General features: G+C 67.9%; 49 protein-coding genes (2 of these 49 cut by a window edge). 20 read left to right on the top strand and 29 right to left on the bottom strand.

What is annotated here, in order from left to right:
• The 8 genes from ACZL02_RS03095 to bcsA all read right to left on the bottom strand — a co-directional run.
• Positions 1–233: the 5' end (the start) of a class I SAM-dependent methyltransferase gene (locus ACZL02_RS03095; protein WP_472938713.1), read on the bottom strand. 442 nt of this gene lie to the left of the window's left edge; 233 of the gene's 675 nt are visible here — the first part of the coding sequence; its start codon is at positions 231–233; the stop codon falls past the left edge of the window.
• Positions 230–634: a GtrA family protein gene (locus tag ACZL02_RS03090; RefSeq protein ID WP_472938712.1), complete on the bottom strand. Its 405-nt coding sequence runs from the start codon at positions 632–634 to the stop codon at positions 230–232. Before ACZL02_RS03090 ends, ACZL02_RS03095 begins: the two co-directional genes overlap by 4 nt.
• On the bottom strand, positions 631–1,344 hold the full coding sequence (locus ACZL02_RS03085) for a class I SAM-dependent methyltransferase (protein WP_472938711.1): 714 nt from the start codon (positions 1,342–1,344) through the stop codon (positions 631–633). The genes ACZL02_RS03090 and ACZL02_RS03085 overlap by 4 nt, the downstream gene beginning before the upstream one ends.
• The gene (locus ACZL02_RS03080; protein ID WP_472938710.1) at positions 1,341–2,588 is read right to left on the bottom strand and encodes a glycosyltransferase family 2 protein; all 1,248 of its coding nucleotides are present in this window, start codon (positions 2,586–2,588) and stop codon (positions 1,341–1,343) included. The genes ACZL02_RS03085 and ACZL02_RS03080 overlap by 4 nt, the downstream gene beginning before the upstream one ends.
• A gap of 327 nt (positions 2,589–2,915) precedes the next feature.
• Positions 2,916–4,991 (bottom strand): hypothetical protein, encoded by a 2,076-nt coding sequence (locus ACZL02_RS03075; protein ID WP_472938709.1) that lies wholly within the window; start codon positions 4,989–4,991, stop codon positions 2,916–2,918.
• A complete protein-coding gene (locus tag ACZL02_RS03070; RefSeq protein ID WP_472938708.1) occupies positions 4,982–6,034 on the bottom strand; it encodes a family 8 glycosyl hydrolase in 1,053 nt (350 codons plus the stop codon). The genes ACZL02_RS03075 and ACZL02_RS03070 overlap by 10 nt, the downstream gene beginning before the upstream one ends.
• An 11-nt stretch (positions 6,035–6,045) precedes the next feature.
• Entirely contained in the window at positions 6,046–8,409 is a 2,364-nt protein-coding gene (locus ACZL02_RS03065; protein ID WP_472938707.1) for a cellulose biosynthesis cyclic di-GMP-binding regulatory protein BcsB, read from the bottom strand.
• A 13-nt stretch (positions 8,410–8,422) separates the two neighbouring features.
• Positions 8,423–10,636 carry a UDP-forming cellulose synthase catalytic subunit gene (gene bcsA / locus ACZL02_RS03060; RefSeq protein WP_472938706.1) on the bottom strand — a complete coding sequence of 738 codons (2,214 nt, stop codon included), beginning with the start codon at positions 10,634–10,636 and terminating at the stop codon, positions 8,423–8,425.
• Between the two features lie 587 nt (positions 10,637–11,223).
• Between bcsA and ACZL02_RS03055 the strand changes: the two genes are divergently transcribed.
• The 6 genes from ACZL02_RS03055 (at position 11,224) to ACZL02_RS03030 (ending at position 17,323) form a co-directional block, all read left to right on the top strand.
• Positions 11,224–12,156 carry a LysR family transcriptional regulator gene (locus ACZL02_RS03055; RefSeq protein WP_472938705.1) on the top strand — a complete coding sequence of 311 codons (933 nt, stop codon included), beginning with the start codon at positions 11,224–11,226 and terminating at the stop codon, positions 12,154–12,156.
• Positions 12,157–12,240: 84 nt separating this feature from the next.
• Positions 12,241–13,488 (top strand): CaiB/BaiF CoA transferase family protein, encoded by a 1,248-nt coding sequence (locus ACZL02_RS03050; RefSeq protein ID WP_472938704.1) that lies wholly within the window; start codon positions 12,241–12,243, stop codon positions 13,486–13,488.
• The gene (locus ACZL02_RS03045; protein ID WP_472938703.1) at positions 13,485–14,414 is read left to right on the top strand and encodes a hydroxymethylglutaryl-CoA lyase; all 930 of its coding nucleotides are present in this window, start codon (positions 13,485–13,487) and stop codon (positions 14,412–14,414) included. The genes ACZL02_RS03050 and ACZL02_RS03045 overlap by 4 nt, the downstream gene beginning before the upstream one ends.
• Positions 14,415–14,601: 187 nt before the next feature.
• Positions 14,602–15,444: an ABC transporter ATP-binding protein gene (locus tag ACZL02_RS03040; RefSeq protein WP_472939096.1), complete on the top strand. Its 843-nt coding sequence runs from the start codon at positions 14,602–14,604 to the stop codon at positions 15,442–15,444.
• Positions 15,441–16,229 (top strand): ABC transporter permease, encoded by a 789-nt coding sequence (locus ACZL02_RS03035; RefSeq protein WP_472938702.1) that lies wholly within the window; start codon positions 15,441–15,443, stop codon positions 16,227–16,229. The genes ACZL02_RS03040 and ACZL02_RS03035 overlap by 4 nt, the downstream gene beginning before the upstream one ends.
• Before the next feature lie 53 nt (positions 16,230–16,282).
• Complete coding sequence (locus ACZL02_RS03030) at positions 16,283–17,323, top strand: ABC transporter substrate-binding protein (RefSeq protein ID WP_472938701.1); 1,041 nt, start codon at positions 16,283–16,285, stop codon at positions 17,321–17,323.
• Positions 17,324–17,446: 123 nt separating this feature from the next.
• On the opposite strand, the gene ACZL02_RS03025 is transcribed toward ACZL02_RS03030, so the two are convergent.
• Entirely contained in the window at positions 17,447–17,626 is a 180-nt protein-coding gene (locus ACZL02_RS03025) for a DUF2934 domain-containing protein (protein ID WP_472938700.1), read from the bottom strand.
• Positions 17,627–17,716: 90 nt separating this feature from the next.
• On the opposite strand from ACZL02_RS03025, the gene ACZL02_RS03020 reads away from it, so the two are divergent.
• The gene (locus tag ACZL02_RS03020) at positions 17,717–17,911 is read left to right on the top strand and encodes a hypothetical protein (RefSeq protein ID WP_472938699.1); all 195 of its coding nucleotides are present in this window, start codon (positions 17,717–17,719) and stop codon (positions 17,909–17,911) included.
• A 58-nt stretch (positions 17,912–17,969) separates the two neighbouring features.
• Here the strand turns inward: ACZL02_RS03020 and ACZL02_RS03015 are convergent, their stop codons facing one another.
• The 3 genes from ACZL02_RS03015 to ACZL02_RS03005 form a co-directional block, all read right to left on the bottom strand.
• A complete protein-coding gene (locus ACZL02_RS03015) occupies positions 17,970–18,182 on the bottom strand; it encodes a hypothetical protein (protein WP_472938698.1) in 213 nt (70 codons plus the stop codon).
• 120 nt (positions 18,183–18,302) lie between these two features.
• Positions 18,303–18,557, bottom strand: a complete 255-nt coding sequence (locus tag ACZL02_RS03010) for a hypothetical protein (RefSeq protein ID WP_472938697.1) — start codon at positions 18,555–18,557, stop codon at positions 18,303–18,305.
• A 93-nt stretch (positions 18,558–18,650) separates the two neighbouring features.
• Complete coding sequence (locus ACZL02_RS03005; protein WP_472938696.1) at positions 18,651–19,145, bottom strand: DUF3597 domain-containing protein; 495 nt, start codon at positions 19,143–19,145, stop codon at positions 18,651–18,653.
• 150 nt (positions 19,146–19,295) lie between these two features.
• On the opposite strand from ACZL02_RS03005, the gene bluB reads away from it, so the two are divergent.
• From bluB to ACZL02_RS02990, 3 genes are all read left to right on the top strand, one after another.
• Positions 19,296–19,988, top strand: coding sequence for a 5,6-dimethylbenzimidazole synthase (bluB, locus tag ACZL02_RS03000; RefSeq protein WP_472938695.1), 693 nt, complete (start codon positions 19,296–19,298; stop codon positions 19,986–19,988).
• A gap of 316 nt (positions 19,989–20,304) precedes the next feature.
• Positions 20,305–22,407: a GumC family protein gene (locus ACZL02_RS02995; RefSeq protein ID WP_472938694.1), complete on the top strand. Its 2,103-nt coding sequence runs from the start codon at positions 20,305–20,307 to the stop codon at positions 22,405–22,407.
• 109 nt (positions 22,408–22,516) lie between these two features.
• Entirely contained in the window at positions 22,517–23,743 is a 1,227-nt protein-coding gene (locus ACZL02_RS02990; RefSeq protein WP_472938693.1) for a VpsF family polysaccharide biosynthesis protein, read from the top strand.
• On the opposite strand, the gene ACZL02_RS02985 is transcribed toward ACZL02_RS02990, so the two are convergent.
• Both ACZL02_RS02985 and ACZL02_RS02980 read right to left on the bottom strand, forming a co-directional pair.
• The gene (locus ACZL02_RS02985) at positions 23,709–24,989 is read right to left on the bottom strand and encodes a glycoside hydrolase family 5 protein (RefSeq protein WP_472938692.1); all 1,281 of its coding nucleotides are present in this window, start codon (positions 24,987–24,989) and stop codon (positions 23,709–23,711) included. The genes ACZL02_RS02990 and ACZL02_RS02985 overlap by 35 nt on opposite strands.
• Positions 24,986–26,266 (bottom strand): DUF1972 domain-containing protein, encoded by a 1,281-nt coding sequence (locus ACZL02_RS02980; protein WP_472938691.1) that lies wholly within the window; start codon positions 26,264–26,266, stop codon positions 24,986–24,988. Before ACZL02_RS02980 ends, ACZL02_RS02985 begins: the two co-directional genes overlap by 4 nt.
• A 158-nt stretch (positions 26,267–26,424) precedes the next feature.
• Between ACZL02_RS02980 and ACZL02_RS02975 the strand changes: the two genes are divergently transcribed.
• Together ACZL02_RS02975 and ACZL02_RS02970 are read left to right on the top strand one after the other, a co-directional pair.
• Positions 26,425–27,582: a glycosyltransferase family 4 protein gene (locus ACZL02_RS02975; protein WP_472938690.1), complete on the top strand. Its 1,158-nt coding sequence runs from the start codon at positions 26,425–26,427 to the stop codon at positions 27,580–27,582.
• Positions 27,582–28,847 carry a hypothetical protein gene (locus tag ACZL02_RS02970; protein WP_472938689.1) on the top strand — a complete coding sequence of 422 codons (1,266 nt, stop codon included), beginning with the start codon at positions 27,582–27,584 and terminating at the stop codon, positions 28,845–28,847. Before ACZL02_RS02975 ends, ACZL02_RS02970 begins: the two co-directional genes overlap by 1 nt.
• A gap of 61 nt (positions 28,848–28,908) precedes the next feature.
• Here the strand turns inward: ACZL02_RS02970 and ACZL02_RS02965 are convergent, their stop codons facing one another.
• The 3 genes from ACZL02_RS02965 to ACZL02_RS02955 form a co-directional block, all read right to left on the bottom strand.
• Positions 28,909–30,441: a glucosamine inositolphosphorylceramide transferase family protein gene (locus ACZL02_RS02965; protein ID WP_472938688.1), complete on the bottom strand. Its 1,533-nt coding sequence runs from the start codon at positions 30,439–30,441 to the stop codon at positions 28,909–28,911.
• A 279-nt stretch (positions 30,442–30,720) separates the two neighbouring features.
• Positions 30,721–31,878, bottom strand: a complete 1,158-nt coding sequence (locus tag ACZL02_RS02960; protein WP_472938687.1) for a GNAT family N-acetyltransferase — start codon at positions 31,876–31,878, stop codon at positions 30,721–30,723.
• Entirely contained in the window at positions 31,875–32,864 is a 990-nt protein-coding gene (locus ACZL02_RS02955) for a sterol desaturase family protein (RefSeq protein WP_472938686.1), read from the bottom strand. Before ACZL02_RS02955 ends, ACZL02_RS02960 begins: the two co-directional genes overlap by 4 nt.
• Before the next feature lie 393 nt (positions 32,865–33,257).
• On the opposite strand from ACZL02_RS02955, the gene ACZL02_RS02950 reads away from it, so the two are divergent.
• Together ACZL02_RS02950 and ACZL02_RS02945 are read left to right on the top strand one after the other, a co-directional pair.
• The gene (locus ACZL02_RS02950) at positions 33,258–35,417 is read left to right on the top strand and encodes a putative bifunctional diguanylate cyclase/phosphodiesterase (RefSeq protein ID WP_472938685.1); all 2,160 of its coding nucleotides are present in this window, start codon (positions 33,258–33,260) and stop codon (positions 35,415–35,417) included.
• Positions 35,418–35,524: 107 nt separating this feature from the next.
• Entirely contained in the window at positions 35,525–36,730 is a 1,206-nt protein-coding gene (locus tag ACZL02_RS02945; protein ID WP_472938684.1) for a TIGR03862 family flavoprotein, read from the top strand.
• 25 nt (positions 36,731–36,755) lie between these two features.
• On the opposite strand, the gene ACZL02_RS02940 is transcribed toward ACZL02_RS02945, so the two are convergent.
• From ACZL02_RS02940 to ACZL02_RS02905, 8 genes are all read right to left on the bottom strand, one after another.
• Positions 36,756–37,817 (bottom strand): lipocalin-like domain-containing protein, encoded by a 1,062-nt coding sequence (locus ACZL02_RS02940; RefSeq protein WP_472938683.1) that lies wholly within the window; start codon positions 37,815–37,817, stop codon positions 36,756–36,758.
• Positions 37,817–40,327, bottom strand: a complete 2,511-nt coding sequence (locus tag ACZL02_RS02935) for an FtsX-like permease family protein (protein WP_472938682.1) — start codon at positions 40,325–40,327, stop codon at positions 37,817–37,819. The genes ACZL02_RS02940 and ACZL02_RS02935 overlap by 1 nt, the downstream gene beginning before the upstream one ends.
• Positions 40,320–41,006: an ABC transporter ATP-binding protein gene (locus ACZL02_RS02930; protein WP_472938681.1), complete on the bottom strand. Its 687-nt coding sequence runs from the start codon at positions 41,004–41,006 to the stop codon at positions 40,320–40,322. Before ACZL02_RS02930 ends, ACZL02_RS02935 begins: the two co-directional genes overlap by 8 nt.
• Before the next feature lie 162 nt (positions 41,007–41,168).
• A complete protein-coding gene (locus ACZL02_RS02925; RefSeq protein ID WP_472939095.1) occupies positions 41,169–42,344 on the bottom strand; it encodes an adenylate/guanylate cyclase domain-containing protein in 1,176 nt (391 codons plus the stop codon).
• A 365-nt stretch (positions 42,345–42,709) separates the two neighbouring features.
• Complete coding sequence (locus ACZL02_RS02920; RefSeq protein WP_472933682.1) at positions 42,710–43,162, bottom strand: BA14K family protein; 453 nt, start codon at positions 43,160–43,162, stop codon at positions 42,710–42,712.
• Between the two features lie 124 nt (positions 43,163–43,286).
• On the bottom strand, positions 43,287–45,665 hold the full coding sequence (locus tag ACZL02_RS02915; protein ID WP_472938680.1) for an EAL domain-containing protein: 2,379 nt from the start codon (positions 45,663–45,665) through the stop codon (positions 43,287–43,289).
• A gap of 187 nt (positions 45,666–45,852) precedes the next feature.
• Positions 45,853–46,782: an SMP-30/gluconolactonase/LRE family protein gene (locus ACZL02_RS02910; protein WP_472938679.1), complete on the bottom strand. Its 930-nt coding sequence runs from the start codon at positions 46,780–46,782 to the stop codon at positions 45,853–45,855.
• A gap of 53 nt (positions 46,783–46,835) precedes the next feature.
• Positions 46,836–47,546, bottom strand: a complete 711-nt coding sequence (locus ACZL02_RS02905) for a GntR family transcriptional regulator (protein WP_472938678.1) — start codon at positions 47,544–47,546, stop codon at positions 46,836–46,838.
• Positions 47,547–47,637: 91 nt separating this feature from the next.
• On the opposite strand from ACZL02_RS02905, the gene ACZL02_RS02900 reads away from it, so the two are divergent.
• Entirely contained in the window at positions 47,638–48,672 is a 1,035-nt protein-coding gene (locus ACZL02_RS02900) for an Ldh family oxidoreductase (protein WP_472938677.1), read from the top strand.
• Between the two features lie 69 nt (positions 48,673–48,741).
• Here ACZL02_RS02900 and mnmA read toward each other — a convergent pair whose 3' ends face one another.
• Positions 48,742–49,935: a tRNA 2-thiouridine(34) synthase MnmA gene (gene mnmA, locus ACZL02_RS02895; protein ID WP_472939094.1), complete on the bottom strand. Its 1,194-nt coding sequence runs from the start codon at positions 49,933–49,935 to the stop codon at positions 48,742–48,744.
• A gap of 300 nt (positions 49,936–50,235) precedes the next feature.
• On the opposite strand from mnmA, the gene sciP reads away from it, so the two are divergent.
• Positions 50,236–50,529 carry a CtrA inhibitor SciP gene (gene sciP / locus ACZL02_RS02890; protein ID WP_188849569.1) on the top strand — a complete coding sequence of 98 codons (294 nt, stop codon included), beginning with the start codon at positions 50,236–50,238 and terminating at the stop codon, positions 50,527–50,529.
• 363 nt (positions 50,530–50,892) lie between these two features.
• On the opposite strand, the gene ACZL02_RS02885 is transcribed toward sciP, so the two are convergent.
• Positions 50,893–51,249: a flagellar export protein FliJ gene (locus tag ACZL02_RS02885; protein WP_472933687.1), complete on the bottom strand. Its 357-nt coding sequence runs from the start codon at positions 51,247–51,249 to the stop codon at positions 50,893–50,895.
• A gap of 365 nt (positions 51,250–51,614) precedes the next feature.
• Here ACZL02_RS02885 and ctrA point away from each other — a divergent pair, with 365 nt between their 5' ends.
• Entirely contained in the window at positions 51,615–52,310 is a 696-nt protein-coding gene (ctrA, locus tag ACZL02_RS02880; protein WP_472938676.1) for a response regulator transcription factor CtrA, read from the top strand.
• Positions 52,311–52,527: 217 nt separating this feature from the next.
• Positions 52,528–52,962 (top strand): hypothetical protein, encoded by a 435-nt coding sequence (locus ACZL02_RS02875; protein ID WP_472938675.1) that lies wholly within the window; start codon positions 52,528–52,530, stop codon positions 52,960–52,962.
• A 105-nt stretch (positions 52,963–53,067) separates the two neighbouring features.
• Here the strand turns inward: ACZL02_RS02875 and ACZL02_RS02870 are convergent, their stop codons facing one another.
• Positions 53,068–53,442 carry a response regulator gene (locus tag ACZL02_RS02870; RefSeq protein ID WP_472938674.1) on the bottom strand — a complete coding sequence of 125 codons (375 nt, stop codon included), beginning with the start codon at positions 53,440–53,442 and terminating at the stop codon, positions 53,068–53,070.
• 149 nt (positions 53,443–53,591) lie between these two features.
• Complete coding sequence (gene chpT / locus ACZL02_RS02865; protein WP_472938672.1) at positions 53,592–54,299, bottom strand: histidine phosphotransferase ChpT; 708 nt, start codon at positions 54,297–54,299, stop codon at positions 53,592–53,594.
• Between the two features lie 280 nt (positions 54,300–54,579).
• Between chpT and ACZL02_RS02860 the strand changes: the two genes are divergently transcribed.
• Positions 54,580–55,173 carry a DUF1134 domain-containing protein gene (locus tag ACZL02_RS02860; protein WP_472938671.1) on the top strand — a complete coding sequence of 198 codons (594 nt, stop codon included), beginning with the start codon at positions 54,580–54,582 and terminating at the stop codon, positions 55,171–55,173.
• 236 nt (positions 55,174–55,409) lie between these two features.
• Positions 55,410–56,202 carry the 5' portion of a coiled-coil domain-containing protein gene (locus tag ACZL02_RS02855; protein ID WP_472938670.1) on the top strand. The gene runs 305 nt beyond the window's last position, so the window shows 793 of its 1,098 coding nt (coding positions 1–793); it begins with the start codon at positions 55,410–55,412; its stop codon lies off the right edge, out of view.

The raw sequence follows: 56,202 nt of genomic DNA, 5'->3' as shown, positions 1-56,202 counted from the left end.
ACTTCGCCGACCGGGAACAGATCCTGCATGCACTGGCCGATCACGCCGGTACCGCCGCCGACATCCAGCAGACGCCGATGCGGGCGCTGCCAGAGGCGCAGCGTATTGTTCAGCATCTCGGTCTGATAGTGAGGTGCCTTATGGCGATACATCGCCAGATGCGCCCCGAGGCTTTCGGCGACGTCCTCCAGCGTCAGATCTGGTTCCTGCTGACCGGCCCGTGCCGCGCTCATTCGCCTTCCCGCCCGATCGCCGGATATCGGCGCTCTCCCGCCAGAGCCCAGCGGCTGACCAGGAAATTATACGCCGTCAGTGCCAGCGTCGACAGCGGTGCGGCCATCAGCATCGGCAGCCCCAGGCGTCCGATCAGCAACCACAGCAACAGCCATTGCGCCGGAAGATTACCCGCCATCGCCAGCGCATAGCGGGCAAAGCCAGCGCCATTGCTCGCGGTGCGGAAGCTATAGGCGGAGTGCAGACGGTATCCGGCGACCACAACGATCGCATAGCTCAATATCGCGGCGATGACGTAGTTCAAGCCGGCGGCATCCGCCGCGACCAGGATCAGATTGTGCAAAAGCAGGCAAACGGCCGACACACCGCCGAAACGCAGAAGGCTCGGCAAGAGCGTCATAGGGCTCGGGCCCTGCGGCAGCGCACGAGGTAGACGCAGCCATTGTCGTCCTTCACCTGGCGGGGGGTGATGCGGTCCTCCAGCAAGGCCCGCAGGTTCATGATCACGGCGAGGATGTTGGCGAAAGATCGGCCAACCACCGGCACCTGCCGCAGAGCCCAGGCGAAACTGGTCAGGCGGATCAACGTGGTCGTCGCAAGCGGTCCGACGATCGAGACGATGTCCTCGACGACGAAACCGCGGGTCTCGATGTCGCGCTGCAGCCCCGTCCGGGTCCAGCGCCGGAAATCTTGGGGATGGGGATGGTAGAGCCAAGTGCCGTGCGTCGACAGCAAGAGTACCCCGTCATCCGACAGCGCGCGGGCGATCTCGCTGAAATAGAGGTCGAGGTCGCCGACATGCTCGAGCACCTGCATCGAAATGACGGTGTCGACGGGTTCGAGATCGGGTGGAAGGGTGCCATCCGGCGCAATCGCAATCTCCGCGGCGGTTCCAAAGTCGGCGCCGCTGTAGCGCAGCCCATGGCTGACCGCGAGGTCGCGATAGGGCTGGGTGCCGCAGCCGAAGTCGAGCACGCTGCCGGAACCGATCCGTCCGAGCATCCGGTCGAGCTGGGCGGCAAGGCCCCGCAGCAGCAGCCAATCGGTGTTCCAGATCGCCGGGGCCTGCCGGCGAAGCGCTTCGGTATCGGTGTTCGCATGTCCGGTCATGGCGGCGGCATCCTGGCGATGGCGAAGTCCGTGGCGAAGTTGGCGTCGTGCCCGGCCATGATGGCCAGCATGAAGCTGCCGAGCATCGTCTGCACCCCGACCGTCGCCAGGACGGTCGCGACCACCAGCGGCAGGATGTTGCCAAGGGCGCCGAAGCTGGTCTGCGCCCAGTAGACGCCGATCGCCAGCAGGCCGGCGCCTCCCAGAACCACCAGCGAAGCGCCCGCCGCCAGCGTCGTCTCCAGCGTCAGCCGGGCCGAATGGCGACGCAGCACGGGCCGCAGCGGGCGATAGCCCTGGCGGTAGCCGTGAAGATGGGTTGCCAGCGCCAGGATGGCGGCGAGATAACCGCTGGTGAACAGAAAGCCCGCGACGATCGACCAGCTGGTGCCGAAGGTCGGCGGCAGCAGCGCCGGTGCAAGGATATGGCCGAGCGCGAACAGGAGGATGAAGCTCGCAATGCCCATCGCCAACGCCGCGGGGACGCCGAAGACCCAGGTCGGGCTCAGCATCAGCAGATAGCGCAGATGACGCCAGCCGTCGCGCCAAGGCCGGAGATGCGGCCGGCGCTCTCGAAGATCGACCGAAAGGCCGGCCGGCACCTCGGTGATGACGCAGCCCCGGAGACTGGCCTTGATGACCATCTCGCTCGCAAACTCCATGCCGCTGCCGGAGAGGCCGAGCGACAGAAAGCATTCCCGGGTGATCGCCCGGAGCCCGCAGTGCGCATCGCTGACGCCGGCCCGGAAGAACAGGTTGAGAATGCCGGTCAGCACGGGATTGCCGATGTAACGGTTCTTCCACGGCATGGCACCGCGCTGGATCCCGCCCTTGAACCGCGACCCCATGCAGAGATCCGCGCCGGCGATGAGACGGCCGATCATCGCGACGCCGTCGGTGAAGTCGTAGCTGCCGTCGCAGTCGCCCATCAGCAGGTAGCGCCCGTCGGCACTGCTGCAGCCGCCGATCAGCGCCGCGCCGTAGCCGCGTCTGTCGACCGAGACGACACGGGCGCCGAGCCGGATCGCCAGTTCCCGGCTTCCATCGGTCGAGCCGTTGTCGGCGATCACGATGTCGCCTTGCAGGCCGTGCTGCGCTTCGATCAGCGCGAGGGCCTGGTGGGCATTGGCGATGCAGTGCGGCAGGCTGACCGCCTCATTGAGACAGGGCATGACGATCGAGACAGCGATCACCCTTGCCGGATGATGCGACGCACTCAGTCCCCGGCTGGTATCGACGAACATCACCGTCCTCGCAAAATGGCGTCAGACAGTCATAAGCGTTGCCGGTTAACGACCTTTTGCCGCCGGCCACCGCGATCACGCTCGACGGGAACTCGGCAGGACTTTTGCAGCGGTCAGATCGCGCTCCGGTCACGCGGCCGGCCATTGCCCCAGATCGCCGACGTCAGGGCAATGGCGACGGCAGCTGGCGACGTGATCGCGAGGGTAATCTCTCGTCCGGTGCAATGGAACGCCAAGCTTCGGCAGCCATTCGCTTGATTTACATCCGAAACTTATGCTCCTCGGGAACAGCTCTTCCGCCAGCCGGCCGATGTTTTGCCCTCCGGCTCAGCATTTCGACCAGACCTTGCATTTGTTCTCGCCCTCGGACCACATCCGGTACTGCGAATTGCTGGTCGCGCCGATGCCGAAGCGGGTATCCTTGGTGGAACGCTGCTTGTCCTGGGCGAGGAAAACCTTGCGCGCCTCGGTCCAGCGGCCGAGCCGGTGGTTGGCCCAGCCGCGCAGCAGCTCGGCGCCATATTCCTTGCCGCTGCGGGCCTCCCGCCGGTCGAGCGCCTGCAGCGTCCCCTGGAAGTCGCCCTCCTTGTAGAGACGGTTGGCTTCCGCCATCAGCGGGTCGCCGGTCCTGCTGCGCCCCTTGCCGCCACTGCGACGGTTCGCGGCGCCAGACCGATCGGCCTTCGACGCGGATGCCGTTCGCGAGGCTTGCGGGACGGCGTCCTTGAAGTCGGCGACGGCCGGGAAGTCCGCCGCGTACTCAGCCTTGATCTTCTTCAGTTCGCTCGGCTGCTTCAGCCGCGCCGCGACCACCGCAAGGCCGATCACGCCTTCCTGCGTTGGCTTCCAGTCGACCGAACGCTGGAACCACTCCTTGGCGCCCTGATAGTCCTTGGCATAGACGAGATGCCATCCGAGCGACTGCGCGCCGAGCGGCGATTGCAGGTCCTCGACGATCGTCTCGAAGCGCTCCACCGCCGTGTCCGGCATCTTCTTGGCGCCGTCGTCGGCGGTCAGGTCGTCGGCTACCATCTCGACGTAGATCTTGGCGATCTCGGGCGAGTTCCTGTAGCTCTCCGCCGCGATGTCCTGCGCCTCGGAAACGCGGTCGCCATTGCGCAGCGCCAGGATGTAGCCTTCGGTCAGCTTGGCGTCGCCGCCCGCCGCCATGCCGGCCTGAAACCACTCCGCCGCCCGCTGCCAGTTCTCCTGGCCGAAGAAATACCAGCCGATCAGTCCCATGTCGGACGCCGAGCGGGAGCGGCGGACGTAGTCGGCATAGGCCTGCAGTTCCTCGGTGGGCGGAAGCTGTGCCGTCTTGCCGGAGCCGACCTCCGCCATGCGCTGGCGCAGGCTGTCGAAGCGCAGGCTGTCGAACTCGCCTTGCCCGTTCGGCAGAACCCGCGAATAGGCGAGGAGCGCGGTGACGCCTTCCGCCGGCAGCAAGGCGCTGGCCTTCTGGAACGTGGCGAGGCGCTCCGGCGCGGCGTCGCAATTGGCCAGCACATAGGCGTAGAGATCGTAGGCGCGGGCCATGTCGGACATCCGCGCGAAGCTTTCGCCCACCGTCCAGAGAACGTCGATGCTGCTGCAGACGAGGAGGCTCGGCCGCGCCTGCGCAGCGGCGATCGCCGCGGCCCAGTTGCCGACGGCTGCAGCGCTCGTCACCGCCTGGCGGGCCTTGCCGTCCGCAAGCTTCTGCGCAAGGTCGTCGGTCGGCGCCCAACCGGGCTTTTCCGTCTTGATCCGCTCGATCTCGGCCTCGATCGCAGCAAACTCCCCCTTGGCGAACATCGCCCACAAAGGCTGCTCGTCGGCGCCACCGCTCGGGGCGAAGAGATCGCTCGGCGGAGCCCAGTTCGGGTAGAGGGTCTTCAGCCGGCGGATTTCGGCGCCGACCCGCACGAGGTCGCGCTGCGCGGCGTAATAGCGAAGCGCGGTATCGTCGGCATCATTGGCCGGGGCGGCGGCGGGTGCGTCCCCGGCAAGGCTCCCGGCGGCGGGCGTTGTCGCCGCGCGAGCCGGGGCGAAGGGGTTGGCCAGGGGCGGTACGGCGGCCGGCGGGGTCGCGGTGCCGATGGCAAAGCCCGTCGCCAAGGGGACGGGCGCCGGAGCGATGGCTACGGGCGCGGGAAGACCAGGGTTCGGCGCAGCACCAAGGCCGGGGGCCGGCGGGAACGCCGCGGCGCCCGGCGCCGGTGCGGCCCCAAAGGCCAGCGCGGCGGCATCGGCCTGCAGCGGGGCCGGCGCGGCCACGGCGACGGACGGCAGCGGCGGCACGCTGAACGGATCGGACAGGGCGCGCGCCGCGATCTGGCTGTTGACCCCGGCCTGCTGCGCCGTGGCGACCGAAACGCCGATGGCGGCGATCGAGGCGAGAAGAAGCGTCTTCCTCACAAACATTGCGGATACCTTTCCGAAAGCGCCATCAGGCTGAGGATGTGGAGAGTGCTGGGGTAGTAGCTGGTCGGCACGAAGGCGGCGGCGGCCGCCGCATGCGCCTGGCGCTTCAAGCTGCACGCCATCAGGTCGGCGATGGCAAGATAGCCGGGTCCGGCCATCGGGTTGACGGTCTCGCCACTGGCGACGTCGACGGCGCGCGGGGCGGTCGTGCCGGTCGCCGTCCAGGCATCGGCGAAGGGCATCAGCAGGGCGTCGTCGGCGCGTGAGGCCCAAGCGAGGTAGAGCGGCACCCGCACCGCGTTGTAGGCATACTGGGCGGGGAAGTTCTTCGCCGGCGCCGCCGTGCCGCCGCCGAGCGCGATCCAGTCGCTCGGGAGGGCGGCCGGGCCGAAACGGGCGGCCTTGGCGAGGGCGAGGCCGCTGTCGAGGAGTTTGGCCTTCGAAAGTTTCGGCGAGATGGCGCTGAGTTCCTCGATTGCCGGAAACACCCAGTAGGAAAGATTGACCACCGGGCCGTCCGGCTGGGCGGCCGCGTCGAAACCCGCCACCGCCGGCAAAAGGACCTTGCCGTAGCGGCTGTCGATGACGGCGAGGTCGACGACATCGTCGACGATCGAACGGGCCTCGCGGCGGAAGGCGCTGACATTCCACCGCTCCGAGGCACGCAGCAGCGCCCAGGCGATCAAGAGGTCGCCGTCCGTCGCATCGTTCCTGTCGGTGACATGCGGAGAGGCATCGGGATCCCAGCGCCAGGCGGCCAGCGCGTCGTCGCGCACCAGGAGCTCCGTCTCGGTCCACTTCCAGATCCGGTCGAACGACGGGCGGTCTCCCGCCGCCGCGGCGAAGAGGAGCCCGTAGCCTTGCCCCTCGCTGTGGCTGATCATGCCATTGTCGTCGTCGGTGATGCGGCCTTCCGCGGTGACGAACTTGGCGCGGTAGAGCTCCCAGGAGCCGACGACGTAGTCCTCGGGCTGCACCGCCAGCGGAGCGTCGTTCGCCGATGCCGCGCCCGCGAGGGCCAGCAGCACGGTCGCCATTGCCATGATGACCGCCCTCACCGGCGCTTCTCGCCGATGTTGCGCAGGAAGAGGTTGGTGGTCAGCCCGAGCGCGAGGCACGCGATCAGCAGCGCCGCGATGTAGCTCTCGGAATGGCGCGAGAACCAGCCGGCGATGACCAGCCGCCCATTGGCGAGCGAGGTCGCCTGCGTCTCGAACAACTGCTCGTCGCGGGCGGCGACGCTCGTCATCGACTTCCCCTCCCCGCTCATGCTGGTCACGGCGCCGGCCAGCTGATCCCAGCGGCCGGTGGACGTCAGCACGTCGACGCCCTCTGAGAGGGTGGCCGCATCCCGGGCCGCGACGACCGTCCAGGCGGCACCCCGGTGCTCTGGCGCCGATCCTTGAGCGACCACCAGCGAGGTGTCCGCGGCCGGCTGGAAAAAGTTTGCAGGATCGACGGTGTCGGAGAGCGGGTTCTGCTGGAAACCGATCAGGCCGAAGACGCCGTCGGCCGCAGCCGACCCCATCGACATCAGCGTGTCGGAGAAGCTTTCGCTTTGCGAGAAGGCCGAGAGGAAACGATCGAATTCGGTCTCGCCGGATGGCGCGGGAGCAGCCCCGGGAGCAGCCGCCTCATCGGCGCCGCCACCCTTGAACAGGAGCTTCCAGCTACTGCCGACCTCCGCCGCATCCGCCGGAGAAACCAGAAGGTTTTCGCGCGCAGCCGCTTTTTCGGTCCCGGCAGGCGCGAGGCGCACGGCCTGCATCAGTTCCCTTGGCAGGCCGGCGAAGGTACCGAACGCGACGAGGTTGCCGGTTGCCTCGCGCGGCATCGCGGTGAGGACACGCGTGTCGAAGGTCTTGCCGGACGAAGCGGCGAGCTTTGCGGTGAACGTCGCCGCGGTGCCAAGGCTGTTCGGCGAGAGGTCCGCGACGAGCAGCGACAGATCGGGCGATCCGTTGCTGCCGCCCATCGCCATCGCGGCGAGATCCGGGGTGTGGCCCACCCGCGCGAGCACGGGCAATGTCAGCGCCGAGGTGCCGGAGACGAACAGCCGTGTCGGCGGGTTCGCCTGTGCCGCCGGGTCGCAGGCCGCATCGCTTTCGTTCGAGACCGTTGCCTCGAGCGTCAGGACGTTGTTGCCCGGCTGCAGGGCGCTGAGCGGCAGCCGCATCTTCTGTCGATCGATGAGGCCGCGCTTGCTGGAGCTCAGCGGAATGGTCGAGATCACGCGGTCATTGGCCCGGATCACCAGCTCGGCGTGCCGGTCGAGACCGGCGGCATAGCTGGCATCCAGCGTCAGGCTGCCCTCGGCATAGTCGGCCGGGTAGAAATCCGCCGGAAGCCGGAAGCGCACGCTGTCGCGGAAGAAGCGGCCGGCGAACTGCCGGTCGGCAAGGCCGAGATCATGCAGCGTCACCACCTCCCCGCCGGAGAGCAGCCGTCCGCCGGCATCGCGCAGGGCCTGCAAGCCTTCGGGCGTGCCGACGGGCGCGTGGCCTTTCGATGCAGCCGCAAGACCCGCGATACCCCGGTCGATCTCGTCCGGGCTGGTGCCGGTGACGATCAGGCGGGCGGGTTGGCCGGCCGCCCCCGGCTCAAAGCTGACGGCAGGGATGGTGGTGTTGCCGACAAGGCGGCTGGCATCGAGACCGACCTCGACAGCAAGCGCCGCGCCGTCGGCGCTCGCGCCAAATTCGACCGCGGGATGGCGAAAACCGCCGAGCAGCACGGCCGACTGGACCGCCGACAGGGTTTGCTCGATATCCTTCGGAGTGGCACCGGCCGGCAGCACGCCGTGGATCCGCGTGACGCCGTCGGTCTCGAGCCGAGCGAGGGCGGGAAGGTCCTCGATCGCCGAAACCGGCCCGATGTCGCCGTCGAACAGGAGGCCGCTTTGCGCCGGGTCGATCGCCGTCCACAGCTCATAGGTGCCGGCGATGGAGCAGTCGACGCGGTGGTGCTGATCGACGACGATGCGGACCTGGTTGAAGCCGGGCTGCAAGGTGCCGGGCGAGAGGTCGGCCGTCAGGCTGCGGACGCCGCCGAGCCCCAGGCGGGTCTCGGCCACCGGGCGGTTGTTGACGAAGACCTGCAGCGACGAGGACTCCGGCATGATCGACACCGTGCTCTGATAGGACAGAGCGATCTTCGCCGCCTTGGTGGTCTCGCCGGGCCGCACGAAGACCGCAAACTGGCGCGTCGCATTCTCGCCGGTCAGCATCAGCTGTTCGGCACTGCTCGACAGCGTCGCCAGCCGCCCGGTCGACACAGCCGCGGCGGGGGCAGCGGCGGCGGCCGGCCCGCCGATGGCGAACGGCGTGCCAGCCTCGGCGTTCGAGAGGGTCACCGCCGTGAGGGCGACGAGCGACAGACCGGCCAGGCTCTTGCTCAAATATGAAGAATAACGGGACATCACACTCTCCAGGTCAGGCCAGCGGCGCGGCGAGCGGGTTCTTGTTCGGCTCGATCTTTTCGGGCGCGACGGCATCGGCGTCCTGCGCCGGGGTATCGCGGTCGAAGATCAGGTGATGGGTGGCGACCAGCGGGTAGAGAAGGCTCCATTTCAGGAAGCCGAAGGTTCCCGCGATGATGCCCTGCCGCCGCTGGCGGGCCGAGCGCTGCGCCCGGACCGCGTCGATGTCGGCCAGCATCAGTTCGGCGATGATCGGATAGTGCTCCGCTTGCGCATTGAAGCGCAGGCCGATGACGCCGTCGCCGGCATTGTCCTGCACCGACACCGGGATGCTGCCGAATACACCGCCATCGCGCGCCGACAGCACCGTCAGGCTTTGCTGCGAACCGCCGAAGGGGACCGCCAGTCCGGGCGCTGCGACGACCTTGGCGCCGCCGAGCGAGATGTCGTTGACGCGGACCGGGGTCTCGACGCCGTCGATCATCAGCACGGCATCGCGCAGGCAGACGAGGCGGGGCGACGTCCGGCGCTCGCGGCGTTCCGTGACGACGCCGAGTGCGGCGGCGGCGACGAAGAGGTTCAGGACGTTCCAGGCGCCCACGACGAGCAGCAGGCCGCCGATCTGTGGCTCCGTGTTGTAGCGGTAGACGGAGACGCCGAGCGCGAAGAGCAGCACGCCGACGATCGCGAAGTAGGGCCAGGCGAGCTCGGAAAGCCGCGTCTCCTGCAGCGTCTCACCCTTGGCCGTCACGGTGAAGGTCGGGCGGCGCGGGTTGATCAGCACGCTGATGATCGCCCGGAACAGGTAGACCGACTGGACGTACTCGTAGACCTCCGACACCCAGGGCCAGCGCACCTGTCCGAAGAGGTAGTTGCGCATGATCTCGCCGATGACGAGGTAGGTGATGGTGTAGGCGACGAACTCCTCGACCGAGGCATCGTAGATCTTGAGGTTGAAGAGGATGAACAGGAGCGGCGCCGCCATGAACACCATGCGCATGAACGGGAAGAACCAGAACAGCGCGCTGGAGAGGTAACAGATGCGCTGCGGCAGGCTGAGACCCTTGCGCATCAGCGGGTTCTTCAAGAGCAGGATCTGGATCATGCCGCGGCACCATCGGGAGCGCTGGCCGATGAAGCTCGAGAAGGTATCGGGCTGCAGGCCGGAGATCATCGGGCGGTTGACGTAGAGGCTCTTCCAGCCACGCGAATGCAGGTCGAGCGCGGTCTCGCAGTCCTCGGTGATCGAAACGCCGGAGAAGCCCCCGACCTCTTCCAGCGCGGCCCGGCGCAGCACCGCCGCCGAACCGCAGAAGTAGGCGGCGTTCCACTTGTCCAGACCCTTCTGGATGGTGCCGTAGAACATCTCGTTCTCCGACGGCATCCGGTCGAACGTGCCGAGGTTGCGCTCGAGCGGATCGGGGTTGGAGAAGAAGTGCGGCGTCTGGACGAGGAAGAGCTTGGCCTCGTCGACGAAGTAGCCGACGGTTTCGCGCAGGAATTCGCGGGCCGGCGCATGGTCGGCGTCGAACACGACGACGAGGTCGCCGCTTGTGCCCGACAGCCCGCTGTTGAGGTTGCCGGCCTTGGCCCGCAGATTGGCGGCCCGGGTTCGATAGTGCACGCCGAGCTGGCGGCAGAGCTCGGTCAACTCGGCACGCCGCCGGTGGGCGGCGCCGGACACCGCCGGATCGCGCGAATTGCGCTTCTGGTCTGTGCCGCCATCGTCGAGCAGATAGACGTTGAACTTGTCCGCCGGGTAATCCAGCGCCTTGGCCGAGGCGAGCGTCAGCGACAGGATGTCGGCGCCCTCGTTATAGGAAGGAACGAAGATGTCGACCGTCGGCAGCTCGTCGTCGCTCAGCTGCCGGGCGCGCGGCCGCTCGATCGGATCGGCGATGACGAAGAGGCTCATCGCCAGCATCAGCAGGCAATACATTTCCGCGACGTAGAGGAGGACCGCCGGGACGAAGTAGAGCAGATGCTCCGGCGACGGCAAGGTCGACGTCGTTCGCCAGTAGGCATAGCGCAGGATGACCGCGGTGGCCGTCGCCAGGAAGACATAGCGCCAGGGTCCGCGCAGCCGGAGAAGGTAGATCGTCAGACAGATGGCAATGGCGGAAAGCGCGATGCCGAGTTGCGCCTGGACACTGACCGGCTGCGTGATGAGCACCAGGCCGACGAGGGCCGAAGCAAGCCATAGAATTCCGAGCAGCACGACCCGCATGTCATCCACCTCTTCAAGATTGCAGCTTTTTCCCGCGGACCTTGAGAGGTCCGTTCGGTATCTAGCTACTGAGCATCTTGAGGCGCCGGCAAGCAAATGAAAACTAGTGAGAGCCCTTCAAAACTCGACTAAAGGTTAATGTTTCAAGTTCATTCGACTTTTAAGCTTGGTCTTAAAATATATAACAATCTTGTATTTTGATATGGAAGCCTTTGTATTTTTACTCTGGCCTCGCCTTCCGCGGAAGCTTGCCGTCTAAAGCTACTCGTGCCTCATCAAACCATCGACGATGATACCATCCCGTTTGTGCCAGAGTACAAGAAGCCGGTACCGCTGCAGTTGAAGACGGAGCGGAGATGGAGCGGATACGGGAGGTGGCTCGTCGATCGAAGGCCCGAGGCTGATGCTTGCGGCCGGTGCCCTGCCGCGACGACCGCCTTACATTTACGGGGCAGCAGGCCGGCGCGCGCCTCACCGAAAAAGCCTGCCCTCTCCCTCCCCGATGCGCCGAGCGGCGTTCGCCCCTTGCTCTCGCCGTCCGCGCGACGCACAAGCAGGGCGCACCGAGTATTGCCCGTGAACCGCCCATGATCTCATCCTCTCTGGCTCGGCGTATCGATCTCGTCACGCTGCAGCTCTTCGTCACCGTCTGCGAGGAGGAGCACCTGACGCGGGCCGCCGAGCGGGCCGGCATCGCGCCGTCCGCGCTTTCCAAGCGCGTGGCGGAGCTCGAGGCGACGCTCGGGAGCGAGCTCTTCCAGCGCCACGCCCGCGGCATGACGGTGACGGCATCGGGCGAGACCTTGCTGCACCATGCGCGCTCGATTTTGCGCTCGGTCGACAAGATGGCGGCCGAACTCGCCGACCATGCGCAAGGCCTGCTCGGCCATGTCCGCATCCTCGCCAACATCTCGTCGATCGTGCAGTTTCTGCCCGAGGACCTCTCCGACTTCTACCAGGCGAACGGGCGCGTGCGCATCGAGCTGGAGGAGCGCACGAGCTATGCCGTGGTGAAGGGCATCGAGGAGGGAGTGGGCGACATCGGCCTCTGCGTCTCCACCGTCGACAGCCGCGACCTGGTGGCGGCCCCCTACCGGCGCGATCGGCTGGTGCTCGCCGTCCGGCGCGACCATCCGCTCGCCGGCCGCGCCCGCGTCGGCTTTCTCGAGACGCTCGACTACGAGCACATCGGCCTGCACCAGGACAGCGCGATCTACCGCCGCTCGGCCGTCGAGGCGGCACATGCCGGCCGCGACGTGAAGCTGCGCATCCACGTCCCCGGCTTCGACGCGGTCCTGCGCATGGTGGAAAGCGGCCTCGGCGTCGGGCTCATTCCGGACCGGGCCTTCGCCGTGGTGGCGCGGGGCATGGACCTCGTGGCGATCCCGCTGTCCGACCCCTGGACGTCGCGCGAGCTGAAGCTCGTTTCGCGCGATCCCGCCGGCCTGCCGGAGGCGACGCGCCTCCTGCGCGCGCACCTCATCCAGCGCGGCAGTTCGCAGGCCGCGAACGGCGGTTGACCGGAGACGACTGGACCCCTCCCCCGCTCCGCGCGGAAGATGACGGATCACCATGCCGATCGGGTGCGACGGGAGAAAGCAGCCATGACCGCATCGAACCATGAGAGCACGCCGGCCGCGGCGCCAACCGGTCCCCTTTCGGGGCTGAAGATCCTGGAACTCGGCCATTTCGTCGCCGCCCCGTTCGCGACGCGGCTGCTGGCGGATCTCGGCGCCGACGTCGTGAAGATCGAGCCGCCGGGCGGCGACCCGGTCCGGCAATGGGGCGAGCAGGCCAGCGGCCAGTCGCCCTGGTGGTCGATGCACGCGCGCAACAAGCGGTGCCTGTCGCTGGACCTCAAGCATCCCGGCGCGCGCAGCGTCGTCCTGAGGCTCGCGGGCGGCGCGGATGCGCTGGTCGAGAATTTTCGGCCGGGACAACTCGACCGGCTGGGCCTCGGCGAGGCGGTCCTGCGCGAAGCCCGGCCGAACCTCGTGATCGCCCGCATCTCCGGCTTCGGCCAGGACGGCCCCTATCGCGACCGCGCCTCCTTCGGGGTCATCGGCGAGGCGATGGGCGGGCTGCGCTACCTCACCAACCACCCGCCGGAGGAGACCGACCTGCCGCCGTCCCGCGTCGGCATCTCGATCGGCGATTCGATCGCTGGCCTCTATGCCGCCTTCGGGGTCATGGCCGCGCTCTGGCAGCGCGACCGCGCCGGCGGGGCGCCCGCTCCGTTCACGCTCGACGTGGCGCTGACCGAGGCGATGCTCTCGATGATGGAGGGCACGCTGCCCGAATACGGCGTGTTCGGCACGGTGCGCCAGCCGCAGGGCTCTCGGATCAAGACCGCGGCGCCGACCAACGCCTATCCGACCCGCGACGGCAAATGGCTGCTGATCGCGGCGAACTCGGACCCGCTCTTCCGGCGCCTCGCCCAAACGATCGGCCGCCCCGAACTCGCCGACGATCCGGACTTTGCCAAAAATCCCGGTCGCCTGCGGAATGTCGAGCGGCTCGACGGCATCATCGCGGACTGGTCGCGTGGCTTCGACGCCGCCGAGGCTGACCGGATCCTGCGCGAGGCCGACATTCCCTCGACGCTCTGCTTCAACGCCGCCGAGATCGCCGGCGACGAACAGTTCCGCGCGCGCGGCATGGTGCGCGAGATCGAGGACCCGCTGATCGGCAAGGTCCTGCAGGCTGGCATCGTGCCGCACGTACCCGAGGCGCCCGGCACCGTGCGCTGGACCGGCCCGGCGATCGGCGCGCATACCGACGAGGTGCTCGGCGAGGCCGGTTTCGGCTTGGACGAGATCCGGGAACTGAGAGAGCAAGGCGTGGTGCGATGAACCTTCTCGACCGGAAGACCGACGTGGAGATCGTGGAGGTGGCGCCGCGCGACGGCTTCCAGCCGATCGGGCCCTTCATCGAGACCGCCGTGAAGGTGGACTTCGTCCGGCGCCTCAACGCGGCAGGCTTGCGCCGGATGGAGATCGGGTCCTTCGTCAGCGCTTCGGCGGTGCCGCAGATGGCGGACACGCCGGCGGTGCTCGGCGCGGTGCGCGGCACGGCGAGCCTCCTGCCGCAGCTGCTGGTGCCGACCGAGCGGCGCGGCATCTCAGCGCTCGACGCCGGCGCGCCGATGATCGCCTACGTGCTGTCGGTCTCCGAGGCCCATAACCGCAACAATGTGCGTCGGTCGCCGACCGAGTCCGCCGAGGACTACGAGCGCCTCGCGGCCCGCGTGCCGCCCGACGTGCCGCTGCGGCTCAGCCTTGCCACCGCGTTCGACTGCCCGTTTGACGGCCGCGTCGATCCCGCGGCGGTGCTGGAAATCCTCGACCGGCTGGTACCGGTTCGCCCGGACGCCGAGATCTGTCTCTGCGACACGACCGGACGCGCATCGCCGGACATGATGCGCCGCCTGTTCGGCGAGGCCATGGCCCGCTTTCCCGATGTCCGGCACTGGGCCATGCACGGCCACGACACGTACGGGCTCGGTCTTGCCAACGTCTTTGCCGCCTTTGAGGAAGGCGTGCGCGTCTTCGATGCCGCCGCCGGCGGGCTCGGCGGCTGTCCGTTTGCGCCGGGGGCGACGGGCAATGTCGCGACGGAGGATGTCGCTTGGATGTTCGAGCGGATGGGCGTCTCGACGGGGGTGGATATCGAGGCCTTGCGTCTCGTCGCCGAGGACGCTGCCCGGCTGCCGGGCGCCCAGTCCGGCGGCCGGGTGCGGGACGCGCTGCGCTCGCGGCCCGAGGCCTGCGCCGCCTGAGCATTCTCCGGTGGGAAACGCGCGTTGCACCCAAACGCATGTTACTTAAGCCCGACGATCATCTAGGCTGAACATCCAACGACGTCGGGAGGACGGCGATGAATGAATCATACGCGTCACGCGCCGGGAGGCCGTGGCTGAGAGACACCATGCGGAGTTCGGCGGGATGCTGAGCACTGCCGAAAATATGCGCGCGCGCTCGGGAGCAGCCGCAGCACCGGAACGGGCGCAGGCGATCGGCCTGTCGCAGGTCGAGATCGCCTTCCGGCTTGCCAATGGCGGTCGCTTCGAGGCGGTCGCCCCGACCGATCTCGAAGTGCGCGAGGGCGAGTTCGTCGCCGTCGTCGGCCCGACCGGCTGCGGCAAGTCCACGCTGCTCAACGCCGCGGCGGGCTTGCTGAAGCCCTCCGCCGGCGCCGTCAGGATCTATGGGCGGAACCTCTCCGGCCTCAACGGCGAGGCGGGCTATCTCTTCCAGCAGGACGCGCTGATGCCCTGGAAGACGGTGCTCGACAATGTGGCGATCCCGCTGACGATTGCGGGGACCGCGAAGCGCGAGGCCGAGGATCGCGCCGGCGAATGGCTGGCCCGCGTCGGCCTCTCGGCGTTTGCGGACCGCTATCCGCACATGCTCTCGGGCGGGCAGCGCAAGCGCGTCGGGCTCGCCCAAGTGCTGATCCGCAACCCGCGCATCCTCCTGATGGACGAGCCTTTCGGCCCCCTCGACGCTCAGACGCGCGTCATCATGGGCGGGCTGCTGCTCGACCTCTGGTCGGCGGAGCGCAAGGCGGTGATGTTCGTGACGCACGACCTCGAGGAGGCCATCGCGCTTTCGGACCGCGTCGTCATCATGTCGGCCGGCCCACGCGCCCGCATCATCGGCGACTACGAGATTCCCATCAGCCGTCCGCGCGAGATCGCCGACGTGCGGCTCGACCCGCTTTTCCACGACATCCACCGCGAGATCTGGAACGCCCTGAAGGAAGAGGTCGTGAAGGGCTATCGCCAGACAAACGGACTGCCGGCATGACCAGGCCGATCCTTCTTCTGCTGCAGATCTCGGTGGGCGTGGCGGTGCTGCTGGTCTGGCACCTGTTCACGGCGACGAGCCTCTTCGGCAACCCCGCCGACGCGCGCTTCTTCTTCGCGACGCCGATCGACGTCGGCGTGCGCATCGTGGAGTGGTTCGTCTCCGGATCGATCTGGTATCACCTCGGCATCACGCTGGCGGAGTCGACGCTGGCGTTTGCCATCGGCTCGCTCGGCGGCGTCGCGATCGGCTTCTGGTTCGCCCGCAAGCCGCTCCTCGCCATGGTCTTCGACCCCTATGTGAAGGCGGCGAACGCCTTGCCGCGCGTGGTCCTCGCGCCGATCTTCGCGCTCTGGCTCGGCCTCGGGATCTGGTCGAAGGTCGCGCTCGGCGTCACCCTCGTCTTCTTCATCGTGTTCTTCAACGTCTACCAGGGCGTGAAGGAGGTGAACCAGACCGTGCTGTCGAACGCCCGCATGCTGGGCATGACCGAGCGCCAATTGCTGCGCCACGTCTATATGCCGTCGGCCCTGTCCTGGATGTTCTCGTCGCTGCACACGGCCGTCGGCTTTGCCATGGTCGGCGCGGTGGTCGGCGAGTATCTCGGCTCGTCGGCGGGCCTCGGCTACCTCATCCAGCAGGCAGAGGGCGTGTTCGACGTCACCGGCGTCTTTGCCGGCATGTTCGTGCTGATGGGCTTCGTGCTGGTGATTGACGCCCTCGTGACGGTGGTCGAGGACCGGCTGCTGGTCTGGCGCCCGCAGGCGCAGGTGTCGACCAGCTGAGCTTTCGCCGTTCGATACAGAATTGAAACTTGGCCTTGGGAGGGGCTTTCAAGATGAAACGCAGAGATTTCCTGGCCGCCGGCGCCAGCGCCGCAGCCTTCGCCGCCTTGTCCGCCCGGCTACCCGCCTATGCACAGGATGCCGGCGCGACGATCGAGAAGCCGTCGCTGACGCTCGGCGTCGGTGGCAAGCCGCTGCTTTACTATCTGCCGCTGACGATCGCCGAGCGGCGCGGCTTCTTCGAGGAGGAAGGCCTGACGGTCGCGATCAACGACTTCGGCGGCGGGGCGAAATCCCTGCAGGCGCTGGTCGGCGGATCGGTCGATGTCGTCACCGGCGCCTACGAGCATACGCTGCGCATGCAGCACCGCAGCCAGGACATCCGCGCCGTTGCCGACCTCGGCCGCTTTCCCGGCATCACCATCGCCATCCGCAAGGAGCTCGCCGGCGAAATCAAGTCGATCGCCGATCTCAAGGGACGCGCGATGGGCGTCACTGCGCCGGGCTCCTCCACCGCCCTGATGCTGCAATACGCGCTGGTCAAGGCTGGCCTGAAGCCCGACGACGTCTCGATCGTCGGCATCGGCGGCGGCACCAGCGCGGTGGCGGCGGTCAAGCGTGGCGAGATCGCCGGCCTGTCGCATCTCGATCCGGTGACATCGCGGCTCGAGATCGACGGCGCCGTCGTGCCGCTGATCGACACGCGCACCGAGGAAGGCACCCGACAGCTGTTCGGCGGCACCAACCCGGCGGCGACCGTCTACCTCCGCCACGACTTCGTCGAAGCCAACCCGGTGACCACGCAGCGCATCGTCAACGCCTTCCTGAAGTCGCTGGCCTGGCTGCAGTCGGCAACGCCCGACCAGGTCGCGGACACCATTCCCGAAGATTATCTTTTCGGCGACCGCGAATTCTACAAGACGGCCTTCGAGAAGGCCCGGCCGATGTATTCGCCCGATGGCATGATCACCGAGGATGGCTTCACGTCGATGCTGGCCATGCTGAAGACGCTGGAGCCCGCCGAGTTCGGCAATGCCGAGATCACCTTCGCGCAGACGTTCGACGACCGTTTCGTCAAGGCGGCGAAAGGCTGAAGGCCGATCGACCGGAGCATTTCGCCGGCCTACTTGGCCGAGATATACCGCTGGCGCCATGAACGGCGCCGGCGGGAAGCATTCAAACCCTTTCACGGGTTAATCAATTAGCGCCCGGATAGGCTAGCGCCGTTCGCCGCCGGCGGGGTTGCCGTCCGAGGTCCGATGCTGCGGGTCGCTTTCGCCCTCGATCTCCTGCGCGGCATGCGCCCAGAATTCATGCTCGCGGCCCTGCGGCCTGCCGGCTTCCTCCCAGAGATGGTACGCCCTGTCGCGAACCTTCGGGGTGTTATCAATCGTCATCATCACCATCCCATTTACTACGTCCCGACCGGAGCCTTAACCGGCTCGCGGTGTTAAGCTGTTGAATTAGCGCAGCAAGGACGAGCCTCAATGTCGACTGTCAGTTGGAAAGACGTAGCGTCCACCGAGACCCCCGGTCCGGCGAGTTTCGGTGATCTGACCCTCACCATCACCGAGGAAAACATCGCCCAGTGGAAGGAAGATCCAGACGGCCGCTTTGCGGTGCTGGAAACTCCCGACGGTGTTTCTCCCGTCAACCTCGGCAAGTTCTTCCCGAGCCTCTAGAAACTCTTACGACCTAAGCTGTCGTGCTTTGCGCCGGCTGCCGCGTCGACACCACGCGTCATGCCGCGATAGCCGAAGAGCCGAGCGTTTCAAACCATTCGGCATAAGGCGTATTCTTCGCCATGTGCCGATTGTAGTCCGGGGCACCGTCCGCCCACCACACCGGTCCCCGCTCGCCAAGCGCCGTCTTCGCCGTATCGACCCGCGCACGAGCATCAGCAACCGCAGCGACATCGCCCTTGGCGTCGCGAACCGCGCGACGGGCCGCCATCAGATCCTTGACCAGCGCTTGGCGGCTTTGAGGTTCGAGGGCCGGGTTGCTGCAACGCCATAGCCGGCCGCGGACGACGAAATATCGCCCGTCTGGCGTGCCCGGAAAATCAGGCACCGATCAGCCCTTTACCGCACGGATCGCCGCGATGACGGCCGCAAGCCTTGCTTCGCCAGCGCTGGTGAAGCGGGCCCTCGCCCCATCGATCTCGATGAGGTCCGCGTCCGCGAGTTCGGTCAGGCCATCGGGGTCGGCGACATGACCGTTGCCGTCGTCGATGACGACTTGCCCGACGGTCTCGCCACTCGACAGGGCGTGGTAGGCAGCAAATGTCAGGATCGACAATGCCTTGTCGGAATGAGGGTTCTCGGACATCTCGGTCACTTCCAAGGTCTGCGGATCGGTTGCGGCATCGGCGTTCGCCGCCGATGCCGGTGTAGGAGGGTCCGCCAAAGCGAGCCCTGAAGCTCAGTCCATCAGGTCGGCGGGCACCTTGCCACCGTTCTCGGAGAGCTTCTTCATGACCGCCTTCTGCAGCCAAACGTTCATCGCGGCGCTATCGCCGGTGTCGCCGGTATAGTTCAGCTCCTTCGCCAGCTCCTTGCGGGCGGCAATGTCGCTGTCGAGGCCCAGCGCCTTCAACGTGTCGACGATCGAGGTGCGCCAGTTCAGCGTCTGGCCGGACTTCTTCACCGCGGCGTCCATGATGGCGGCGACGTCGACGACAGCCGGTGCCGCGGCCGGCGCAGAGGCAGCCGGCGTCGAGGGCGCGCCGACGGCAGGTGCGGGCGTCGGGGCAGCCTCGGCGACAATGCTCGTCGGCGCGTTCGGCGAGGACGGCGAGACGGCCTGCGTCGGGGCGGGTGCCGCGCCTGCCGTCGGCGGTGCTGCGGCTGCCGGGGTTTCGGCGGCCTCCGCATGGCGGTGGAACAGGGCGTTCTTGATCTTGTCGAAAATGCTCATGGTGAAATGTCCGTCTGTTTGAGGGTGAAGTTTGAACGGCAGCCAACCGCGCCCGTTCCGCCTCGTCGCGGCAAAACCATCGCCTCGCGTCCGCAATCCGGCGGGTGCCCTCGCTGCCAGACGGGCTTTCCGCGGGACCTTGGCCGCCGGATGTGCTCTGATTGGCGCGAGGGTTTTGCGGGGCGGGGCAAGGGCGTGACGGACGACGGCGGACCGATCTTCGACGCAGGGTTCCTCGGACAGCTGGAACTCCTTCTGCGGTGGCGCCGCGACGTCCGGCATTTCCGGCCGGACAAGGTGGCGCCGGAAATCCTTGCGCACCTGCTGGAACTTGCGGACCTTGCGCCTTCCGTCGGCCTCAGCCAGCCCTGGCGCTTCGTGCTGGTGGACGACGCCGCGCGCCGGGCCGCGGTCCTGGCTAATTTCGAGGCGTGCAACGCCGCCGCGCTGGCAGCGTACGACGGCGGGCAGGCGAGCCTCTACGCCCGGCTGAAGCTGGAAGGGCTGAGCCAGGCGCCGTGTCACCTCGCGATCTTCGCCGAGGCGGCAACGCGCCAGGGCGCCGGCCTCGGCCGTGCGACGATGCCCGAGACCATCCACTACTCCGCAGCGATGGCGGCGCATACGCTGTGGCTCGCGGCGCGCGCCGTCGGCATCGGCCTCGGCTGGGTCTCGATCCTCGACCCCCACGCTGTCGCCGCGGCACTCGACGTGCCGACGGGCTGGACGCTGATCGGCTATTTCTGCCTCGGCTATCCCCGACACCCTGCCGACACACCCGAACTCGAGACCGAAGGCTGGGAGGCCCGGCAGCCCGTGGTGAGCCGCATCCTGCAACGCTGACCCTGTCGGGCATCGCGCAAGGTAAGGCTTTGACCCTCGACGCTGGGCGCACCGTCGGCGCGCGCCTTCCGAGGTGGATGAAGACACGACGGATGCGGACGCGGCGGATGGGGACGCGGCGGGAGAATTCGGCAACTCGAACGCCGGCTACGTCGAACACCCGATCGTAAAGCCCGCGGGCATGGCGCTGGGCGAGGGTTTGTGCAGAATGTTAACCTAGCGATATTAAGGTCGAGCCCGTTCGTCCTTTTCCGCGGCAGAGGTGTGGCATGGCGTACGCCCTAACTTCGCCGCGGCGGTTACCGGTCGGAATGTCATGACGCGTTCTGCCTTGACCCAGAGTGAACAGGCGCTTCCCCTGTCGGCCCTGCCGCGCCCGCGCGAGGCGCCGGACGCTTCCGTCGAGGTCGCCGACATCTGGTGGATCATCTGGCGCCGCCGCCTGCTGGTCGCGTCCGTCGCCGCCGTCCTCGTCGTGCTCGCCGCCGCCTATGGGCTCCTCACGCCGCCGCAGTATTCCGCGCACGGCCAGATTTTGATCGACCCGCGCGACCGCGTGGTGGTGGCCAACGACGTCAACCCGGCGGCGATGTCGCCGGATGGCGGCGTGGCGCAGGTCGAGAGCCAGACCAAGGTGCTGGAATCCTCGGGCGTCCTCTTGCGCGCCATCGAGATGCTCGACCTCGAGAACGACGACGAGTTCGGCGTCCGCCCCAGCACCATCGCCTCGCTCGGCGGCACGCTGCGCAGCCTCCTCGGCCTGCCGCCCGCCGCCGCGCCAAAGGGCGAGACGAGCGCCATCGTACTGCGGGCGATCCGCCAGAAGCTCGGCATCCAGCGCGCCGACAAGGTCTTCGTCATCGACGTCGCGATGACCGCCCGCGATCCGGACAAGGCCGCCGAGATCGTCAACGCCATTCTGAAAAGCTATCTCGCAGACCAGGCGCAGGCGCGCACCGACGCGGCGGTCGAGGCGTCGCAATCGCTGACGGGCGGTCTCGAAAAGCAGCGCGACAAGGTGCGCGAGGCCGAGAGCGCGCTCGAGCGCTACAAGGCGGAGAACGGCATCGTCGAGGCCAACAACCTCCTCGTCAGCGACCAGGAACTGGCGCGCCTCGCCTCCCAGCTGAGTGCGGCGGAAGCCAGCACCGCTCTGCTGCGCACCCGGATTGGCCGCTCCGGCGACGATGCGGCGACCGCCGAGGCGATGACGTCGGCGACCGTCTCCCAGCTGCGCAGCCAGGAGGCGACGCTGGTGCAGCAGATGTCCGGCCTGCAGCGCCAGTTCGGCCCGCGGCACCCGTCGCTGCGCAACGCCGCCTTGCAGCTGACCGACCTTCGCCAGCTGATCGCCGGCGAGCTGGCACGGCTGAAGCGGTCGAGCTCGAACGACTATGCGCGGGCGCTCGCCTACGAGAAGTCGCTCGCCGACGCCCTCGCCGCCGCCAAGGTGAAGAAGGCCGAGAGCGACCAGCTGCTGATCGGCATGCGGGCGCTGGAACGCGACCTCGACGTGAACCGCACGGTCTATGCCTCGTTCTCGCAGCGCGCGCAGGAAACCGGGGACCAGTCCGGCATCGATTCCACCAATGCGCGGGTGATCTCCTGGGCCTTGCCGCCGCTTGACAAGAGCTGGCCGAAGACGACGCTGTTCGTCATCGCCGCCGCCGCCGCAGGGCTCGGGCTGGGCGTCTTCGCCGCGCTGCTGGCCGAATACCGCGCGCCGACGATCGTCTCGCGCATCGACATGCGCCGCGTTTCGGGGGCGTCGGAACTCGGGCTGATCTCGCTCGACCGGGGACGCCGCCTCTGGCCCTGGCCGCGGTCGCGGGCCCGGCGCTCGTTCCACCGCGAGACGGACGTCGCGATGGCCCGCGCGCTGCAGCTGCTGCAAGGTGCGTCCGGCGGCGGCCGCAGCATCTTCCTCACCTCGGGCGACGGCGAGAACGAGGAGCGCGTCACTATCGTGCTGATGCTCGCGACGATCGCGCTGCGGCTGTCGAAGCGCGTGCTGTTCATCGACGGCAGCTCGGTCGAGCTGTCGAACCCGCAATCGCCGGGCCTTCTCGAAATCCTGCGCGGCGAGCAGTCGCTGGCCTCGGCGATCACCATCGACCATGCGACCGGCCTTGCCGTGCTCGGCCGCGGCCAGGGCGTGATCCCCGGCGGCGGCGGCAACGGGTTCGAACGGGTGCTCGCGGAGGCCTGCAGCCGGTTCGACCTCGTGCTCATCGACGGCTGCGTCATCACCGAGGATCTTGGCGCCTTGCCGATCGCCGGCGGCGCCGACGAGGTGGTGTTCGTCGCGCGGCTCGGCGCCACGCGCCGCGAAGAGGTGACGATGGCAGCCGACGTCCTGGCGACGCTCGGCCGGCGGATTTCGGCGACGCTGTTGATCAAGCCGGCATCGCTGGTCTGAGATGACGCCGGCGGCCCGCCCTTTCCCGCCGCGGAGCCACCTGCCGCCGGCCGGTAGCATCGAAGTTTTGACACCCAGGTCCCCTCGCCGCCCGGTGACGCGGCTTTTCGTGGTCGTCAAATTGGCGGTGCTGTTCGCCGTCTCCGGCGGCCTGCTCTGGGACCTCGGCATCAATTACGAAGGCCTCAGCGGCAGCGGCGCCTCGAAGATCCACCCCTCGACCTACCTGATGATCCTCCTGTTCGGCTGGATGACCCTCACCTCCGGCAATATCGTCGCGTACATCGTCGACGTCGCCGGCCGCCGGCCGGCCAGCGTCTTCCTCGTGGTCGCGACCCTCATCACCTTCGTGCAGACGGTACTCCGCCACGGACCGGGCATGGCCGGGCTCCTCGATACCTTCCTGCCGGCTGCCCTCGTCGTGATGATGATGGCGCGCTTCGCCGACCGCAGTCTTCGCGACGCCGAGCTTCTCATCCACGTCGTCATGACCGTGAACGCGGTGATGGCGCTGGTCGAGCTCGCAAGCGGGCACCTGTTCTTCCCCTACCGCTTCGACGGCGCGGTGTTCGAGACCGACCTCCGCTCCTCGGCGCTGCAAGGCCATCCGCTGGCCAATGCACTGATCACCGCGCCCTACGCGCTGGCGGTGATCAGCGGCGGCGGCACGCTGTCCGGGCCGACACGCCTCGTCCTCTTCGCCTTGCAATGCCTCGCCCTCGTCGCCTTCGGCGGGCGCTCGGGCATGGTGGTGACGCTGGTGCTCGGCGGCGGCTATCTCGTCGTCGCCGCACACCGGGCACTGTCGAGCGGGCGCATTCCGCTGATCGCCGGCGCGGCGGTGGCGCTGATCCTCACCATGCTGCCGATCGCGCTCGGCGGCCTCGCCGTCTCCGGCTTCTTCTCGACGCTGACGGACCGTTTCGTCGAGGACGGCGGCAGCGCCAATGCGCGGGTGAAGATGTTCGACATCTTCGGCTACCTGCCGGCGAGCGATATCATCTTCGGCCCGGACGCCGCCTTCGTCGACAGCGTCCGGCGGATCAACGGGCTGGAATGGGGCATCGAGAACCCGATCGTCAGAACGCTCCTCTACCAGGGCGCGCTGATCACCGTGCTGCAGACCATCGCGGTGACGTGGTTCCTGTTCGAGATCGCGAAATTCACCCGCCGCGGCATCTTCCTGCCGATGCTCGGCTTCGTCATCCTCCTCAACACCGCCGAGAGCATCGGCGCCAAGACAACGCTGCTGACGAAGTTCGCGGTGATGATGCTGTGCTTCTACCCGCCGTCCCAGGCGCTCAGCCGGGTGCGGCGAGGCCCAGCGCCGACGTGATGGCGGGGTCGAGGCGGCGGGTGGTCTCGTCCATCATGCCGAGCCCGTCGAAGAGGTTCCAGAACGCCCAGCCGAAGCCGCTCTCCTCGGCCGCACGGCGGACATCGCCGACGTAGCGCGCACGGTCGTCCGGATCCGCCGCGACATAGCGCCCGCCGCTCTTCAACGCCCCGAACTCGCCAAGCAGGATTTGATCGCGCGGAATGGCGTTGCGGTCGGCGAAGGCCAACATGTCGGCGAAGAAGCCGTCGATGAACCCGCGGTCCGGCTGCGCCTCGAAATACTGCCGTAGCACGGTCTCGGTCTCGGCATAGGCGCTGGCCTTGTCCGCCGCGGACGTTTGGCGGTCGGCGGCCATCTGCCGGCGCACAGCGGCCAGCGTGTGGTCGAGGGTGCCGGCCGAACCAGGCCAGGGCACCGCGTTGAGCGCGCGGTAGACCGGCTCCGACATCCACGGCGCGCCCTGGTGGGTGAAGAGGTAGGGCTCGTAGAAATGGAAGGTGAAGAGCATCGGCCCGCCATCGGCCGCCGCCTGCGGTTGCCCCTCGGCAAAGCCGGACACCATGCTGCCGCAGGCCCCGGTCGCGACGTAGGTGAGGTCCGGCGCCGCACGCCGCGACGCCCTGACGAGCGAGCGCTGCACCGCCTGCCATTCCCGCGCACCGCACGCCTGGAAAGGCTCGTTCACCGGCTCCAGCGCAACGCGGTCCTGCGGAAAGTCGGCAAGGCCGGCAGCGAGATCGCCGACCAGACGCCGGAACGCGTCGAAGGCCGGCGCGTCGACGCTCGCAAACATTCGCTCGGGCCGCCAATGGTGCGTCGCGGCATTCGCCTGCAGGTTGACGATGACGCCGAGGTCCGCCGACAGGCCGAGGCGCACGGCGTCGAAGAGCTCGGCGAGCAGCGCGGTACGGCGGCGACCGGAAAAGGCGATGAACGGCCCGGGATCGACCGGCAAGCGGATGAAGTCAAAGCCCGCCGACCGCAAAGCCTTGAGATCGGCCGACGTCGGCACCGGACGATCCGCCTGGAACGGCGGCCAGGCATAGTCGGTGCGGGGCGCCGGGTATTCGGTGGTCAGCGAGAACCAGGGCCAAGTGCTGATCCCGCGCCGGAATACCGCGGGCGCCGGCGCGGCAGGCGCGGGACGTGCAACCTTCGCGGGAACAGCGAGCGGCAGCAGCGCCGCGGTGCCGGCGGCGGCGAGGAGGCGGCGGCGGCTCCAGCCCGTCCCGCCGGCGCTCATCGCGGACGACGCGATCCATTGGCGGCGCGCTGCTCATCCGTCGGCGCGGCCGCAGCCTTGCCCGCGACAGCCAGCGGCGTGCGCGCGTCCGGAAGGACGCTGCGGGGAGCGTCGCGGGGCGGGACGTCGGCCGGGCGCCGGGCCGCGCCGCGCCGCGAGGGCCGCTCCTGCGCGATGATCTCCCGCTCATAGGACTCGAGGATCTCCGTCCAGTCGAAGCGGGCCGCCTCGGCATGGGCGATCGCCCGGGTTTCGCCTTGCGAACGCCCGCCTTCCAGAGCGTCCTGCATCAGCCGCTCGCAGCTGTCGGCATCGGCGAAGAAGACCCCGGCCTGGCCGGCCGTCCACCGGTTGAACTTGTTGTCATGCGCGATCACCGCATTGCCGGCCGCCAGCGCCTCGACCAGCGATGGGTTGGTGCCGCCGACCATGTGGCCGTGCAGATAGGCGGCGGCGTGGAAGCGCAGCGCGCGCACGGTCTCGGCGTCGTAGATCGCGCCGGGAAACAGCACCTCGTCGCTGGCCGCGGCCTGGATGGCGCGGTGGTAGGCATTGGTCTCGTCGAGCGTGCCGAGCACCACCAGCCGAGCCCCGCGCGGCCGGCGCGAGAAAGCCTCGACCATCGTGAGGATGCTGTTGTCTGGCTCGAGGCGGGCGATCGAGACGAGATAGCGCCTGGGCGTCAGGCCGAGGGCCTCGACCGGCTCGGTCGGGGCGGCGTGAAATATGTCCGCGCCGTAGGGGATCATCACGCTGGCGCTGCGCGGCCGGCGGCGCGCGAGATGGTCCTGGATCGCCGGATGATCGGCGATGAGGCGGTTCGACGTCCAGGCGGCGATCCACTCATTGACCCAGAACCAGGCCTTGACCAGCGGGCCCCATTTCTCGCGGCGCCATTCGATGCCGTCCATGTTGGTGAGGAGGCGCCGGCCGCGAAGCCGCAGATAGGGCAGGAAGACGGCGCCGTTGTAGCCGAGGACGAGGCAGACGGCGGACCGCCCTGCGGCATGCCGGATGCAGCGCCAGTCGAACAGCAACGTCGCCGCCGGCCCCTTGGCCGCGACCTTGACGACGATCTGCTCGATGCCATTCCAGTGGTGCGAAGCGATGCTCTCGTCCTCGCCGGCCAGAACCTCTTCCTGGCAATAGACGCCGACATCCCAGCCGCGCCGGACTAGAAACAGCGCGAGGTTTTCGGCAAACGTCTCGAAGCCGCCGTGCGAGGCCGGCACACCGCGCGTTCCCAAAATGAGCACGGAGTGTTTATCAATGGGCACGATTGAAATTCCTTCAAGCAGGCATCTCGCCTATCACCGCCCGAGTACATAAGCTATAAAAGCTTCCGTCATAATCCCGAAATGCCCCTAATCATTGGCATTAATACTTATTAAGAAGCGCTCCGTTAGCCCACGCCGTTCAAAAACTTGAGAATTGTATGAAAATTATCTGCGTTCATCAAGGCTATGAACTCTACGGCTCCGACCGCAGCTTTATCGAAAGCGTTGCTGCCATGCGCGCGGCCTATCCTGCCGCAGATATCGAGGTCGTCCTGCCCCGCGACGGCCCCATCGTCGGGCCGCTGCGCAAGCTGGCGACGCGCATCGCCTTCGAACCGCTCTTCATTCTTCGTCGGCGCGGTCTTGTCCGCATGCTCGTCACCGCGCCGGTCCGGCTGCCGCTGGCCGTGGCGCGCGCGGCCCGGCGCTTTCGGAACGCCGATATCATCTACATCAATACGACGGTGGTAATCGACTACGCATTGGCGTCGCGGCTATTCCCCGGCAAGGCGGCGCTGCACGTGCACGAGATCCCGGAGGGGCGGGCGATGGCGGTATTTCGCCGGCTCCTGCTCTGGAGCCGGGCGCGGATCGTCTTCAACTCGCGCGCGACGCGCGATGCCTACGCCCTGCCGCCGGGGACGCCGACGCGCATCATCTACAACGGTATCCCGATCCCCGCGCAGCCGCCTCGGGCTCCCCGCGACGCCGGACAGGGCCTGAACGTGCTGATGCTCGGCCGGATCAACCGGATCAAGGGCCAGGAAGTACTGATCGAGGCCGTCGACCGCCTCCCGCCGAACCTCAAGACGCGGGTCGCGGTGCGCGTCGTCGGCGATGCGTTCGAGGACCCTGCGCGCGAGCAGTCGCTGCGGGCTCTCGTCGCGGCGAAGGGCCTCTCCCGGACCATCGCCTTCTCACCCTTCATGGCCGACCCCTCGGCGCATTTCGAATGGGCGGACATTCTCGCCATCCCGTCGCGCCGACCGGAATCGCTCGGGCGGGTCGCGATCGAGGCAATGGCCTACGGGCGGCCGCCCCTCGCCTCCGCCATCGGCGGACTGGCGGAGATCGTCGAGGACGGCGTCACCGGGTGGCTGGTCCCGCCGGACGATGCGGGTGCGCTGTCGGCACGGCTTGCCGACATCATCGAGAACCCGGCGGGCTGGTCGGGCTTTGCCGCCGAGGGCCGCCAGCGCTACGAGACGGTGTTCAGCGCCGAGGCGGCCTCTGCGGCCATCGCGTCGCTGATCGCCGAGATGGCGGCGCAACCAGAGAAACCCCAGCCGGCGACGGGCGAAACTTCAGCGGCATGATGTCCAAACTGATCCACCTCGGCAAGCGCTCGGCCATCATGCTGGGCGGCGAGATCATGCAGAGTGCGTTTCATTTCGCGCTGAGCATCGTCCTCATGCACGCCCTCACGCCGAACGATTACGGCGTCTTCGCCATCGTCCTCCTGATGGGCGGGCTGTCGTTGACCTACATGCGCTCGCTGGTCGGCATGCCCGCGGCGCTCCTGATCCCGCCGCATGCCGGCACGCGCCGAACCTTGCCGCACGAGGTGGCGCTCGGCTCCGCAGCGCTCGCCTATGCCGTGCTGATCGGGCTGATCGTCGCGCTGGTGCTGCATTTCTGGCTGCAGGCCGATGCGGTGGCGGGCGGCCTGTTCGTCGGGCTCTGGTCGCTCCGCAGTTCGCTGCGCAGCACGATGTTCGCCAAGAACAGCCAGGGGCTCGCCAGCCTCAGCGACATGGCCTTCACCGCCAGCGGCGCCCTGTTGTCGACCCTCCTGTTGACCGGGCTGCCGGCCGTCGACCCGCTGCAGGGCGTGTTCGTGGTGCTGGCGCTCGCCAATGCCATCGCCATCCTCGCCGCGCTGCTGCTGCAGCGCCAGCGGCCGCGCCTCAGCTACCGCCGGCAGCGGCTGCGCCACTACGCCCGGATGTCGCGGCAGATCGCGTGGTCGACGGCGGGAACGACGATGGGCAACATCCAGGCGCAAGGCCAGGTGCTGCTGATCGCCGCGATCGCCGGGCCGGCCGCCTATGCGCCGGTAGCCGCGATGCTGGTGTTCTTCGCCCCCTTGCGGCTGGTCTCCTCGGCGCTGGCGAACATGATCCAGCCGGAGCTCTCCGCCCTCACCGCCCGCGGCGAGGAGAAGCAGGCTGCCGCGCTGACGCGCCGCTGGACGGTGGCGACCGGCGGCATCGGCGTCGTCTATGGCCTCGCGGTGGCCGTGGGCATGCCGATGCTGGCGACGCCGATCTTCGAGGGCCAGCCGCGAACGCTGATCGCGGGCCTCGCCTGGTGCATCTCGATGGCGCCGCTGCTGTACGTCATGCCGAAGATCCTCCTGGAGGTCCGTCACCGCTTTCGCACCCTGGCGGCGATCAGCGCGGTCAGCGCGGTCCTCGGCATGGCGCTGGTGGCCATCCTGCTGGTGCTGACGACGCCGGTCTATTCGCTGGCCGGAAGCCTTGCCTCGGAGATCCTCGTCCTCCTGTGCTGCTGGGTGGCGGTCAACCGATCGCGCGCGGGCCGGCAGCCCGCGGGACGGTCCGCCGCCACCTCGGTTTGACGCGGCGTCCAAGACGCCGTCGCAGCCCGAAAGTCTCCGACGCGGACGCCTTCGGCCGAAATCAGAAGCGCCGCGGTGCCGTTGCGGAACCGTCGATGAACTCGAAGGAACCCGAGCGGTTGAGGGTGTGCAGGCGACGGCCGGGCCAGCCGGGACCGGCCCGGAGGATCGTCTCCACCGTCTGGGCGAAACCGCCATCGTCGAGCCGCTCTACGCGCGCCAGCCCGAGCGCTGCGCCATAGCCGTTGCGGCAGTCCTGCACCGGGCGCCAGAGAACGCCGTCGCGCTCAACCATCCGGCCGGCCGGCCGCGCCGAGGCGATGTCGATCAATACGGGATTTCCGGCATGCGGCCGGAAGGGGCCGCGGAAGCTGTCCGCCGACCAGAGGTGCAGCACGTCGGAGAACGCCCCGGCATTGCCGTCGCGGACGGTCGCGAACATCCAGAAGCGACCGTCGCGCTCGATGAGGGTGGCGTCGCTCGCCACGATCCCGGAGAGCAGCGTCTCCTCCTTGACCCAGCCGCCGGGAAAGGCGGTCGCGCGGTAGAGTTCGACGGTGCCGGCGCCGCTGCTCTCCGGGATCATCCACAACTCCCCCTCGGCGGCGAAGACGAAGGGATAGGAGAGATGGCAAGGCCGCTCGAGCACGGGTTCGGGCCGCCCGATCGGACCGTCCGCGCCCATTTCCACCACGGAGATGATGCCCCGGCCGAGGGCATGCTGGAAATCCTCGACGAAGAGGAAGGTCCGCCCCTGATGCTCGATGGCGAAAGGATCGGCATAGAACCGCTTGCCGTCGTCGGGAAGGTCCGTCCATCCGCCGGCGGGATGCTGTGGCCGGTCGACGAGATCCGGGCCGTCGATCCGCCTCCAGCCGACCCGCCAGTGCGGCGAGGCGAAGCACAGTCTGTAGCTGTGGCGGACGGCGGCGCGCGCCATGGTCCTGGCGGCCCGCACCGCGAGGCGACGGGGCCGCAGGTGGTGATGGCAGGGAGTGGCATAGGCGATCGCCGCGGCCGGGGCCCTCGCCGGCGCCTGCAGAGTGGCAAGGGCCGAGAGGATCACCGTGACGACGCGCGACAGCCCGTCCTCGAACGCCTCGCGCGTCACGCCCGGGTTCTCGGTGCCGAGCCGGGCGGCGATCACCAGATGCGCTCCCTCGCGGATCTCGGCGACCGGGGCGTGGTGCGCGAAGACGGAGGCGAGAAGCCCGCCCTCGCCCGCGATGCCGTCATAAGTCAGCCGCCAACGGCGCGGCGGCGCCGGTGCCTCGCCACCATCATCAGGGGAGCTGCACCCGCCATCGGTGAGGTCGAGGACAAGGCCCGGGCTTGCCGCTCCCGTCCCGAATTTGGCGAAGGCGCCGGGCAGGACGCTCGCGCTGGCGGCCGGCGGCGAAAGGCCGTAGGCGGCGGCCTCGAGGCGGAAGATCCGCTCGGCCCCGACCGGCAGACCCGGTCCGTCGTCGACGAGCACCGCTTCCACCGCCAGCCCGCACGTGGCCGACATCCGCTCGAGCAGGTCGAGCTGCCACTGCCGCAGTGCTTGCGCCTGCAGCAACACCCGCACCCCGAGCGCCTGATTCCTCACCATGCATTTCCCCAAGCGCAGAGGTCGACGGTCCTGCCGCCCGCGTCGGTCACGCCCATTTCCGCACGCCACGGAAACAACGCGAAACATGCCGTCCCGCTGAGGAATTCGCCGCAGGCGCCGCCTATGCCACGATCATTGCCGCGCGCCAAGGCATGCCGTTGCCGGACCGCCCCGACTTCATGCCAAGGTCGACACGCCTGCACAATCTAGACGCGTGCGTATTCGGCGGAATGTACGAAGCTGGCGCGATAGAATTTCGCTGGCACTCCCACACGCGCGCTACGCATCCTCGGCGGCCGCCATCGGAACCGGGCGCGCCTGCCGCGCCCGGAAGGCGCGGAAGGTCTCGGCCGAGCGCTCGGCGATGACGGCCAGCGCGCCGGGCAAGGTCCTCTGGCCGATGACCGAATCCAGGCGGACGCTGGTATTGGCGAAACGCTGCTTGAACGGCTCGGCACCGCAGAGGAAGTCGACCATGCCGATCCCGTGGTCGATCGACCACTGGATGTAGTCCATCATCAGCACCATGCCGGGCGATCCCCGCTCGACCGCCGGGTCGTAGCTGGTGACGAAGGCCATCATCGTGCCGGCCTGCTCGAAGTTGATGGAGATGGCGATGACGGCGCCGTCGCACTCGAGCACGAAGATCCGCAGGATGCCGGCCTCGGCCAAAACGTCGACGAGAGCCGACAGCGTCTGCGCGCCGTCGTCGTAGAGATCGGAGCGGTTGCCGGTGGTGGCGAGCCATTGCCGCTTGAAGGTGCCGAGGCACTCCAGGATGGGGCCGCGCGGCGCATCGGCCGGCAGCAGGCGAAACGCCAGCGTGCCGGTCTCGCCGAGGAATTTCTGGCCGCGGCGATAGTTCTGCCGGGTCTTCTTGGAATGTCCCTGCAGCCAGGCGGCACCATCGGTGAAAGGACCGGCGACGCGGTAGCTGGTCTCGGCGCGGTGATGCGGGCTCAGCCGGCTGCGGCGCGCCGGCGCGAGCAGCGCGCGGGCCGCGGCGGTCGGCAGGAGACGGTTGAGGTAGACGAGATCGAAGCCGCCGGCCGCCGAGAGATGTTCCCACATCCGCGGCAGGATCGCGGTATCGGCGCCAGGCGCGAGGAGCGCGTCGCCGTAGTCGGTATGGTCCTTCGCCGCCCATTCCAGGAGGCGCAGGCCCCGCCGGCGGCAGGTCGCCAGCGGCAGCACGGCGATCAGCCGCTCGCCCTCCCAGGCGAGGACGATCATCAGCTTGCGCCGCTCGCGGTCCGGCAGCGTCCGCCACCAGGCGCCGATCCAGTGCGGGCTCTGGAAGATCAGCGCGCCGGCTTCGCACCAGAGACCGTGCCAGGCTTCAGTGACCGCCGTGAGGCGATCGGCGGTTCGGACGATCTCCAGCCGCTCCGGTGCGGGCCCGGCGTCCGCAATGGCTGCCGGCGCCGCCCCGTTCACGAGAGGGTTTCGGGCTGCGCGGCCGGCTTGACGCGGCGGCGATACGCCTTGGCGATCAGGCGTCCCATCTTCTTCAGCGGCAGAATGTAGAGCCCGGACAGCGACTGGTAGTCCCTGACGTCCCGGTCCATCAGCCCGAACTTGAAGTCCTCGTCGCGCTCGGGAACGCAGAGCGTGCCGAACAGCCGGTCCCAGAACGAGAACAGCAGGCCGAAATTCTTGTCGTAGTGCCGGGGATCGACGCTGTGGTGCAGCTGGTGCCAGTGCGGGCAGAGGACGACGTTGTTCAGCGGCCCGAACGAGATCTTGAAATGCGTGTGCCGCACGAAGTCCATCATCAGGATATTGCGCATGACGTAGACGTTGATGCCGAAGACCGTCAGCTCGACGAGGTTCAGCTGCAGCACCGCCCAGATGCCGAAGCAGATGCCGGGGATGACGCCGTCCCAGATGCGGTTCATCAGCTCGTCCAGCGGATGCACCCGGTCCTTTGTGATGCCGACCATCACCTCGGCGGAGTGGTGCACCTTGTGCAGCTCCCAGAGGATCGGGAAGCGGTGCTGGGCCGTGTGGTAGAGGTAGTAGGAGATGTCGTAGGCGAGCAGCATGGTGATGGTGAACAGCACAACCGTCACCGGTCCCGCCGGCCCGGCGATCAACGGGGCCTCGATGCCGAAGGCGCTGGTGATGGCGAGCTTGGTGACATAGCCGACGGCGACGACGAAGGTGATGCCGGCCGGGATCAGCAGGAGGGGCATCAGCGCCTTCTTGGTGATCCAGAACAGCAGATCCGCCTTGGCCGAAGGGTGGAGCGCGACTTCCTTCGGCAGCGCGAACTCGAAGAATTCGCCGAAGGAGCGATGCTCGCTGGTGCGGAAATAGGCGACGATCGCCGAGACCAGTGCCGTCAGGAACAGGAGGCCGGTGGCCACGAGCCCGGAGACCGACAGCTTCTCGTAAAGGGTTTCCAGCAGCGCTGCGTTCACGGCCTATCCCCTGGACCATCTACATCGGGCGTCGCCAGCCGCAAACGCCATCCGCAAAGGCATACGCCCTGCGGCTCCCGACGCCATTTTCTCAACTGGCAGATGTCGGCATAGGCTAACCGATCTACCGCCGGCTTGTCGAATTGCCCTGCCCTGACGCTAAAGCATTCCTGAGCACATGGTAAATGTCACGAACAGTTTTTCCAGCTTCGTCAGAAGATTACGGCATTCTACTGCCGCTAACCATTCGGCGCTCGATAATGCAATGGATCGAAAACCGGGCGGAAACGAAAGGCTTCGTCAAACATTGCTGGCTACCAACGCTATGTAGCTAGTGAGTAGAGCCCTTTGCCCCAAGTTCGCGCCCGTTTTTCACGACAACTTGCGGTGCTGATGGCGGCGGTCTTCATGGCGTCGCTCGCCATGCTGGTCTTCTACGTGCTGTCGGGCGCATCGACGGTTGACGCCAGTTCGCTGGAGCGGGACCGCTCGCTGCTGGCGCAGGCGGTCAGCGAGGCGAAGCGCGACATGAGCCGGGATCAGCAGACGATCGCCTTCAACGACGAGGCCGTGACGCGGACGCGGGATGGCGACCTGTCCTGGCTCGAGGCTCATATCGCAGACCGCATGCGGCAGTTGTTCGGTCATGACCGGACCTACGTTCTCGGCCCGGACGATCAGCCGATCTATGCCATGGAAAATGGCGAGACCGTCCCAGCCGCGCGTTTCGACGAGATCGCCGGCACTGTGGGACCGCTGGTGCGCAAGCTACGCGCCCAGATGGACATCGGACGGTATCGGACGAGCAATTCCATCGCCGACATCGGCACGATCGGCACCTTGCCGGCGATCATCGGCGTCAGTGCGATCCTCCGGTCGGGCGATCTGACGGAGCGCGAGCCGAACCGTACGCCGCTTATCGTCTCCACCCGGTCGATCGACACCAAGCTGCTCGACGGCATCGGCATGGAGTACATGATCCCGAACATCGCCTTCTCGCCGGGCGACAATCATTCGTCGGACCGTGCCAGCCTCGAACTGCGGAACAGCCGCGGCAAGCAGATCGGGTTCATCACCTGGGAGCAGCGCCGGCCCGGCCGCCGGCTGATGAACGAGACGGCACCGGTGATGGGCAGCGTGTTCGTGCTCATCGTGCTCCTGATCGCGGTCCTCTCCGAGCGGCTTCGGCGCTCGGGATCGCGGCTGGAGGCGAGTGAATCCCATGCCAATCACATCGCCTTCCACGACGGCCTGACGGGCCTTGCCAACCGGTCGCAGTTCCACAAGAGGCTCAACGCCATGCTGGATGCCCGGCAGGCCGATGATCGCGGTTTCGGGCTGCTCTGCCTCGACCTCGACCGCTTCAAGGAAATCAACGACACTCTGGGCCATCCCGCCGGCGACGATCTGATCCGCCAGGTCGCCCGGCGCTTCCAGTCGGTCATCGGCCCGCGCGACCTGCTGGCGCGGCTGAGCGGCGACGAGTTCGCCATCCTGACGCCGGACATCGCAACGATCGACACCCTGGCGGCGCGTCTGATCGCCGTCACCAACGAGAAGTTCGATCTCGGCGGGTCGCCCGCCTGGGTCAGCGTCAGCATCGGCGGCGTCCCGATCGCGGATCCCTCGCTGACCGGCACCGAGATCCTGCGGCGCGCCGATCTGGCGCTCTACCAGGCGAAGGCGATGGGCCGCGCGCGCAGCTTCATCTTCGACGCGACGCTCGATGCCCTGGCCCGCGAGAAACGCCTGCTCGAGGCCGATCTGCGCGCGGCACTGGAGACCGGCCAAGGCTTGAGCCTCGCCTACCAGCCGCTGTTCGGCGCCGATCTCGCGACCATCGTCGGTGCCGAGGCGCTGATCCGCTGGCGGCATGCGGAGCGCGGCAACGTCTCGCCGGCCTACTTCATCCCGATCGCCGAGGAACGCGGCCTGGTCGCTGCCCTCGGCGAGTGGGTGATACGCGAGGCGTGCCGGACGCTGGACGAGATCGACATCCCCTGGATCGCCGTCAACGTCTCGCCGATCCAGCTGAAAACCGCGGGCTTTGCGGCGAAGGCGATGGCGATCCTCGCGGAGGCGCGCATCGATCCGCGGCGCATCCAGATCGAGATCACCGAGGGCGTGCTGATCGACCCGACGCCGACCATCGTCGCAGCGCTCGCCGCCTTCCGCGCGGCGGGCGTGCGGGTCGCCCTCGACGATTTCGGGACGGGGTATGCCTCGGTGCAGTATCTCGCGCGCTACAGCGTCGACAAGATCAAGATCGACCGCTCCTTCGTCCAGGATGTCGGCAATCCCGAGGTTTCCCCCGCCATCGTCCGGGCGATGGTGGATCTTGCGGGCGCCCTCGGGATCGCGGTGGCCGCCGAGGGCGTCGAGACGGTGCGCCAGCGTGACGGGCTGATCGCGCTCGGCTGCGGCGAACTGCAGGGCTATCTCCTGTCCCGTCCGATCTCGCAGACCGACCTTGCCGTCCTCTGCGCCACCACGCAGTTGCGCCTGTTGCTGCGCGATGTTCCCGCCGAGCCGCTGCGGCGCCTGCACGCCTGACCGGCGCCGAAACGCTTGCGACCGCCGGGATACCCGATATAGCCAAGCTCAGTCGCCCGCCATCGTCAGAAGGCGACGGCGCGGGCTGGCGGGAAAGGGCGGAGATCATGGAGGTCGCGATCATCGGCGGCGGGCCGGCGGGGCTGATGGCGGCCGAGAGGCTGGCCGGCACGGGTCATGCCGTGACCGTCTACGATGCCATGCCGACGCTTGGCCGGAAGTTCCTGCTCGCCGGCAAGTCCGGGTTGAACCTCACCCACTCCGAAGACCTCGCCAGCTTCATCGCGCGCTATGGCGCGGCAGAAGGGCGGATGGGCCCGGTGGTCGCGGCGTTTGGCCCGCCGGAGGTGACCGAATGGGCGGAGGGGCTGGGCACGCAAACCTTCGTCGGCTCGTCGGGCCGGGTCTTCCCGACGGCGATGAAGGCCTCGCCGCTGCTTCGCGCCTGGCTTGGGCGGCTCACCGAGCTCGGTGTCCGCCTAAGGCCGCGGCACCGCTGGACCGGCTTTGATGCCGCCGGTGGCCTCGTCTTCGACACGCCCGAGGGACCGCTGACGGTCCAGCCGGACGCGACGGTGCTGGCGCTCGGCGGGGCAAGCTGGCCGCAACTCGGCTCGAATGCCGCCTGGGTGCCCTGGCTCACGGACCGCGGTGTCGCCATCCTGCCGTTCCAGCCGGCCAATTGCGGCTTCGACGTCGACTGGAGCCCGCATTTCCGCGACCGCTTCGCCGGCGAACCGGTGAAGTCCGTCGTGGCGACCTCGGCGGCCGGCACGATCCAGGGCGAGTTCGTGATCAGCCGGGACGGCATCGAGGGCAGTCTCGTCTACGCGCATGCGGCAGCGCTGCGCGACCAGTTGGCAGCGGACGGCGCCGCGCATCTCCTGCTCGATCTGGCGCCGGGGCGGACGGCAGAGCAGCTGTCGCGCGACTTCGCCCGGCAGCCGGGCAAGGCGAGCTTCTCGAACCGGCTGCGCAAGAGCACCGGGCTTTCCGGCGTGAAGGCCGGCCTGCTGCACGAGTTCGCGGGGGGCACCGACCTGCTGGTGCCCGACCGGCTGGCGGCGCGCATCCAGGCGCTGGCGGTGCCGGTGGTGCGGCCGCGGCCGATCGCCGAGGCGATCTCCTCGGCCGGCGGCATCGCGCTCGATGCGGTCGACGAACGCTCGATGCTGACGGCGGTGCCCGGCGTGTTCGTCGCCGGCGAGATGCTGGACTGGGAAGCGCCGACCGGCGGCTATCTGCTGACCGCCTGCTTCGCGTCCGGACGGGCGGCGGCCCTCGGCATCGAAGCCTGGGCGGCGGCCCGGTAGGCCGCAGCGTCGGAGCGTCGGAGCGTTACAGCGTCAGCGGCGCGGCGTAGCCGGTGAGTTCGAGATAGCCGCGGCCGCCCGGGGTCCGCACGGCGCCCTCCCAGTAGACCGGCAGGCCGCCCGAGCGCCCGTCGAGTTCCTGGTCGTCGAACAGCGGCGTCAGCGGCATCCGCCGCTCGCCCTCCGGCAGCCGGATCGTCAGCACCTGCTCCACCGGATAGCGCGCCTGGGTGCGCGGCGACGTCCAGCGGCGGACCGGTTCAAGAGTTATGTCACCGGGGGCGAGGCGGACGATCGTCCCGTCCGGGCGGCGGTACGATCCGCCGGCCCACAGCGTCGCATCGTCCTTACCACGGATGCGGAAGGCGACGAGGGCGCTGCCGTCGTCGAAGTTGAGGCCCGTCCAGTCCCAGCCCTCGGCGTCGGCGGACAGGAAATCCGAGGACCATTCCCGGTCGAGCCAGGCCTCGCCGGTCACCGCGACCGGCTTGCCCGCGCGGACGAGCGTGCCGGACACCGTAAGATGCGGCATCGAATAGTAGTAGCTTGCCTCCTCGGGCCTCCCGCCCTTGCGGCTGACGCCGTTCTCGCCCTGCAGGAAGATGCCTTGCGTCGGCGCGAAGGCGAGGTCGAAGCTGAAGTCGGGGGTTGCGACCTTCGTGGTAAAGCGGTCGTCGGCGCCGCGCTGGAACGTCCAGTCCCGGAGCACGATGTCCGCATCCTTCGTCGCGGCTTCCGCGATGCCGAAGCCGGCCCGGGCCGAGCGCTCGGCGTGGAGGAGATGGCCGACCGAGGGATCCGACAGCGCCGCATGGGCGAAGAGGATCTGCTGGGGCGCAAAGCGGCTGGGGTTCTCCGCATCGATCTCCGGCCGCGAGCGGAAGAAGGTCACCTGGAAGCCGAGGTCCTCCCCGTCTGGCGTCTTCAGCCAGCCGGTGACGTACCACCATTCGGTTCGGAAGGCGGGATGGGCGCCGTGGTCGGCGGGAAACTGCAGCGCGGTTCCAGGGGTCACTACCGGATAGTCAGCCGGAAACGCCGCCGTGACGCCCAGGAGCAGCGCGAAGATAACCTGCAGCCAGCGCATCACCAGTCCTCCCGTACCGCCAGCACGGCGTTCATCGCCGTCGCCCGTCGGCCCGCCAGCATCGCCGTCACCGCCGCCGCCAGCACCAAGGCGACGACGACGCCGGCGATGGTGCCGAGCGGCAGGCGCGTCGTCATCGTCCAGTTGAAGGATTGCGGGTTGATAACGTGGATCAGCACCTGCGACAGCACGCCGCCAAGGAGGACGCCCGCAAGGCCGCCGATCGCGCCGAGCAGCGCCCCCTCCAGGCCGAGCATCGCCGTGATCTGGCGCTTGCCGAGCCCGAGATGGCGCAGCATGCCGAACTCGCGCACGCGGGCGATGGTCTGCGACGACATGGTGGCGGCGACGCCAGCGAGCCCGACGAGGATCGCCACCGCCTCCAGCACGTAGGTCACGAGGAAGCTGCGGTCGAAGAGGTCGAGCGCGAAGGCGCGGAGCGTCGCGGGCCGGGCCAACGAGACGCCGGCGCGGGTCTCAGGCGGTAGTGCCTCGAGCAGCGCCCGGCCGACGGCATCGGCGTCGGCTCCCGGCGCCAGCATGATGCCGGCCTCGCTGCGGCCGGCGTCCTCGGTCAGGCGGGTATAGTCGTCGCTGCGGACCACCAGCGCGCCTTGCTGGCGGGCATAGTCCCGCCAGACGCCCGCGACGGTGAAGCGCGTCCCGCCGCCGAGCGGCAGCGTCACGGGATCGCCGATGCGCCAGCCGTAGAGCCGGGCGGCCGGCTCGGACACCCAGACCGGCGTCGCGCCGGGCGGCGGCGTCAGCCCGCCCTCGATCAGCACCAGAGGGGTCGCGGGCGTATCCACCGGCCGCGCGATCAGCACCACTGGTGGCCGGTCGGCGGCGAGCGTCAACGGGATCTGGCGGCTGAAGGAGATCGAGGCGACGCCGGGCATGGCAGCGAGCCGTGCCCGCAGCGCGGGATCGAAGCCCGCGCCGGCCTCCCCCCGCAGATAGAGGTCGGACGACAGCACCTCGCCGAGCCACTCGTCGACGGCGCCGCGAAAGCTCGTGACCATGGTCGCCATGGCGATCATCAGCGCGGTGCTGGCGACAATGCCGCAGAGCGCCGTCGCCGCCTCGCCCGGCGCGCCGTGGACGTGGCGGACCGCGAGCGATCCGACAACGCCGCCGCCTGTCCGGCGGGCGAGCGGGGCAAGGAGACGGCGGGCAAGCCAGGGCACGCCGGCGACGCCCCCGGCCAGCATCAGCGCCATGCCGCCGAAACCGAACAGCGGCAGGTTGCCGACCGGGGGCAGCAGGCTGGCAACCCCTCCCGCGGCGAGCAGAACGAGGGCCGGCTTCCACGGCACGGGGCTGCGGGGGTCGATGATGTCGCCGCTGTTCTTCAGTGCCGCCGCCGGCGCCGCCTTCGAGGCCGCCCGCGCGGGAAGGATGCTGCCAAGGAGCGCTGCCGCGACGCCCAGCGCGAAGAAGGCCGAGGCCGCCACTGGCTGGAACACGATGCTGACGCCGCCGCCCCTGAAATAGCCGGCGCCGAGATCGCCGCCGAGAAGCGTCAACGCCGCCACCGCAAGGCCATAGCCGGCGGCAAGACCCGCGAGCGAGCCGATGATGCCGATCACCAGCCCCTCGAGCGCCACCATGGCGACGATGCCGCGCTTCGGCAGGCCGAGCGTGCGCACCAGCGCGAAAGCCCGCAGCCGCCGCGCCACCGACAGCGACTGCGCCGAGAAGACGAGGAACCCGCCGGTCAGCAGCGCCACCAGCGCCAGCATGTCGAGGTTGACGCGGTAGGCGCGCGACAAGGCGCTGCCTTGCGCCGCCTCGCTGTCGGAACTGCCGAGGACGATGTCGCCGGGCAGGATGTGGCCGAGCGCGGCCTCGGCCACCGCCCGGTCGGCAAGCTTCAGGTCGATCCGGTCGAGCCGGCCGAGCCGGTCGAAGCGCCATTGCGCAGCGGCGATATCGACGACGCCGATCGACTGCCCGTCCGGCGCTGCGGCGAGGATGCCGGCGACGGTGAGATCGGCGGTCCGGCCATTGGCGCTGACCTTCAGACTGTCGCCGACCTTGCTGCCGGTCGCCGCCAGCGCGGCCCGCGACAGGAAGAGCGCGCTTTCGTCGAACAGGCCGGGTCCGCTGATGCCGTTGGTGCGCTGCCCGATGAGGCTCGGCGTGACGCCCGCGGCGCGGATGACGTCGAGGCCGAGCAGGCTGAAGGATGCCGTGCCAGCCGTCGCGTCAAGACTGATGACCGGGCTCGCATCGGCAACGCCAGGTGCGGCGATCACCTTGGCGTAGAGCGCCTCGTCGAAGCCGAGCGGGCTTGCCGCGCGGACCGACACGTCGGCGGCACCGTTGACGCCGCGTACCGCGCCGTCGAAGGAGGCCAGCGCCGAGCCGTTGACGAGATGCACGGCAAAGCCCAGCGCGACACCGACGGCGATGGCGATGGCGGTGCCGAGGAAGCGGGCGGGATGCGCCCTCGCCTCGCCGAGGACAAGCCAGCGCAAGGCGAGACGGGCGGAGAGGATCTCACCCATGCCGCGCCACGAGGCCTCCGGCGGTCAACGTCAGCACGTGGTCGGCGATCGCCGCGGTGGCGCTGGAATGGGTGACGATGATCGCCGCCGCGCGGTCGCGCCGCACCGCCTCGGCAAAGAGGTGCAGCACCTTCTCCGCGGTTTCCGGGTCGAGATTGCCGGTCGGCTCGTCGGCAAGGATCAGCGCCGGCCGGTGCACCAGCGCCCGGGCGATGGCGACGCGCTGCAGTTCGCCGCCGGACAGGTCGCGGGCGTAGCCGTCGCCGCGGGTGCCGAGCCCGACGGCATCCAGCATCGCCTCGGCCCGCTGCTCGATGCCCGGCGCCTCTGCCGAGACCAGCGCCAGCGGCAGAGCGACGTTCTGGCGGAGCGTCAGGTAAGGCAGGACGTGGAAGGCCTGGAAGACGAAGCCGATCCGCTGGCGGCGCAGCCGCGTGCGCGCGGCCTCGTCGAGATCGCCGAGAACCGTCCCCTCGATCGCGACGCTGCCCGCATCGCTGTCGTCGAGGCCAGCCAGAATGTTGAGAAGCGTCGACTTGCCGACGCCGGATTCGCCAATGATCGCCACGACCTCGCCGGGGGAAACATCGAGGTCGAGCCCTGCGAACAGGACCCGCCCGCCCGGCACCGATTTGGACAGCGATCGGACGCTGAGGGTACTGGCATCGGCAAGGGTCAAGATGGCAGGTCTCTCGGTGGGGCGGCCGCTTAGCGGCCGGCCGTGTCGGCATGCCAGCGGATATGCGTCAGCCGCCGGATGAGGCAACCGGCGCGGTGGCGGCGTGACGCCGCAGACCCCGGGGGATCCGGCACCGACTGCGCCTGCAGGTGGCCCGCGCGATCAGGCCGCGTCGAACAGCGCCGGCTCGAGGGTGCTGGCATCGCCGGTGAAGGCGAACACCTCGACGGGCTCGCCAAGACCCTTCAGCGGGAAGCGGCCGAGGCTTTCCAGAACGTTCCGGCAGCCGGCCATGGCGACGAAGGCACTGGAGAGGAGCACCGGGCGGTGGACCTCCTTGGTCAGGCTCTCCAGCCGCGAGGCGACGTTGACCGCGGGTCCGATGACGGTGAAATCCAGCCGCTTGCGCGAGCCGATATTGCCGTACATCACGTCGCCGACATGCACCCCGACGCCGTAACCGAGAGGCTTGCGGCCGTGCAGGACATGATCCTCGTTCAACACCGTCACCGCGGCACGCGCCTCGACCACCGCGGCCAAGAGGTTCTGGGCGGCGTTCGGATCGGTCAGCGGGAAGATCGCCAGCAGGCCGTCGCCCATGAACTTCAGGATTTCGCCGCCGTGCTTCTCGATCGGATCCGACATCGCGTCGAAATAGTCGTTGAGCAGCCGGATGACGTCGTCGCGCGGCCACATCTCGGAGATGGCGGTGAAGTCGCGGAGGTCGCAGATGAGGATCGCCGCGCCGACGGTGGTGCCGCTGCCACGGGTGGTCGCCCCGGCGAGGATCTGCTCGCTGGCATGCGGGCCGACATAGGTCTCAAGATAGGTCCGGGCGAGCCGGTTCTTCAACCGGATCTCGCTGACCATGGCGAAGGCCGGCAGCAGATCAGCCAGGGCGTCGATGTCGGCATCGCTGAAGCCGCGCGGCCGATCGGCCGCGAAGCTTGCGCTGTGGCGCTTGCCGAGCGTGTGCTGGATCGGCCAGCTGATGTAGTCCGTCAGGCCCTCGGCGCGCAGTTCATGAAAGATCGGATAGTCCCGGCCAGGCTGGTCTCCCTCGGCGTCGAGCCGCCGCCGAACCTCGTCGGCGCCGCTCTGCAGCTCATACATCGGACTGTTCAGGTATTGCGGCGTGTCGATGACGTCGTAGTCGAAGGTCATCATCTCCGCTTGCTTCAGGCCCGGCCGCCAGAGCAGGCGGGCACCCAGCCATTGCGGATTGTGGGTGCGGAAATGCAGCGTCGCGCGGGCCAGCGGCATCCCCCCCGCCACCAGGCGCTCGCACATCTCGACGAAGATGTTGTCGATGAAGCGCTCGCTGCGCGTCTCGTTCATCAGCCAGTCGATGATATCGGTGCGATGCGCCGGCCAGACGCCTTCGTGCGCCGCGGCTGCCGTCAGCGGCGCGGTAAGGGACGCGATCGCGCTGGTCTCGGCGGCCTGGAGGGTTCCGGTCGCCTCGGGCTGGGTTTTGGGCAAGGGCATCGGCAACTCTCCGTCGAAATTCTATCCACCGTCAGCATACCGCAACAGCCGATTTCGGAACATGCGGCCCCGTCGAGCAGACTTTGAACAGATCGTAACGGGTCGCCCTCGGGTCAACCCAAGGGCCGAACGGAAAACGGCGTCCGCCCCGATCGGGAGCGGACGCCGTTCTTCTGACGGTAGCCTCGCCCTCAGACGAGAGGACGCATCGTCAGCTAGAGATTGCAGCGGTAGGCGTTGCCGTCATAACCGACGAAGGTGTCGCTGCGCGGATCGTAGGAGCGGTAGCGGGCAAGGCAGGCGTCGACGTGGCTGTAGCCGCCGCGATAGACCGGGGCCGGACGATAGCGCGGCGCGTAGCGGACCGGGCGGTCGACGTAGCCGACGGGACCCTCGTAGGTGTCGTAGCGGCGGCCGCCGTCGCTGGCGAGCGCGCCGCCGAGCAGTGCCCCGACGCCCAGGCCGATGACGCCCGCTGCCACGGCATCGCCATGGCCGCCGCCGTGCCGGCGGTAGTCGCCGCGGTAGCCGCGCCGGTCGTAGTCACGGTAGCCGCCGTGCCGGCCGTAATCACGGTAGTAGCCATCTGCGGCAGCCGGCGTTGCAGAGGCGACGACGCCGGTCGTCAGCATGGCGAAAGCGCCGAGAGCAGCAATAACGTTCTTCATGGTCACACCCTGTGGTTCTGGAGGTGGCGGCCCCTCGGGTCGTCTCATCTCCGGCGATGGGAGGACAATGGGCTTTTCAATCTGAACCGCAGCTTAACAAACTGCGGGCTCCGGAACCGCCGCTTTAGCCGGCCTTCGCCAGCTGGATCGAGGCCTGGTGGACGAGGCTGTCGGCATCGGCCCCCAGCATCGGCCGGCCGAGGTGGTAGCCTTGGGCGGCATCGCAGCCGATGGCCCGGAGCATGCTGAGTTGCACCTCGGTCTCGACGCCTTCGGCCAGCGTGGAGATCCCGACGTCCTGGCCGAGACGGGTGATAGCCTTCAGCACTGCCATCGAGTGGATGTCGGTCGCGGCCGAGTCGACGAAGCTTCGGTCGATCTTGATGCGGTCGACCGGCAGGTCCCGGAAGTGCGCCAGCGACGAGTAGCCGGTGCCGAAGTCGTCCATCGCCACCGTCACGCCGCAGTTGCGCAGCGATTCCAAAACCCTTGCGATCTGCGGCCCATCCTCGACGATGGCGGTCTCGGTCAGCTCGATCTCCAGCCGGTGGGCGGGCAGGCCCGCGTCGGCGAGAGCCTTGGTGATGCCAACCAGCAAGGTCGGCGAGCGGAACTGGACGGGCGAGACATTGACGGCGATCTTGATGTCCGGACCCCAGTTCGAAGCCTGCCGGCAGGCGGTCTCCAGCACCCACTGGCCGATCCCGAGGATGGAGCCCGCCTCCTCCGCGAGCGGGATGAAATCGGCGGGCGAGACCATGCCGCGGGTCGGATGGTTCCAGCGGATGAGAGCCTCGAAGGCGAGCAGGCGCTGCGTCTGGAGATCGAACACCGGCTGGTAGTGAAGAACCAGCTGTTCCTTCTCGACCGCGGTCCTCAGATCGTATTCGAGAAGGGTCCGCTCGGCGACCTTTTCCAGCATGCCGGGAACATAGCAGAACACCCGGCCCCGTCCCTGACGCTTCGCCTCGTAGAGCGCGAGGTCGGCCCGCTGCATCAGGCTGTCGACATCCTCGGCATCGTCGGTGCAGCAGAGGCCGATGCTGCAACCGATCGACAAATGATGTCCCTGCAGCTCGAACGGACGCCCGATGGCGGCAACGATCTCGTTCGCCGCCGCCATGGCCACGACGTTGTCTCCATAGACCAGCACCGCGAGTTCATCGCCGCCGATGCGCGCGACAAAGCCAGTCTCGGCGGCAACGGCGCGGACTCGCTTGGAGACCTCGACCAGCAGCCGGTCGCCGACGCCGTGACCGAAAGTATCGTTGACCGCCTTGAAGCGATCGAGATCGATCAGCAGCAGCTTGAAACGGTTGGCTGCGTCGAAGCCTTCTTCCATGCGGGTCTTCAGCGCGCGGCGGTTGGCAAGACCGGTCAGCGGATCATGGAAAGCCATGAACGCGACCTGGCTTTGCGTCCGGCGCTCGACCGTCACGTCGTCGAACGTTACCACGGCGCCCCCGTCGGGCAACGGCCGGCATTCCATGGCGAGGATCCGCTTGTCGGCGAGCTCCCATTCCGTCCGGCTGATGCGCGGCTTCGACATCCATTCGGTCAGCGTCCGCGTCACCATCGTCTTGCGCTCACGGTCCCAGCCGATGGCCACCGCCATCTCGTCCAGCAGCGCGGCGAGCGGCATCTCGACGCGCAGCGCTGCGCTGTCGAGGGAGAACTGCTCGAGGAAACGGGCATTGAAGAGCTTCAGCGTCCCCTTGCCGTCGACGAAGATGAGCCCGTTCGACATGTTGTGCAGGGCCGTCGCGAGCACCGTCGAATGCGCCTTTTCCTGCATCTCGAAGCGCTGGGCGACGAGAAGCGAGATGAACGCACCCGCAAACAGCAGCACGGCCCCGAGCGCGACGAAGATGGTCAGCACCGCCTTGCCGCTTTGCGTTCCCGTGCCGACGACGACGTTGGTGACCGAGATATCGGCCATGGCAGTGAAATGCGCACCGCAGACGGCCAGGGTGAACAGCAAGCAGGAGGTTCCGCGCGACAGGAAGCGGCGCGGCAGTCCCCGCGCCATCGCCATGATGCTGCCGCCGATGGCGAACGCCAGAACCTGGCCGAACGTCGTCTGCTCCACGGTGCAGCCCTGGACGGCCGCCATGCCGAGGAAGTGCATCACGCCGACGCCAAGTCCGGCCGTCAAACCGAGAAGGCCCTTGCCCCACTGGCTGGAGACGAGCGTGGACAAGGCGATCGGACCGCCGACGAAGGCGATGCCCATCAGGGCGGACACGGCGGTGTTGCGGGCGTCGTAGCTAAGCAGCATGTCGGCGCGGTAGCCGAGCATGGCGATGAAATGCGTGGTCCAGACGCCGAGCCCCGCGACAACCGCGACGGTCGCGAGCCAGAAATAGCTCGATTCGAGGTTGTCCTGTTCCAGCCAGTCGACGAGGACCGTGAGGAGCCATGCGGCGGAAAGGCAAAGACCAGCCGCGACGGCAATGAAGCCGAGCGAGTGATCGGCCACTAGCTGGGAGAGAGCGCTAAACATGCGCTTTCTCTAAGCTAAATTCGCAAATGACACCTGAAGACCATTGAGCCTTTACCGACAAAACCCGCGGAGGGTAAAGCGTTCGTAAAGATCGCGAGAAAATTTGGTTGGCGACGACCAGACTTGCGATCACGCCGGCGCAAGCCCTCGCAGGGGCCGCGGTGGAAGACCACCGCGGCCGGCCTTCTCACGGGATCTGGGCGCCCTGGCGGTTGGTGTGAACCGCATAGACCGAGGTCGTCGCAGTGATGAACATGCGGGACCGGTCGGGGCCTCCGAAGGTGAGGTTGGCGACCGTCTCGGGCACCAGGATGCGCCCCATTCGCTTGCCTTCCGGCGTGTAGCAGTGGACGCCGTCCTGCGCCGAGATCCAGAGCAGGCCCTCGGTGTCGACGCGCAGCCCGTCCGGCACCATGTCGATATCGGCCACCACCCGGCTTTCCCCAAGCCGGACGCCGTCGACCACCGCGAGGGCGCGCACATGGTGCGGGCGGTGGTCCTCGTAGCCGAAGCCCGAGCCGCGCGCCCGGCCGGAATCGGCGATGTAGAGGACGCTCTCGTCCGGCGAGAAGGCAAGGCCGTTCGGCCGGTCGAAATCGTCGGCGACGACGGTCACCTCCCCCGTCTCCGGGTCGAGCCGGTAGACCTGGTTCTTGCCGATCACGCTGTCGGCGCGGATCCCCTCATGGTCGGAGATGATGCCGTAAGGCGGATCGGTGAACCAGACCGAGCCGTCCGACTTCACCACCACGTCGTTCGGCGAGTTCAGTCGCTGGCCTTGCCAGTGGCTGGCCAGCACCGTGTACGTGCCGTCGAGCGTCGTGCGGCTGACGCAGCGACCGCCATGCTCGCCCGAGAGGATCGCCCCGGAGCGGTCCCGCGTGCTGCCATTGGTGCGCTGCGACGGCTGACGGAAGGTCTTCAGGCCGCCGATCTCCGACCAGGACATCATCCGGTTGTTGGGAATGTCGGAGAACCGCAGCTCGGCGAGCTCGTCGATCCAGACCGGGCCCTCGGCCCAGATGAAGCCGGTCGCGATCTTCTCGAGGGCGACGCCCTCCGGAAAGAAAGCGGAAAAGCCCGCTTCGTCGGCGGCAAGAAATTCTTGAACCATCATCTATCGGCCCTCCCAAGCCGTCATGCTGTCTGTCGTCACCGGCCGCCCTGCGGTCAGCCGGTGGCGTCCCCGTGAACGGAACGCGGGGCAGCGCCCGCCCCCTCCCCCGTACCGGCGAGAAAGCCCGTATAGAGATCACGCGTCCGTTCGATGTGCGACAAGAGCAGGTCGGCGGCTTTCTTGCTACGCCTATTCCCGACCATTTCCAGCAATTGCACATGCTCGTCGAGCGAGGCGGCATTGAGGGCCGGGGCGAGCGACAGACGGCTGCGCAGCGCCTGGATGCGAAAGGCAATGGCGGTGAAGGCCTCGCCGAGAAAGCGATTGCCGGCGGCATCGACGATGGCCTGGTGGAAGTCGCCGTCGAGACCGCGGTAGGTTTCGGCATCGTCGCCGGCCGCGGCCTCCTGCATGGCGGCGACGATCGGCTCCCACCGGCGGCAGAGCCCATCGCCATCCCGCTCCGTCGCCAGCCGGAGGGCGGCGCCCTCGAGGACGGCGCGCATTTCAGCGAGGTCGCGAACCTCTTCGGCCGTCATCGCGAAGACGAAGGTGCCGCGCTGTGGGTGGATCTCGACGAGGCCCTGGCGCTTCAACTCGATCAGCGCCTCGCGCACCGGGGTCTTGGAGACGCCGAGTTCCTGGGCGAGGGCGATCTCCGACAGCGGCGCGCCGGGCAGCAGCAGGCCACGGACGATGCGGTCGCGGATCGACTGCGCCGCCTGTTCGGTGAGGGAAGGATGACGGGTCAGGGCCAGGGTCACGGTCAGCCTCGCAGGGTCAATATTGCCACGGTCTTTAAGCTGAGATATCAGATGTGCAACACCAGGCGCCAGACATCAGCAGGGATTTGTCATGCCGGAAACCCTGATAGACGCCCTCGCGCTTGCCACGAGGGCCGCCGGCAGCCTGCGCCAGGCCGGCGTCTCCGAGGTCTCGGCCGCCGCCACCGTGCGGGCGCTGATGCATGCCTCGCTGGCGGGCGTCGACAGCCACGGCGTGCGCCTGCTGCCGCACTACTGCAGCGTCGTCGCCGGCGGGCGGGTCAACGGCGATCCCCGCGTCACGGTCCGGCGCACCGGGCCGGCGACGGCGATCGTCGATGGCGACGACGGGCTCGGCCACCTCACCGCCTACCGCGCCGCCGAAACGGCCGTCGAGATCGCCCGCGAGACCGGCATCGGCGCGGTCGGGGCCATCCGCTCGTCGCATTTCGGCGCGGCGGGTGCCTACGCTCTGGCGATCGCCGAGGCGGGCATGGTCGGCTTTGCCACCACCAACAGCGATTCCATCGTCGGCCTGTTCACCGGCCAGAAGCCCTTCCACGGCACCAACCCGCTGGCCTTCGCCGCCCCGGTGCCGGGGGAAAAGCCATGGCTGTTCGACATGGCGACATCCTCGATCCCCTACAACCGCATTCTCCTCTACCGCTCGCTCGGAAAGGCGCTTCCGCCCGGCGTCGCGGCAGACGTCGACGGCGTGCCGACCGAGGACGCGGCCGCTGCCGAAATGCTCCTGCCGGTCGGTGGCGAGGGCTTTGGCTTCAAGGGCGCCGCGCTCGCGGGGGTCGCGACGCTGCTCTCGGCGATCCTGATGGGCACGTCGCTCGACCATGAGATGCTGCCGATGGCGGGCAAGGACGTCTCGACGCCGCGCAACATGGGCCACTTCTTCATTGCCATCGATCCCCAGCGCTTTGCCGGCGCCGAGGTTTTCGCGGCTGGCATGCGACGCTACCTCGACGCGCTGCGCTCGGCGCCGGCGGTCGAGGGTGGCACGGTGATGGCCCCCGGCGACCGGGAGTGGGCCACGGCCCGCCATCGCCAGCAGCACGGCATTCCGCTCGACCCGGACACGGCGGCGTTCTTCGGGCTCGGCAACGAGGACTGATCGACCCGGCTCAGCCAGTCGAGGCCCGCCGTCTTGCGGGCGACAGCTCGATGGACAGCGGCGAGCGGCTCAGGCGCTGGCGGCAGCCCGTTCGGCGGGCGCCGAAAGGTGCATCGCCTGTTCGGCCACCGACACGGTGCGGGCGATGATGCCGCCGCCGAGGACCCGGGCACCGGCACCCTCGCCGGCATAGAAGACGCAAGCCTGGCCGGGCGCGATGCCGTCCTCGCCGGCGGCAAGGTCCACGGTGATCTCGCCGCCGTCCTCGCCGAGCCGGGCCGGCGCCGGCGGCCGGGTCGAGCGGACCTTGACGAAGAGATCCTCGCCAGCGGTGGCGGCCTCGGCGAGGGCGACGTCGCCCAGCCAGTTCACCGTGCGCAGCACCAGGCGCCGCGTCGCCAGCGCCTCGCGCGGGCCGACGACCACCTGGCCGGTCGCCGAGTCGAGGGCGACGACATAGAGCGGCTCGGGCGTCGACAGCTTGATGCCGCGGCGCTGGCCGATGGTGAAGTGCACGATGCCCTCGTGCCGGCCGAGATGCCGTCCGTCGACGTGGACGATATCGCCGGGCGTCCCCGCCCCCGGCATCAGCCGCTCGATCACGTCGGCATAGCGCCCCTTTGAGACGAAGCAGATGTCCTGGCTGTCGGGCTTGTCGGCGACGATCAGGCCGAGCTTTGCGGCGATCTCGCGCGTTTCCGGCTTGGTCAGGCCGCCCAGCGGAAAGCGCAGGAAGTCGATCTGCGCCTGCGTGGTCGCATAGAGGAAGTAGCTCTGGTCGCGGTCGAGGTCGGCCGGCCGATAGAGCCCGCGGTGCGGCGACCCCGCCTGCCCCGGCCGGCTGTCGATATAGTGCCCGGTCGCCAGCGCCTCCGCGCCGAGGTCCTGCGCCGTCGCCAGGAGATCGCGGAACTTCACCGTCTGATTGCAGGAGACGCAAGGGATCGGCGTTTCGCCGGCGATGTAGCTCGCCGCGAAGGGATCGATCACCGACTTGCGGAAGATCTCCTCGTAATCGAGGACGTAGTGCGGAATGCCGAGCGTCTCGGCCACCCGGCGGGCATCGTGAATATCCTGCCCGGCGCAACAGGATCCCGCCCGCCGCGGCCCATCGCCGCTGCTGTAGAGCTGCAGCGTGATCCCGACGACGTCGTAGCCCTCACCCTTGAGGATCGCCGCGACCACCGAAGAGTCCACGCCGCCCGACATCGCGACGACGATCCGCGTGTCCTTTGGGGCCTTGGGCAGATCGAGGCTGTTCAGCATGTTGGGCTCCTCCGCCGCCAAAAACGGCGAAAATAAATCACTGACGGGCTTTTAGCCCCCGGGACGGCAGATGCCAACGCAGTGCGGCTTTTGTACCGCAGCCCGCAGCGGATTCACGCCAATGTGCTGTAATCCCGAGACTATTGCGGCATGCCGCGATCGTTAGGCGGCGAGCGATCGGCGCTGGCGGCCGTTCAACGTCTTATCAAATGATTACAGTGGGTTTAGCGGAATTTTAAAAGCGACGCGGTAGGTTTTCATGGCGATTAGGTCTTTGAGTTTGATGTAGAGAGTACAATGACCGATCAGGTTAGACCACGTGTCAAGTACGTTATCGGGCCCGATGGGAGCCCGTTGACGATAGCAGACCTTCCCCCGTCGAACACCCGTCGCTGGGTCATCCGCCGCAAGGCGGAGGTCGTGGCGGCGGTGCGCGGTGGGCTACTGAGCCTCGATGAAGCGTGCTCGCGCTATACCCTGACGGTGGAGGAGTTCCTCTCCTGGCAGGTCTCGATCGACAGCCACGGTCTTGCCGGGCTTCGGACGACCCAGCTGCAGGAATATCGCAAGAAAATCGACATGCATCACTAAAACGGTCTGCGACCGCAACGACAAATCAGCCGGCTCTCGCCGGCTTTTTTGTGTCCAGAATTATCAGGGCAAGGCTGCAGAGAGAGAAGCTGCGCTTCTGTCTGACGCCGGAAGACTTCGCGCGCCTCGGCGGCTCAAGCGCCCTCGCCGTCGCGCGCTTGCTTTCGGCGGTCTCATCGAACACCGGCGCCAGCAAAAAGCACGCAGCGTCCGGCGCCGCTGAAGGCGCGATAGGGTGGGCCGCACAGTTGTGCTGCCGGCGCATGGCCCATACCGAGCAGACGGGCGCTACCCGCCGACGCTTCCGTCCAGGCCGACCCTCTCGATGAGGCCGGCCAGCGCCCTCGAGGGCGCCGATCCGTTTCAGGCGTTCGCGGCGCGGCGGTCCTCGGCCTCGTCGCGCTGTTCCAGCTTCTCGGCATTCACCAGTTCCGCCTCGGATTCCTCCTGGGCGATCTTGGCGGCGTTGAGCTGGACGCGAAGATCCTTGACGGAATTCATCAAATTGTCGCGACGTGCGCGGGCCGCCTTGGCGAAGGTCGGATAGGCGAAGTGGGTGATATCGGTGATCCCCGCCTTCTTCTCTTCGTTGACGATCTGGGCTTCGAGATCCCCCGCCATCCGCGCGAACTCGCCCATCATGAGCTCGAGTTGCTCGACCTGACGGCGTTTCTCGTTCACCTTGAAACGCGTCAAGCGTACGAGATTATCCCGCTTCATCCTGTCATCCCTGATCCTGGAGGCGGCCTTGGCGGCAACCTATCTCTGCGCGTGCGACGGAGGTTTCAGGCAAGCCTCGCGGCCTATGGCTTTAACGATCTGTTTACGCGCAACGTTAATCATAGGCGTCAGGATTTAAGGCTCGGTAAATCGAAAGCCGCGGATTTCTCCCGAAAGTCGGAGCGGGAATGCGTGGCGAAAGCCGCATCGAGACACTGGGACGCACGTGACTGCCTCGACCCCGCCGACGTTCGGCTACAAGAATTGTTAACCATTCCGTGCCAAATTTCAGGAACGGAACTCGACGAACGAAGACGATTGCCGGACGGGATAATCCGGCAGGCTCTGCGAAAAAGGAAATGCTGATGCGCGTTCTATTGATCGAGGATGATAGTGCGGTCGCGCAGAGCATCGAACTGATGCTGAAATCCGAGAGCTTCAACGTCTACACGACGGATCTCGGCGAAGAGGGCGTAGACCTCGGAAAACTCTACGACTACGACATCATCCTGCTCGACCTCAACCTGCCGGATATGTCCGGCTACGAAGTCCTGCGGACGCTGCGCCTCTCCAAGGTCAAGACGCCGATCCTGATCCTCTCCGGCATGGCCGGCATCGAGGACAAGGTGCGCGGCCTCGGCTTCGGCGCCGACGACTACATGACCAAGCCGTTCCACAAGGACGAGCTCGTCGCCCGCATCCACGCCATCGTCCGCCGTTCCAAGGGACACGCCCAGTCGGTCATCAACACCGGCGACCTGACGGTCAACCTCGACGCCAAGACGGTCGAAGTGAACGGCACCCGCGTGCACCTGACCGGCAAGGAATACGCGATGCTGGAGCTGCTCTCGCTGCGCAAGGGCACGACGCTCACCAAGGAAATGTTTCTCAACCACCTCTACGGCGGCATGGACGAGCCGGAACTGAAGATCATCGACGTCTTCATCTGCAAGCTGCGCAAGAAGCTGGCCACCGCCACCGAGGGCAAGAACTACATCGAGACCGTCTGGGGCCGCGGCTACGTGCTGCGCGAGCCGGAAATGGACACCAAGGCCGCCTGATACCCGTCAGGTCAGGGCTTTCGACAAGACACCCGCGGTGCCCCGGCATCGCGGGTTTTTTCGTTTTGTGACCAGGCCGGAGCCGGCGCCCGGAGGCCGCCCTCGACGGCGTTAACGGACGCTCAACCATAGCGCACGGTTCGCCGGAACGGTGTGGCGGGCAAACGCATTTGCGGCACAGATTGTCCTGCTGCAGATAGACGTGATCCCCCTACCGATGAGCATACTGACAACCACGCAGCGCCGCGGCTTACCCGGCTATCCCGCGCGAACGGCGCTGGCCGCGATGGCCGGCGCCTGTCTGATCGCAGGTTTCGTCGCCGATCTTGCCTTTCTCGGCACGGCAGACCCGTCCTGGACGATCCAAGCCGCGTGGCTTGTTCTTGGAGGTTCGGTCTTGAGCGGCTTCGCGGCGATGGCAGCCCTCCTCGCGGCAGCCCGGCAGCGCGGCGAACGGCGCGGGCTGAGCTGGACAGGGCTTCCCGGATATTGCGCCGTATGGGGATTGTCGCTGGCGAGCGCCATCTTCCACAGCCATGGGGTGGCCGGCTTCCCGGCGGCTGCGGTGCTGTCGGCGCTGGTCGCGGCACTCGTGATGGCGATGGGCCGGGCGCATTGGCAAGCGGTTCGCACCGCCGGTTCCGACGACTGACGCATCACAGCTGAGACGCATTCCAGCTGAACTGGACGACGGCAGATACGCTGGCAAATGATGGAAAGGCCTGCCCGGTTTTGCGACCGTGCAGGCCGTTTGTCGTCAGGCCGCCTTGGTGACGTAGGGGCTCAGCCAGTCGCCGAGGCTCTGGCGGGTGAAGGGCTTATAGATGAAGCCGGTGCAGCCGGCCCGCTTCAGCCGCGTCATCAGGCCGAGATTGGCTTCGACGAGACAGGCGAGCACCACGGGCTTGGTGCCTTGCGGCATCGCCCGGACGGACTTGACGAACGTTTCGGCCGGTACGTCGGACAGGTTGCCCGACACGATGATGATGTCGGGCAGTTCGCGCTGGCCGAGAACTTCCATCGCCTCGGCGCCCGAGGCGGCGTTCGCCACCGTGAAGTCGAGCTGGAAGATGATCCGGGTCGCGACCTTCCGGATAACGCTGGACTCGTCGATGATCAGGCAGGTCTGCATCGCTCACTCCCGGAGAGGCGACGGATGCGAGGCATCCGCCGGCTTTCCCCGAGAGCTAACCTATCATGTTTGCGTTATCGTTAGAGAGCACGGGTAAGATTGAGTGAATGGCGGCCAATCTTCCGGTGCCGAGGAGACAGCCTCAGGGCTCAGGCTTCGGCGGTGACCGGCTGCGGGTCGGCCGTGACGGTGACGGCCTCCGTGTCCTCGACCTCGGCGATCGCCTTCGGACCGACGGTAAAGGTCGCGGTATCGTCGGTCTGCGTCAGCTCGACCGTCAAGCCGAGTTCCTGGGCCAAGAGAAGCGTGTAGTAGGGCTGGACGCCATGCGCGTCGATCGGCTCGGTTACCGGTTCGTCCGAGAGGAGTGCGCGGAACTTCGCCGGCACCCGCAACGGCGTCCCGATCGCCTGCAGCGTAAATTTCGGCTCCGGCGTCAGCTGGGTGATGTCGACGCGCACCTCGCGGCCGCGCGGGACGGAGGCATTGGCGATGACGACGAGGTTGAGGATCAGCTTGGCGATGTTCTTGGCGACATAGGCCCGCTCCCCGCTCCAGCTGAGGGCGGCCCGTTCGAAACCCATCAGGCCCTCCGCGACCTGCTTGGCATCGCCGAGATCGATCTGGGCGGCCGACGATCCGGACGCGCCATAGGCGATGCGGGCGAACTGCAGCTTGGCGACCGCACTCTTGGTGGAGTTGCGCACCAGGGCCATGGACTCCTCGTCGCCCGGCATCTCGTCGAGCAGCTCGAGGCCGCTCTGGACGGCGCCGACCGGCGAAATGATATCGTGGCAGAGCTTGCTGGCAAGAAGCGCGGCAAGGTCGGGCGCCGATACGTGAGGGAGATCCGTCATCGTTGATCCGTTCGAAATGCTGAAAGAGTGGGGTCGTGCGTGGAACGCGAATCACCGTCCCCGGCGTTCGCGGCCAGAATGAGTCCGCGGTCCCCTGCAGTCAATGCGCGAGGGAAGCACACGCCGCCGGAGTGACGCCACCTGAGGGCGTTAGCGGTTTGAAAAGCATATTCTGATGAGATGCGGGGAAACGGGCCCCTGCGGCTCCGGCGCGTCTTCGGCATCACGCCCTGCGGATGCCTTGCGGTCCGCACGACCGAAAGATCGAGAGGAAACCGACATGCATCGCTTTTTCCACAAGATGAGCGGGCTCGTTGTCCTGGCCGTCGCCGCTGCTACGCTGAGCGCCGGCGCGGCGTCCCCGGCCATGGCCCAGCAGCAGCCGCAGAGCGGCGGCTACCAGATGGAAGAGATCGTCGCCGAGGGGCACCGCTTCTTCGGCTCCACCTCGGGGGGCCTTGCGAGCGTCGTCGAGAAGGCCTTCAAGACCTACGGACTGCCGAACGGCTACATCCTGGGTGAAGAGGCCTCGGGTGCCTTCATCGCCGGCCTGCGTTTCGGCGAGGGCACGCTGTTCACCAAGAATGCCGGCGAGCACCGGCTGTTCTGGCAAGGCCCCTCGCTCGGTCTCGACGCCGGCGGCGACGGGGCGCGGACGATGATGCTGGTCTACAACCTGCCGTCGGTCGAAGGCGTCTACGGCCGGTTCGGCGGCGTCACCGGAAGTGCCTACCTCGTCGGCGGCGTCGGCATGACGCTGCTCACCCGCGACGACGTGATGATCGTGCCGGTCAAGACCGGCCTCGGTGCGCGCCTCGGCGTCAATCTCGGCTACCTCAAGATCACGCCGATGCCGACCTGGAACCCGTTCTGATCCATCAGAACAATCGATAAACATCGGAAAGGTCGGCGCGACCGGCACCGGCGTGTCGTCTTCCGACCACCGGGCGCATGGCGTTCCAGCCAATGATCGACAGCCAATGATCGAGCCGGGCGAACCAGCCTCCGCACCGTTCCGGTTTGTCCGGGAGTGTTGTAGGTTCATTGCCTTACGGTCGCCCGCCGGCACCTTTCCCAGACGACACTTGCCTCAGCCGCTCCAGGATTTCGATGATCGCCACCGGTTTGACGTTCCTTTTCGGCGTGCTCGTGACCCTTCTGGCGGCGATCCTCGTCATGCCGCTGGTATGGCGCAAGGCGCAGAGCCTGGCGCGGCGCGATTTCGAGGCGACGATCCCGACCTCGGCCAATGAAATTCGCGCCGGCTACGACCGGGTCCGCGCCGAGGCCGCGATGTCGGTCCGGCGCCAGGAGATCCTGGCGGCCCGCGCCAACGAGAAATCCGCCCGCACCCAGGCCGAGCTCGGACGCGGCACGGTGGAAAACGTCGAGCTGTTGAAGCGGGTCCGCGGCCTGACCGGCACGATCGAACAGCGGGACTCCGAGATCGCCAGCCTGTCCGCCGAGGCGGCGCGGCTGTCGGCCGAGCACGAGACGCTCTCCACCCAGCTCGCCGCGGTGAAGGCGGAGGCGGCCACCACCGCCGAAGAGCTCGCAGCGCTCGCCGACCGCTTCGACGAACTCAGCGAGATCGCCGAGGAGCGTAAGATCCAGCTGATCGCTGCCGAGGCCAAGCTCGACCGGTTTGCCGATGACGGCCGCGCCACCCAGCGGGGCGAGCGCGAGGCGCAGTCCGCGATCGACCGGCTGCACGACGAGGTCACCTCGGCCCAGCGCAGTAGCGCCGAGGAAAAGGCAGCCACTGCGGCGCTGCGCGTCAAGCTCGACGCCAAGATCGGCGAACTCGCCGACCGCGACGACGAGATTATCGGCTTGAAACAGCAAATCGCCGACGCCACCACGAAGGACGCCAACGTGGCAGCAGCAGCCTTGCCGCAGACGG

This window comes from Mesocryomonas fontinalis, assembly GCF_055730125.2.
Note: the sequence above shows the minus strand (reverse complement) of the source record. Positions and strands in the feature narration are given on the sequence as shown.

What these genes read in the sequence shown, in the direction of transcription:
- ACZL02_RS03090 (WP_472938712.1), bottom strand. Translation starts at nt 634, where the DNA reads ATGACGCTCTTGCCGAGCCTTCTGCGTTTCGGCGGTGTGTCGGCCGTT.
- ACZL02_RS03085 (WP_472938711.1), bottom strand. Translation starts at nt 1,344, where the DNA reads ATGACCGGACATGCGAACACCGATACCGAAGCGCTTCGCCGGCAGGCC.
- ACZL02_RS03080 (WP_472938710.1), bottom strand. Translation starts at nt 2,588, where the DNA reads ATGTTCGTCGATACCAGCCGGGGACTGAGTGCGTCGCATCATCCGGCA.
- ACZL02_RS03075 (WP_472938709.1), bottom strand. Translation starts at nt 4,991, where the DNA reads ATGTTTGTGAGGAAGACGCTTCTTCTCGCCTCGATCGCCGCCATCGGC.
- ACZL02_RS03070 (WP_472938708.1), bottom strand. Translation starts at nt 6,034, where the DNA reads ATGGCAATGGCGACCGTGCTGCTGGCCCTCGCGGGCGCGGCATCGGCG.
- ACZL02_RS03065 (WP_472938707.1), bottom strand. Translation starts at nt 8,409, where the DNA reads ATGTCCCGTTATTCTTCATATTTGAGCAAGAGCCTGGCCGGTCTGTCG.
- bcsA (WP_472938706.1), bottom strand. Translation starts at nt 10,636, where the DNA reads ATGCGGGTCGTGCTGCTCGGAATTCTATGGCTTGCTTCGGCCCTCGTC.
- ACZL02_RS03055 (WP_472938705.1), top strand. Translation starts at nt 11,224, where the DNA reads ATGATCTCATCCTCTCTGGCTCGGCGTATCGATCTCGTCACGCTGCAG.
- ACZL02_RS03050 (WP_472938704.1), top strand. Translation starts at nt 12,241, where the DNA reads ATGACCGCATCGAACCATGAGAGCACGCCGGCCGCGGCGCCAACCGGT.
- ACZL02_RS03045 (WP_472938703.1), top strand. Translation starts at nt 13,485, where the DNA reads ATGAACCTTCTCGACCGGAAGACCGACGTGGAGATCGTGGAGGTGGCG.
- ACZL02_RS03040 (WP_472939096.1), top strand. Translation starts at nt 14,602, where the DNA reads ATGCGCGCGCGCTCGGGAGCAGCCGCAGCACCGGAACGGGCGCAGGCG.
- ACZL02_RS03035 (WP_472938702.1), top strand. Translation starts at nt 15,441, where the DNA reads ATGACCAGGCCGATCCTTCTTCTGCTGCAGATCTCGGTGGGCGTGGCG.
- ACZL02_RS03030 (WP_472938701.1), top strand. Translation starts at nt 16,283, where the DNA reads ATGAAACGCAGAGATTTCCTGGCCGCCGGCGCCAGCGCCGCAGCCTTC.
- ACZL02_RS03025 (WP_472938700.1), bottom strand. Translation starts at nt 17,626, where the DNA reads ATGACGATTGATAACACCCCGAAGGTTCGCGACAGGGCGTACCATCTC.
- ACZL02_RS03020 (WP_472938699.1), top strand. Translation starts at nt 17,717, where the DNA reads ATGTCGACTGTCAGTTGGAAAGACGTAGCGTCCACCGAGACCCCCGGT.
- ACZL02_RS03015 (WP_472938698.1), bottom strand. Translation starts at nt 18,182, where the DNA reads ATGGCGGCCCGTCGCGCGGTTCGCGACGCCAAGGGCGATGTCGCTGCG.
- ACZL02_RS03010 (WP_472938697.1), bottom strand. Translation starts at nt 18,557, where the DNA reads ATGTCCGAGAACCCTCATTCCGACAAGGCATTGTCGATCCTGACATTT.
- ACZL02_RS03005 (WP_472938696.1), bottom strand. Translation starts at nt 19,145, where the DNA reads ATGAGCATTTTCGACAAGATCAAGAACGCCCTGTTCCACCGCCATGCG.
- bluB (WP_472938695.1), top strand. Translation starts at nt 19,296, where the DNA reads ATGTGCTCTGATTGGCGCGAGGGTTTTGCGGGGCGGGGCAAGGGCGTG.
- ACZL02_RS02995 (WP_472938694.1), top strand. Translation starts at nt 20,305, where the DNA reads ATGACGCGTTCTGCCTTGACCCAGAGTGAACAGGCGCTTCCCCTGTCG.
- ACZL02_RS02985 (WP_472938692.1), bottom strand. Translation starts at nt 24,989, where the DNA reads ATGAGCGCCGGCGGGACGGGCTGGAGCCGCCGCCGCCTCCTCGCCGCC.
- ACZL02_RS02975 (WP_472938690.1), top strand. Translation starts at nt 26,425, where the DNA reads ATGAAAATTATCTGCGTTCATCAAGGCTATGAACTCTACGGCTCCGAC.
- ACZL02_RS02970 (WP_472938689.1), top strand. Translation starts at nt 27,582, where the DNA reads ATGTCCAAACTGATCCACCTCGGCAAGCGCTCGGCCATCATGCTGGGC.
- ACZL02_RS02965 (WP_472938688.1), bottom strand. Translation starts at nt 30,441, where the DNA reads ATGGTGAGGAATCAGGCGCTCGGGGTGCGGGTGTTGCTGCAGGCGCAA.
- ACZL02_RS02950 (WP_472938685.1), top strand. Translation starts at nt 33,258, where the DNA reads ATGGCGGCGGTCTTCATGGCGTCGCTCGCCATGCTGGTCTTCTACGTG.
- ACZL02_RS02945 (WP_472938684.1), top strand. Translation starts at nt 35,525, where the DNA reads ATGGAGGTCGCGATCATCGGCGGCGGGCCGGCGGGGCTGATGGCGGCC.
- ACZL02_RS02940 (WP_472938683.1), bottom strand. Translation starts at nt 37,817, where the DNA reads ATGCGCTGGCTGCAGGTTATCTTCGCGCTGCTCCTGGGCGTCACGGCG.
- ACZL02_RS02935 (WP_472938682.1), bottom strand. Translation starts at nt 40,327, where the DNA reads ATGGGTGAGATCCTCTCCGCCCGTCTCGCCTTGCGCTGGCTTGTCCTC.
- ACZL02_RS02925 (WP_472939095.1), bottom strand. Translation starts at nt 42,344, where the DNA reads ATGAACGAGACGCGCAGCGAGCGCTTCATCGACAACATCTTCGTCGAG.
- ACZL02_RS02920 (WP_472933682.1), bottom strand. Translation starts at nt 43,162, where the DNA reads ATGAAGAACGTTATTGCTGCTCTCGGCGCTTTCGCCATGCTGACGACC.
- ACZL02_RS02915 (WP_472938680.1), bottom strand. Translation starts at nt 45,665, where the DNA reads ATGTTTAGCGCTCTCTCCCAGCTAGTGGCCGATCACTCGCTCGGCTTC.
- ACZL02_RS02910 (WP_472938679.1), bottom strand. Translation starts at nt 46,782, where the DNA reads ATGATGGTTCAAGAATTTCTTGCCGCCGACGAAGCGGGCTTTTCCGCT.
- ACZL02_RS02900 (WP_472938677.1), top strand. Translation starts at nt 47,638, where the DNA reads ATGCCGGAAACCCTGATAGACGCCCTCGCGCTTGCCACGAGGGCCGCC.
- sciP (WP_188849569.1), top strand. Translation starts at nt 50,236, where the DNA reads ATGACCGATCAGGTTAGACCACGTGTCAAGTACGTTATCGGGCCCGAT.
- ACZL02_RS02885 (WP_472933687.1), bottom strand. Translation starts at nt 51,249, where the DNA reads ATGAAGCGGGATAATCTCGTACGCTTGACGCGTTTCAAGGTGAACGAG.
- ctrA (WP_472938676.1), top strand. Translation starts at nt 51,615, where the DNA reads ATGCGCGTTCTATTGATCGAGGATGATAGTGCGGTCGCGCAGAGCATC.
- ACZL02_RS02875 (WP_472938675.1), top strand. Translation starts at nt 52,528, where the DNA reads ATGAGCATACTGACAACCACGCAGCGCCGCGGCTTACCCGGCTATCCC.
- ACZL02_RS02870 (WP_472938674.1), bottom strand. Translation starts at nt 53,442, where the DNA reads ATGCAGACCTGCCTGATCATCGACGAGTCCAGCGTTATCCGGAAGGTC.
- chpT (WP_472938672.1), bottom strand. Translation starts at nt 54,299, where the DNA reads ATGACGGATCTCCCTCACGTATCGGCGCCCGACCTTGCCGCGCTTCTT.
- ACZL02_RS02860 (WP_472938671.1), top strand. Translation starts at nt 54,580, where the DNA reads ATGCATCGCTTTTTCCACAAGATGAGCGGGCTCGTTGTCCTGGCCGTC.